The 57,028-nt window shown below is 64.9% G+C and carries 51 protein-coding genes, 1 tRNA gene and 2 pseudogenes (2 of these 54 cut by a window edge); 18 read left to right on the top strand and 36 right to left on the bottom strand.

Going from position 1 to position 57,028, the window contains the following annotated elements:
* Both CCX87_RS05140 and CCX87_RS05135 read left to right on the top strand, forming a co-directional pair.
* On the top strand, window positions 1–183 hold the 3' portion of the coding sequence (locus tag CCX87_RS05140; RefSeq protein WP_087744314.1) for a Maf family nucleotide pyrophosphatase. Its footprint begins 417 nt before the window's first position; only the last 183 of its 600 coding nucleotides appear in the window; its start codon lies off the left edge, out of view; the stop codon is at window positions 181–183.
* Window positions 180–995 carry an SAM-dependent methyltransferase gene (locus CCX87_RS05135; protein ID WP_087744311.1) on the top strand — a complete coding sequence of 272 codons (816 nt, stop codon included), beginning with the start codon at window positions 180–182 and terminating at the stop codon, window positions 993–995. Before CCX87_RS05140 ends, CCX87_RS05135 begins: the two co-directional genes overlap by 4 nt.
* A gap of 121 nt (window positions 996–1,116) precedes the next feature.
* Here CCX87_RS05135 and CCX87_RS05130 read toward each other — a convergent pair whose 3' ends face one another.
* Genes CCX87_RS05130 through CCX87_RS05115 form a run of 4 tightly spaced genes read right to left on the bottom strand, consistent with a single transcriptional unit; the run spans window position 1,117 to window position 4,294 of the window.
* Window positions 1,117–2,166: a S49 family peptidase gene (locus CCX87_RS05130; RefSeq protein ID WP_087744309.1), complete on the bottom strand. Its 1,050-nt coding sequence runs from the start codon at window positions 2,164–2,166 to the stop codon at window positions 1,117–1,119.
* 3 nt (window positions 2,167–2,169) lie between these two features.
* Complete coding sequence (locus CCX87_RS05125; protein ID WP_087744307.1) at window positions 2,170–2,547, bottom strand: Rieske (2Fe-2S) protein; 378 nt, start codon at window positions 2,545–2,547, stop codon at window positions 2,170–2,172.
* 36 nt (window positions 2,548–2,583) lie between these two features.
* On the bottom strand, window positions 2,584–3,255 hold the full coding sequence (locus CCX87_RS05120) for an HAD family hydrolase (RefSeq protein WP_087744305.1): 672 nt from the start codon (window positions 3,253–3,255) through the stop codon (window positions 2,584–2,586).
* A 7-nt stretch (window positions 3,256–3,262) separates the two neighbouring features.
* On the bottom strand, window positions 3,263–4,294 hold the full coding sequence (locus tag CCX87_RS05115) for an RluA family pseudouridine synthase (protein WP_087744303.1): 1,032 nt from the start codon (window positions 4,292–4,294) through the stop codon (window positions 3,263–3,265).
* A 599-nt stretch (window positions 4,295–4,893) separates the two neighbouring features.
* On the opposite strand from CCX87_RS05115, the gene CCX87_RS05110 reads away from it, so the two are divergent.
* The 4 genes from CCX87_RS05110 (at window position 4,894) to queF (ending at window position 10,850) form a co-directional block, all read left to right on the top strand.
* Window positions 4,894–8,073 (top strand): Rne/Rng family ribonuclease, encoded by a 3,180-nt coding sequence (locus CCX87_RS05110; RefSeq protein ID WP_087744301.1) that lies wholly within the window; start codon window positions 4,894–4,896, stop codon window positions 8,071–8,073.
* Window positions 8,074–8,207: 134 nt separating this feature from the next.
* On the top strand, window positions 8,208–8,990 hold the full coding sequence (gene yaaA / locus CCX87_RS05105) for a peroxide stress protein YaaA (protein ID WP_087744300.1): 783 nt from the start codon (window positions 8,208–8,210) through the stop codon (window positions 8,988–8,990).
* Window positions 8,991–9,026: 36 nt separating this feature from the next.
* Window positions 9,027–9,938 carry a 2OG-Fe(II) oxygenase gene (locus CCX87_RS05100; RefSeq protein ID WP_087744298.1) on the top strand — a complete coding sequence of 304 codons (912 nt, stop codon included), beginning with the start codon at window positions 9,027–9,029 and terminating at the stop codon, window positions 9,936–9,938.
* A 66-nt stretch (window positions 9,939–10,004) separates the two neighbouring features.
* The gene (queF, locus tag CCX87_RS05095) at window positions 10,005–10,850 is read left to right on the top strand and encodes an NADPH-dependent 7-cyano-7-deazaguanine reductase QueF (RefSeq protein ID WP_087744296.1); all 846 of its coding nucleotides are present in this window, start codon (window positions 10,005–10,007) and stop codon (window positions 10,848–10,850) included.
* Window positions 10,851–10,880: 30 nt separating this feature from the next.
* On the opposite strand, the gene CCX87_RS05090 is transcribed toward queF, so the two are convergent.
* From CCX87_RS05090 to argH, 6 genes are all read right to left on the bottom strand, one after another.
* On the bottom strand, window positions 10,881–12,443 hold the full coding sequence (locus tag CCX87_RS05090) for a methyl-accepting chemotaxis protein (RefSeq protein WP_087744294.1): 1,563 nt from the start codon (window positions 12,441–12,443) through the stop codon (window positions 10,881–10,883).
* Window positions 12,444–12,546: 103 nt separating this feature from the next.
* Window positions 12,547–13,752 (bottom strand): Y-family DNA polymerase, encoded by a 1,206-nt coding sequence (locus CCX87_RS05085; protein ID WP_087744292.1) that lies wholly within the window; start codon window positions 13,750–13,752, stop codon window positions 12,547–12,549.
* Window positions 13,753–13,914: 162 nt separating this feature from the next.
* Window positions 13,915–15,081 (bottom strand): alpha-hydroxy acid oxidase, encoded by a 1,167-nt coding sequence (locus CCX87_RS05080; protein ID WP_087744290.1) that lies wholly within the window; start codon window positions 15,079–15,081, stop codon window positions 13,915–13,917.
* Window positions 15,082–15,270: 189 nt separating this feature from the next.
* A complete protein-coding gene (locus CCX87_RS05075) occupies window positions 15,271–17,547 on the bottom strand; it encodes a diguanylate cyclase domain-containing protein (RefSeq protein ID WP_087748188.1) in 2,277 nt (758 codons plus the stop codon).
* Between the two features lie 430 nt (window positions 17,548–17,977).
* Complete coding sequence (locus tag CCX87_RS05070; protein WP_087744288.1) at window positions 17,978–18,982, bottom strand: Bug family tripartite tricarboxylate transporter substrate binding protein; 1,005 nt, start codon at window positions 18,980–18,982, stop codon at window positions 17,978–17,980.
* Between the two features lie 179 nt (window positions 18,983–19,161).
* Window positions 19,162–20,640: an argininosuccinate lyase gene (argH, locus tag CCX87_RS05065; RefSeq protein ID WP_087744286.1), complete on the bottom strand. Its 1,479-nt coding sequence runs from the start codon at window positions 20,638–20,640 to the stop codon at window positions 19,162–19,164.
* Window positions 20,641–20,691: 51 nt separating this feature from the next.
* Here argH and CCX87_RS05060 point away from each other — a divergent pair, with 51 nt between their 5' ends.
* Both CCX87_RS05060 and CCX87_RS05055 read left to right on the top strand, forming a co-directional pair.
* Window positions 20,692–21,822 carry a sensor histidine kinase gene (locus tag CCX87_RS05060; protein WP_087744285.1) on the top strand — a complete coding sequence of 377 codons (1,131 nt, stop codon included), beginning with the start codon at window positions 20,692–20,694 and terminating at the stop codon, window positions 21,820–21,822.
* Window positions 21,819–22,586, top strand: a complete 768-nt coding sequence (locus tag CCX87_RS05055; RefSeq protein ID WP_087744283.1) for a LytR/AlgR family response regulator transcription factor — start codon at window positions 21,819–21,821, stop codon at window positions 22,584–22,586. The genes CCX87_RS05060 and CCX87_RS05055 overlap by 4 nt, the downstream gene beginning before the upstream one ends.
* Window positions 22,587–22,638: 52 nt before the next feature.
* On the opposite strand, the gene CCX87_RS05050 is transcribed toward CCX87_RS05055, so the two are convergent.
* The 5 genes from CCX87_RS05050 to yghU all read right to left on the bottom strand — a co-directional run bounded on the left by CCX87_RS05050 (window position 22,639) and on the right by yghU (window position 26,785).
* Entirely contained in the window at window positions 22,639–23,532 is an 894-nt protein-coding gene (locus CCX87_RS05050) for a ZIP family metal transporter (RefSeq protein WP_087744278.1), read from the bottom strand.
* A 125-nt stretch (window positions 23,533–23,657) separates the two neighbouring features.
* On the bottom strand, window positions 23,658–24,554 hold the full coding sequence (locus CCX87_RS05045) for a dienelactone hydrolase family protein (RefSeq protein ID WP_087744276.1): 897 nt from the start codon (window positions 24,552–24,554) through the stop codon (window positions 23,658–23,660).
* 179 nt (window positions 24,555–24,733) lie between these two features.
* Window positions 24,734–25,234, bottom strand: coding sequence for a flavodoxin family protein (locus CCX87_RS05040; RefSeq protein WP_087744274.1), 501 nt, complete (start codon window positions 25,232–25,234; stop codon window positions 24,734–24,736).
* Window positions 25,235–25,241: 7 nt separating this feature from the next.
* Window positions 25,242–25,874, bottom strand: coding sequence for a glutathione S-transferase family protein (locus tag CCX87_RS05035; RefSeq protein ID WP_087744272.1), 633 nt, complete (start codon window positions 25,872–25,874; stop codon window positions 25,242–25,244).
* Window positions 25,875–25,909: 35 nt separating this feature from the next.
* Window positions 25,910–26,785, bottom strand: a complete 876-nt coding sequence (gene yghU / locus CCX87_RS05030) for a glutathione-dependent disulfide-bond oxidoreductase (RefSeq protein WP_087744270.1) — start codon at window positions 26,783–26,785, stop codon at window positions 25,910–25,912.
* 114 nt (window positions 26,786–26,899) lie between these two features.
* Between yghU and CCX87_RS05025 the strand changes: the two genes are divergently transcribed.
* Entirely contained in the window at window positions 26,900–27,349 is a 450-nt protein-coding gene (locus CCX87_RS05025; protein ID WP_232476489.1) for an HNH endonuclease, read from the top strand.
* A 118-nt stretch (window positions 27,350–27,467) separates the two neighbouring features.
* Here CCX87_RS05025 and CCX87_RS05020 read toward each other — a convergent pair whose 3' ends face one another.
* The 3 genes from CCX87_RS05020 to polA form a co-directional block, all read right to left on the bottom strand.
* A complete protein-coding gene (locus CCX87_RS05020) occupies window positions 27,468–27,773 on the bottom strand; it encodes an AzlD domain-containing protein (protein ID WP_087744265.1) in 306 nt (101 codons plus the stop codon).
* Window positions 27,770–28,513 (bottom strand): AzlC family ABC transporter permease, encoded by a 744-nt coding sequence (locus CCX87_RS05015; protein ID WP_087744263.1) that lies wholly within the window; start codon window positions 28,511–28,513, stop codon window positions 27,770–27,772. The genes CCX87_RS05020 and CCX87_RS05015 overlap by 4 nt, the downstream gene beginning before the upstream one ends.
* Before the next feature lie 239 nt (window positions 28,514–28,752).
* Entirely contained in the window at window positions 28,753–31,548 is a 2,796-nt protein-coding gene (gene polA / locus CCX87_RS05010; protein WP_087744260.1) for a DNA polymerase I, read from the bottom strand.
* A gap of 62 nt (window positions 31,549–31,610) precedes the next feature.
* On the opposite strand from polA, the gene CCX87_RS05005 reads away from it, so the two are divergent.
* From CCX87_RS05005 to CCX87_RS04990, 4 genes are all read left to right on the top strand, one after another.
* Window positions 31,611–31,970: a hypothetical protein gene (locus CCX87_RS05005; protein WP_087744257.1), complete on the top strand. Its 360-nt coding sequence runs from the start codon at window positions 31,611–31,613 to the stop codon at window positions 31,968–31,970.
* A 54-nt stretch (window positions 31,971–32,024) separates the two neighbouring features.
* Window positions 32,025–32,975, top strand: coding sequence for a homoserine kinase (locus CCX87_RS05000; protein WP_087744254.1), 951 nt, complete (start codon window positions 32,025–32,027; stop codon window positions 32,973–32,975).
* Between the two features lie 99 nt (window positions 32,976–33,074).
* The gene (locus tag CCX87_RS04995) at window positions 33,075–33,917 is read left to right on the top strand and encodes a BPSS1780 family membrane protein (protein WP_087744252.1); all 843 of its coding nucleotides are present in this window, start codon (window positions 33,075–33,077) and stop codon (window positions 33,915–33,917) included.
* Window positions 33,918–34,314: 397 nt separating this feature from the next.
* Window positions 34,315–36,258, top strand: a complete 1,944-nt coding sequence (locus tag CCX87_RS04990; protein WP_087744249.1) for a PhoX family protein — start codon at window positions 34,315–34,317, stop codon at window positions 36,256–36,258.
* Window positions 36,259–36,395: 137 nt separating this feature from the next.
* Here CCX87_RS04990 and CCX87_RS04985 read toward each other — a convergent pair whose 3' ends face one another.
* The 6 genes and pseudogenes from CCX87_RS04985 to CCX87_RS04960 all read right to left on the bottom strand — a co-directional run bounded on the left by CCX87_RS04985 (window position 36,396) and on the right by CCX87_RS04960 (window position 44,805).
* Window positions 36,396–37,544: an FUSC family protein gene (locus CCX87_RS04985; protein WP_087744247.1), complete on the bottom strand. Its 1,149-nt coding sequence runs from the start codon at window positions 37,542–37,544 to the stop codon at window positions 36,396–36,398.
* Window positions 37,545–37,792: 248 nt separating this feature from the next.
* A complete protein-coding gene (locus tag CCX87_RS04980) occupies window positions 37,793–38,473 on the bottom strand; it encodes an HNH endonuclease family protein (protein WP_157667105.1) in 681 nt (226 codons plus the stop codon).
* Between the two features lie 146 nt (window positions 38,474–38,619).
* Window positions 38,620–39,384, bottom strand: coding sequence for an IS21-like element helper ATPase IstB (istB, locus tag CCX87_RS04975; RefSeq protein WP_056269326.1), 765 nt, complete (start codon window positions 39,382–39,384; stop codon window positions 38,620–38,622).
* 79 nt (window positions 39,385–39,463) lie between these two features.
* Window positions 39,464–41,047, bottom strand: a pseudogene (gene istA / locus CCX87_RS04970) (IS21 family transposase); the annotation flags it as partial.
* Between the two features lie 105 nt (window positions 41,048–41,152).
* The gene (locus tag CCX87_RS04965) at window positions 41,153–42,229 is read right to left on the bottom strand and encodes a DUF262 domain-containing protein (protein ID WP_087744243.1); all 1,077 of its coding nucleotides are present in this window, start codon (window positions 42,227–42,229) and stop codon (window positions 41,153–41,155) included.
* Between the two features lie 101 nt (window positions 42,230–42,330).
* Window positions 42,331–44,805 carry a UvrD-helicase domain-containing protein gene (locus CCX87_RS04960; RefSeq protein WP_087744241.1) on the bottom strand — a complete coding sequence of 825 codons (2,475 nt, stop codon included), beginning with the start codon at window positions 44,803–44,805 and terminating at the stop codon, window positions 42,331–42,333.
* 32 nt (window positions 44,806–44,837) lie between these two features.
* Between CCX87_RS04960 and CCX87_RS04955 the strand changes: the two genes are divergently transcribed.
* The 4 genes from CCX87_RS04955 to CCX87_RS04940 all read left to right on the top strand — a co-directional run bounded on the left by CCX87_RS04955 (window position 44,838) and on the right by CCX87_RS04940 (window position 47,963).
* The gene (locus CCX87_RS04955; RefSeq protein WP_087744239.1) at window positions 44,838–45,563 is read left to right on the top strand and encodes a hypothetical protein; all 726 of its coding nucleotides are present in this window, start codon (window positions 44,838–44,840) and stop codon (window positions 45,561–45,563) included.
* Between the two features lie 196 nt (window positions 45,564–45,759).
* Complete coding sequence (locus CCX87_RS04950; RefSeq protein WP_087744238.1) at window positions 45,760–46,737, top strand: GMP reductase; 978 nt, start codon at window positions 45,760–45,762, stop codon at window positions 46,735–46,737.
* A gap of 147 nt (window positions 46,738–46,884) precedes the next feature.
* A complete protein-coding gene (locus tag CCX87_RS04945; RefSeq protein WP_335622383.1) occupies window positions 46,885–47,805 on the top strand; it encodes an NAD(P)-dependent oxidoreductase in 921 nt (306 codons plus the stop codon).
* A gap of 82 nt (window positions 47,806–47,887) precedes the next feature.
* Window positions 47,888–47,963 (top strand) — tRNA-Lys (locus CCX87_RS04940).
* Between the two features lie 884 nt (window positions 47,964–48,847).
* Here CCX87_RS04940 and CCX87_RS04935 read toward each other — a convergent pair.
* The 12 genes and pseudogenes from CCX87_RS04935 to CCX87_RS04875 form a co-directional block, all read right to left on the bottom strand.
* Window positions 48,848–49,423, bottom strand: a complete 576-nt coding sequence (locus tag CCX87_RS04935; RefSeq protein ID WP_087744236.1) for a hypothetical protein — start codon at window positions 49,421–49,423, stop codon at window positions 48,848–48,850.
* Window positions 49,424–49,545: 122 nt separating this feature from the next.
* Window positions 49,546–50,658 (bottom strand): plasmid recombination protein, encoded by a 1,113-nt coding sequence (locus CCX87_RS04930; protein ID WP_087744234.1) that lies wholly within the window; start codon window positions 50,656–50,658, stop codon window positions 49,546–49,548.
* A 1-nt stretch (window position 50,659) separates the two neighbouring features.
* On the bottom strand, window positions 50,660–50,968 hold the full coding sequence (locus tag CCX87_RS04925) for a hypothetical protein (protein ID WP_087744232.1): 309 nt from the start codon (window positions 50,966–50,968) through the stop codon (window positions 50,660–50,662).
* A complete protein-coding gene (locus CCX87_RS04920; RefSeq protein ID WP_041836399.1) occupies window positions 50,965–51,450 on the bottom strand; it encodes a hypothetical protein in 486 nt (161 codons plus the stop codon). The genes CCX87_RS04925 and CCX87_RS04920 overlap by 4 nt, the downstream gene beginning before the upstream one ends.
* Before the next feature lie 79 nt (window positions 51,451–51,529).
* Window positions 51,530–51,715, bottom strand: a complete 186-nt coding sequence (locus tag CCX87_RS04915) for a hypothetical protein (RefSeq protein WP_011806453.1) — start codon at window positions 51,713–51,715, stop codon at window positions 51,530–51,532.
* Between the two features lie 393 nt (window positions 51,716–52,108).
* Window positions 52,109–52,930: a hypothetical protein gene (locus CCX87_RS04905; RefSeq protein WP_011806455.1), complete on the bottom strand. Its 822-nt coding sequence runs from the start codon at window positions 52,928–52,930 to the stop codon at window positions 52,109–52,111.
* Window positions 52,931–53,031: 101 nt separating this feature from the next.
* Window positions 53,032–53,244, bottom strand: coding sequence for a BrnA antitoxin family protein (locus tag CCX87_RS04900; protein ID WP_232476488.1), 213 nt, complete (start codon window positions 53,242–53,244; stop codon window positions 53,032–53,034).
* A 55-nt stretch (window positions 53,245–53,299) separates the two neighbouring features.
* Window positions 53,300–53,578, bottom strand: coding sequence for a BrnT family toxin (locus tag CCX87_RS04895; RefSeq protein WP_011806457.1), 279 nt, complete (start codon window positions 53,576–53,578; stop codon window positions 53,300–53,302).
* Window positions 53,579–53,634: 56 nt separating this feature from the next.
* On the bottom strand, window positions 53,635–54,993 hold the full coding sequence (locus CCX87_RS04890; RefSeq protein ID WP_011806458.1) for a tyrosine-type recombinase/integrase: 1,359 nt from the start codon (window positions 54,991–54,993) through the stop codon (window positions 53,635–53,637).
* An 876-nt stretch (window positions 54,994–55,869) separates the two neighbouring features.
* A complete protein-coding gene (locus tag CCX87_RS04885; RefSeq protein WP_087744230.1) occupies window positions 55,870–56,181 on the bottom strand; it encodes a HigA family addiction module antitoxin in 312 nt (103 codons plus the stop codon).
* Window positions 56,182–56,197: 16 nt separating this feature from the next.
* Window positions 56,198–56,476, bottom strand: a complete 279-nt coding sequence (locus CCX87_RS04880) for a type II toxin-antitoxin system RelE/ParE family toxin (protein ID WP_087744229.1) — start codon at window positions 56,474–56,476, stop codon at window positions 56,198–56,200.
* A pseudogene (locus tag CCX87_RS04875) lies at window positions 56,473–56,760 on the bottom strand (hypothetical protein); the annotation flags it as partial. The gene CCX87_RS04880 and the pseudogene CCX87_RS04875, both read right to left, overlap by 4 nt.
* Before the next feature lie 115 nt (window positions 56,761–56,875).
* On the opposite strand from CCX87_RS04875, the gene CCX87_RS04870 reads away from it, so the two are divergent.
* On the top strand, window positions 56,876–57,028 hold the beginning of the coding sequence (locus CCX87_RS04870) for a multidrug effflux MFS transporter (RefSeq protein WP_087744227.1). Its footprint extends 1,080 nt past the window's final position; the window shows 153 of its 1,233 coding nt (coding positions 1–153); its start codon is at window positions 56,876–56,878; the stop codon falls past the right edge of the window.

Genomic DNA, 57,028 nt, shown 5'->3' with positions numbered 1-57,028 from the left:
GAAGAAATCGAACGCTATCTGCGCGCCGAAGAACCCTACGATTGCGCGGGCAGCGCCAAAAGCGAAGGCCTGGGCATTGCACTGCTCGATGCCATCCACAGCGACGACCCCACCGCCCTGATTGGCCTGCCGCTGATCCGCACCTGCCGCATGCTGCGCGCCGCCGGGATGGTTTTGCCATGAGCACACGCCCCGCCACCCCGCTGGACGCGCCCGGCAACACCGCCGTCAACGGCACGCTGTACCTGGTGCCCGCGCCGCTCGACTTTGGCTGCGACACCCAGGTGCCGCTGCAGGACGCACTGCCCGACGGCACATTGAAAACGGCCGCCCGCCTGTCGCACTGGATCTGCGAGAACGCCAAGAGCACGCGCGCCTACCTCAAGCGCATCGAGCCCCTGCACCCGCTGGCCGCATCGCTGCAGCAACAAACCATCACCGAGCTACCACGCGAGGTGCACAAGAAAGGCGACCACGGCGACAAGGGATCGGCCCCATTCGACGCCCGCCCGCTGCTGGCCGCCGCCCTGTTGGGGCACGACATGGGCCTGATCAGCGAAGCCGGCATGCCCGCCGTGGCCGACCCGGGCTCGTCTGTGGTGCGCGCCGCGCACGACCTCGGCATTCCGGTAGTGCCGTTGGTGGGCCCCGTCTCGCTGCTGCTGGCGCTGGCCGCCAGCGGCCTCAATGGCCAGAACTTCGCCTTCACCGGCTACCTGCCGCAAGACGCGCAGGAGCGCACCCAGCGCATCCGCGAGCTGGAATCGCTGGCGCTCAAGACAGGGCAAACCCAGCTCTTTATTGAAACGCCCTACCGCAACGCAGCGCTGTGGCAGGCCCTGGTGCAGACGCTGCAGCCCCACACGCGGCTGGCATTGGCGGGGGGGCTGACCTTGCCCCAGGTGCAGATTCGCAGCCAGCTGGTGCGCCAGTGGCGCCAGCAGGCGGTGCCCACGGACAACCGCACGCCGGTGGTGTTTGCGTTTGGCCGATAGGCGTTGCAACCCTGTTTTAGCTATTTAATTGATAGCTATCAGCGCTTGCTGCATAAGCGCTATCGGCTAATTTCTTCAATATTCCATCGAATCTGCCGCCCAGAACCCCGGGGCTGCAAATTCAACGCAATTGCGGAGCTGCGCTGGCCGCCAGGGCCTTGGCCGCACCCACGCCCATCGCCGCGCCGAAACGCTTGGCCAGGCGTTCGGCCACGTTTTCGCGGCGCGTGTAGTCGATGATGTCTTCGGCCTTGACCACTTCGCGCGCCACAAAGTCGAGGCTGCCCAGTTTGTCGGCCAGGCCCATCTCGATGGCCTGCTGGCCCGTCCAGAACAGGCCGCTGAAGGTTTCTGGCGTGGGCTTCAAGCGGTCGCCCCGCCCGGCCTTCACCACGCCAATGAACTGCTGGTGGATCTGATCGAGCATGGTCAGGGCGTATTCGCGCTGTTTTTCCGTCTGTGGGCTGAAGGGGTCAAGAAAGCCCTTGTTCTCGCCGGCGGTGAGCAGGCGGCGCTCCACGCCCAGTTTTTCCATGGTGCCCGTGAAGCCGAAACCATCCATCAGCACGCCAATGCTGCCCACGATGCTGGCCTTGTCCACAAAGATTTCGTCGGCCGCCGCGGCAATGTAATAGGCGGCCGAGGCGCAGGTCTCTTCCACCACCGCATACACGGGCTTGTTGTGCTTGGCCTTCAGGCGCACGATTTCGTCATTGATGATGCCGGCCTGCACCGGGCTGCCGCCGGGGGAGTTGATCAGCAGCACCAGCGCCTGCGAGCCTTCGTCCTCCAGGGCGCTGCGCATGGCCGCCACCACCAGCTCGGCGCTGGCTTCGGCGCCGGAGGCGATTTCGCCCTTGATGTCCACCACTGCGGTGTGCGGCGCCGTTTTGCTGGTGCCGCTGGTGTTCTGGTACAGGGCCGCCCAGGCCACCAGCAGTGCCACCAGCAGCCAGGTCAGGCGAAAGAAGATCTTCCAGCGGCGGGCACTGCGCTGCTCATTGAGGACCGAGAACGCCAGCTTTTCCAGCGTGGCGCGCTCCCAACCGGGTTCACGCGATGAATCGCTCACTTTTGCTCCCGAATTTGTAGCTTGCTGCGCCCACAGATCGGGCGCTTGCGGTGGATTTTTCCCAGAACCCGTGGGCTCGGTGCGGGTGGGGTCGGTCATGGGTCAGAACTCAACAGGTTGCAGGTTGTAGGCAGTATGCCAGTGCACCACCCCGTCCACTTCGGACAGGGCAATTTTCACCAGCCCGCCGCGGCAGGGGCCGCCCACGCACGCGCCGGTGTCTGGCCGGTAGGCCGCGCCGTGGGTGGCGCAGAGCAGCCACTGGCCGGTGTCATCGAAAAAACGGTCGGGCTGGTAGTCCATCTCCATGGCCACATGGGTGCACCGGTTCAGAAAGGCGTGGGGCCGCCCCTCGAAGCGGATGGCAAAGGCCCGGCAGGTCTGCCCGGCATACACCACGTCAAAGGGCACGGCCAGGTGGCGCTCCTGCAGATCGGCGCTGCGGCACAGCGCAATGGCGATGGAATCGGTGGTGGTCATGGGCGAACAGGCACCAGCGATGCAAGGGCGCGCCAATCAGGCATGGGACAGCAGCCAGTCGTGCAAATCGCGCACCGAATGGGCCACATGCAAGGGGTTCAGCGCTTCAAAGGCCTCAGGTTCATGGGCGCCGTAACTCACGCCCACGCTGGCACAACCGGCCGACAGCGCCATCTGCAGGTCGTGGGTGGTGTCGCCAACCATGAGCAGGCGCTCGGGCGCCACATCCAATTCGGCCATCAGTTCCTGCAGCATCAGCGGATGGGGTTTGCCAGCGGTTTCGTCGGCGGTGCGGGAGCTGTCGAAAACGCCCTTGAGCTGCACCGAGTGCAGCGCCTCGTCCAGGCCCCGGCGGCTTTTGCCGGTGGCCACGGCCAGCAGGTGGCCTTGCGCCCGCAGGTCGGCCAGCAGGGGCAGCACGCCGGCAAACAGGCTCAGGTCATCCTGGTGCTGCAAATAGTGGAAACGGTAGCGGTTGTTCAGCTCGGGGTATTTTTCAGGCGGCACATCGGGCGCCGCATGGGCCAGCGCCTGGGTGAGCGCCATGCCGATCACATAGGCGGCGGCCTGGTCGGTGGGCACGGTGCCGCCCACGTCGCGCACCGCCTCCTGGATGCTGCGCACGATGATGGCCGTGGAGTCGAACAGGGTGCCGTCCCAGTCAAAGGCGATCAGGTCAAAGCGGCGCGGGCGGGCGGTGGGGCGCATGGGGCAATCAGGCGGTTGGAATGAAATCGACAAGCTCCGGCGGCAGTTCAGCGTTCAGTTGCACGCGTTCGCCGCTGGCCGGGTGCGTGAACTGTAACCGCCAGGCATGCAGGAACATGCGCCGCATCCCCAGCTTCTGCAGGCGTTTGTTGAGATCGAAGTCGCCATATTTGTCGTCCCCCACGATGGGGTGGCCCTGGCTGGCCAGGTGCACACGGATCTGGTGCGTGCGGCCGGTCTTGATGGTCACCTCCAACAGGCTCATGGCGGGCAGGCCTTGCGCCGCACGCGCGGGCAGCAACTGCCGCACCTTGACCAGCGTGATGGAGCGCATGCCGTCCGGGTCGTCGGCGGTGGTCACGCGCACGCGGCGCTCGCCAGCACCGGCGGTGCCTTCCGGCCCCGCCTGCAGGTATTTGTGCAGCGGCAGGTCGATCACCTTCTTGTTGGCGGGCCAGGCGCCCGTCACCAGCGCCAGATAGGTTTTGCCGGTTTCGCGTTCACGGAACTGGTCTTGCAAGTGCGTGAGCGCCGACCGCTTCTTGGCCACCAGCAGGATGCCCGAGGTTTCGCGGTCCAGCCGGTGCACGAGTTCCAGGAACCGGGCCTGCGGCCGCGCCTGGCGCAGTTGCTCGATCACGCCAAAGCTCACCCCGCTGCCACCGTGCACCGCCACGCCAGCGGGTTTGTCCAGGGCGATCAGGTGCTCGTCTTCGAGCAGGATGGGAAATTCGCGCGCTGGTGCGGGCCGTTCGGCCTTCTCGGCCACCTTGTCGGAAATGCGCACGGGAGGCAGGCGCACCACATCGCCCGCCGCCACACGGGTGTCTGCGTTGACCCGGCCTTTGTTGATGCGCACCTCGCCGCTGCGGATGATGCGATAGACATGGGTTTTGGGCACGCCCTTGAGCTGGCGTATCAAAAAGTTGTCCAGGCGCTGGCCGGCGGAGTCTTCGTCGACCTCCACCAGGCGCGCTGCGGGAGCGGAAGCGACCGGGAGACGGTCGGATGGCGGTTTGGCCCCTATAATGTGTTTCACCTGCGCGTTGTGATGTAAGTGGTTGATTTGTCTGGAGTTTAGTCCACACAGCCCTTGCATTGGCGCAGGCAGGTCGATGCCAGCGGGCGTCGTACATGCAGATTGCAGGCCAGATGCCTGCAATGGCCTGTGCGACGTGCGGCGGGCTGACAAATTGAAACACTGATACGGAATCCCCCAAGCTGGCAGATTCGCCCCACCCGGGCGCAGTCTGCCAGCGGATCGAAGCGAGCATGTGGTTGTTGATGAATTGGATGGTGACCTTGTGGCGGTGGCTGATGCCCCCGGCTGCATGCTCCAATTCGGCCCCAGCGTCCACTCAGCAAGCGCAACCAGCTACCCTTTTGGTAGCAAAACTGCGCCACTCTCACTCGCCCCCTTCCACGCGCCCCGGCCTTTACCTGCTGCGCTAGTGCGCCGCAGGTTTTTGGCATCTCCGGCAATTCCCTTCGTTTCGATGCGTCAGTCCAGGCATTCACAGCTCCTGTAGAGCTTGTTGTATTGGTTTGGAACGGCGGGTGGCAGCCCGCGCAGCCCTCCCCTGTTGGTTAGGTGGGCTGCGCCGCTGCCCACCGCAAAACACGCAAAGGAATCGCATCATGAAGCGGATGCTCATCAACGCCACGCAGCCCGAAGAACGCCGCCTGGCCATCGTCGACGGACAAAAGCTCCTCGACTACGAAATCGAAATCGAAGGGCGCGAACAGCGCAAGGGCAATATCTACAAGGCCGTCGTCACGCGCGTCGAGCCCTCGCTGGAAGCCTGTTTTGTGGATTACGGCGAAGACCGCCACGGCTTCCTGCCGTTCAAGGAAATCTCGCGCAGCTACTTCGCCCCCGGTGTCTCGCCCAGCCAGGCGCGCATCAATGAAGTGATCAAGGAAGGCCAGGAGTTGCTGGTCCAGGTCGAAAAGGAAGAACGCGGCAACAAGGGCGCTGCCCTGACCACCTTCGTCTCGCTGGCTGGCCGCTATGTGGTGCTGATGCCCAACAACCCCCGTGGCGGTGGCGTTTCGCGCCGCATCGAGGGCGAGGACCGCGCCGAGCTCAAGGAGGCGATGGACCAGCTGGAATACCCCAACGGCATGTCCATCATCGCGCGCACGGCCGGCATCGGCCGCAGCGCGCCCGAGCTGCAGTGGGACCTGAACTACCTGCTGAAATTGTGGAACGCCATCGACGGCGCCGCCAAGGGTGGCAAGGGCGCCTTCCTGATCTACCAGGAATCGAGCCTGGTGATCCGCGCGATCCGCGACTACTTCAACAACGACATCGGTGACATCCTCATCGATACCGACGACATCTACGAACAGGCGCAGCAGTTCATGGCGCACGTCATGCCCGAGCATGCCGCCCGCGTCAAGCGCTACCGCGATGACGCCGCCCTGTTCAGCCGCTTCCAGATCGAGCACCAGATCGAGTCGGCCTACGCCCGCACCGTGCAGCTGCCCTCGGGCGGCGCCATCGTGATCGACCACACCGAAGCGCTGGTGAGCGTGGACGTGAACTCGGCCCGCGCCATCAAGGGCGGCGACATCGAGGAAACCGCCACGCGCACGAACCTGGAAGCCGCCGACGAGGTGGCCCGCCAGATGCGCCTGCGCGACCTGGGCGGCCTGATCGTGATCGACTTCATCGACATGGATGAGAGCAAGAACCGCCGCGAAGTGGAAAACCGCCTGCGCGACGCGCTGCGCCAGGACCGCGCCCGCGTGCAGTTCGGCACCATCAGCAAGTTCGGTCTCATGGAAATGAGCCGCCAGCGCCTCAAGCCCGCCTTGAGCGAAGGCTCGTCCATCCCCTGCCCCCGCTGCGGCGGCTCGGGCCACATCCGCGACACCGAATCGTCGGCCCTGCAGATCCTGCGCATCATTCAGGAAGAATCGATGAAGGACAACACGGCCGCTGTGCACTGCCAGGTGCCGGTGGAAGTGGCCAGTTTCCTGCTCAACGAAAAGCGCACCGAAATCGCCAAGATCGAACTCAAGCAGCGCGTGGCCGTGCTGATGGTGCCCAACAAGACGCTGGAAACCCCCAACTACCGCCTGGAACGCCTCAAGCACGACGACCCGCGCCTCGATCACATCGAAGCCAGCTACAAGCTCGCCGAGGAAGTGGAAGACCCCACGGCCGTGACGCGCCGCTCGCAAGAGCCCACCAACAAGCAAACGCCGGTGATCAAGGGTGTGCTGCCCGATGCACCCGCGCCCATCGCCGAACCGCGCCCCGAAGGCGCTGCACGCCCACCGCGCGCGGGCCAGCGCCCTGCGGCTGCGGCCCCTGCGCAAGCCGCCGCACCGGCAGCTCCTGCAGCACCCCGTGCCCCGGCCGCGCCGCAGGAACCAGGTTTCTTCGGCTGGCTCAAGCGCCTGTTTGGCTGGGGTGACACGCCGGCATCCGCGCCGGCTGCCGCCCCCGCACCTGCCGCAGCGCCCGCCGAAGCCGGCACGCGCGGTGAACCCCGCCGCGATGGCCGCAATGGCGAAGGCCGTGGCCGCCGTGGTGAGCGCGGTGAACGCAGCGCCGGCCGCGACGGCAACCGCGAAGGCGGCGCCCGTGATGCCAACCGCGAAGGCACCGGCGAAGGCCGTGGCCGCCGTGGCGAGCGCCCGACCGAAGGCCGTGCCCCACGCGACGGCGAAAGCCGGGCACCGCGTGACGCGGAAGGCCGCACCCCGCGCGATGGCGAAGGCCGTGCGCCCCGTGGCGAAGGCGAAGGCCGCAACGGCCGCGAAGGCCGCGAAAGCGGCCGTAGCCGCCGCGATGCCGAGCCCCGCAACAACGCTGCCGGCGCCGACACCGACAACGCCGCCGCCCAGACCGCCATCCAGGCGCAAGTGGTCGGCCCGAACGGCCATGGTGCCGAGGCGGCTGGCGCCCAGCCGCGCAGCGAACGCGGCCCCCGCCGTGACCGCGGCGAAGGCCAGGGTCGCCGTGAACGTGGCGAGCGCCCAGAGCGCGGCGAACGCCCACCGCGCGCAGCAGAAGCCCCGCAAGACACCGGCGCCCCCGCCGCCGACTTTGCGGACACAGCCCCGCTGGCATCGCTGCCCGACCTGGACCTGACCGTCAACGACACCGCGCCGGCCAGCGATGAGCGCCGTGAGCGCCGTTCACGCGACCGTTATGGCCGCGACCGGCGCGAGCGCGGTGAACGCGCCCCCCGCGGCGCAGTGGAACCCGCCGCACCCACGATGATGGAGTTCGACGCCACGGCCCCGGTGGCCGCGCCAGTGGCCGATGGCCAGGAAGAGCCCGCACGCCGCAGCTACTTCAACGCGGCCCCCACGGCATCTACCTCTGCACCTGCCCCGGCTCCCGTGCCCGCAGCCACCCCGGTCGCGGCGCCCACACCGGCACCCGAGCAGGCCCACGCCGAAACCGTGGTGCAAGCCACGGCCCCTGCGCCTGCGCCAGTTGCAGCACCGGCACCCGTGGCCGCTGCGCCCGTGGCTGTGGCTCCAAAGGCCGCACCCGTGGCGGCACCGGCACCTGCCGCAGCGCCTGCCGCACAGGGCATGCCCCGCGTCCAGGGCTTCACGCTGCCGCTGGATGACTTGCAGCAGGTGGCCGCTGCGTCGGGCCTGCAATGGGTGAATTCGGATGCAGAGAAAATCGCCGCCGTGCAGGCCGCGATCGCCGCCGAGCCGCAACCCATCCGCGTGCCGCGCGAGCGTCCGCCCGCCGTGGTGCTGGACGAAGGCCCGCTGGTGCTGGTGGAAACCCGCCGCGACCTGTCGGCCATGACGCTGCCGTTTGAGCAGCCCCCTGCTGCCTGATGCAGCAACCAAGAAGGCGGCCCAGGCCGCCTTCTTTCATTGGGGCTTCTTGGGGCACTGACCGCTCCCGTCTTGCGGACTGAATTACCCTTCGTCATTGCCCTTTGAGATCCCCGGACCACCACGCCCTCACCATGCTGTTCCTGCTGTCTCCCGCCAAATCACTCGACTACGAAACGCCCCTGCCCGAGGGGTTGCCGCACACCCTGCCGCAGTTCGTGCCGCAGTCCACGCAGCTGATCGAGGTGCTGCGCGACAAATCCCCCCAGGACATCGCCTCGCTGATGGGCCTGAGCGACAAGCTCGCCGCCCTGAACGTGGCGCGCTACCAGGTCTGGCAACCCCAGTTCACCGCCGCCAATTCGCGCCAGGCCGTGCTGGCCTTCAACGGCGACGTGTACGAAGGCCTGCAGGCGCAGACGCTTTCCGGCGACGATCTGCAGTGGGCGCAGCAGCACCTGGCCATCCTTAGCGGCCTGTACGGCGTCTTGCGTCCGCTCGACCGCATGCAGCCCTACCGCCTGGAGATGGGCACGCGCCTGGCCACCGCTGCGGGCAGCAACCTTTACCAGTTCTGGGGCCGCCAGATTGCCGAGCACCTCAACACCTGCCTGCGCGCCGACACCACGCCGGTGGTGGTCAACCTGGCGTCGCAGGAATATTTCAAGGCGGTGGACTGCAAAGCCCTCAAGGCGCGCGTCATTGAATGCGTGTTCGAGGACTGGAAAGGCGGCGCCTACAAGATCATCAGCTTTCACGCCAAGCGCGCGCGCGGGCTGATGGCGCGCTACGCCATCACCCACCGCATTGCCACGCCCCACCAGCTCGAAGCCTTTGATCTGGAAGGCTACGCCTTTGCCCCGGCATCCTCCGAGCCCGAGCGCCTGGTTTTCCGGCGCAAAACACCCACAGCGTAAAGCCGAAAAACACCCCGCCCACGTTGAAGGACTGCCATGGCATCGCGCTCTGACCCGCCTGCGGACAACACCACTGCAAGCACCCAGCACAGCAGCGCCGCGCGCCAGACCATCACGCCCGAGCTGCGCCGCTGGCTCATCGAGCAGGCCCAGGCCGGCTTCACAAAAACCGTGGTGCTGCAATCCATGCGCGACGCGGGCTGGGATGCACAGTTGGCGGCCGATGCGCTGCACATCACGCTGCAGGATCATCTCGACGAAAGGGCTGTGCCGCAGCGCCAGCCGGCCGCCGTGCCGGTGCCCGAGCCACGGCTCCATGAATCCCCTGCCCAGGTGGATTGCGGCGACCGCACCGTGAACGTGCTGCTGAGCATGGCCCAGCCGCGCCTGGTGGTGTTTGGCAACCTGCTGTCCCCCGACGAATGCGATGCCTTGATCGCCGCCGCGGCCACCCGCATGGCGCGCTCGCTCACGGTGTCCACGCAGACGGGTGGCGAGGAAATCAATGACCACCGCACCAGTGACGGCATGTTCTTTCAGCGCGGCGAAAGCCCGCTGGTCCAGCGCATCGAAGAACGCATTGCCTGCCTGCTGAACTGGCCCATCGAAAACGGCGAAGGCCTGCAGGTGCTGCACTACCGCCCCGGGGCCGAATACAAGCCGCATTACGACTACTTCGACCCCGCCGAGCCCGGCACGCCCACCATCGTGCAGCACGGCGGGCAGCGCGTGGGCACGCTGGTGATGTACCTGAACACGCCCGAAAAAGGCGGTGGCACCGTCTTTCCGCAGGCGCAGATCGAAGTGGCACCGCAGCGCGGCAACGCCGTGTTCTTCAGCTATGCGCGCCCCGCCCCGTCCACCGGCACGCTGCATGGCGGCGCGCCGGTGATCGCCGGCGACAAGTGGATCGCCACCAAGTGGTTGCGCGCGCATGAATTCAAGTAAAAACAGGCTCTAGCGCTTATAGATAAAGCGCAAGAAGCTATTAATTCAATAGTAAAAGGACAGACCATGACCACGCCGGAACAATCCCAACTCGGCAAGGCGTCGGCCTATATCGGCCAGTACGATGCATCGCTGCTGTTTCCCATCCCGCGCGCGGGCAAGCGCGCCGAGATCGGCATTGCGGGCGCGGCCCCCTTCTTCGGGGCCGACCTGTGGACGGCGTTCGAGCTGTCGTGGCTGAATGCACGCGGCAAGCCGCAGGTGGCGCTGGCGCACATCACCGTGCCCTGCGAAACACCCAACATCGTCGAGAGCAAGTCGTTCAAGCTCTACCTCAACAGTTTCAACAACACACGCTTTGCCGACGCCGCCGAGGTGCAGGCGCGCATCCGCGCCGACATCAGCGAGGCCGTGTGGCGCGGTGCCGAACACCCCGCCACCGTGGGCGTGAAACTGCTGCTGCCCGAGCTGTTTGACCGCGAGCCGGTGCACGAACTCGACGGCCTGAGCCTGGACCGGCTGGATGTGGAATGCACGCGCTACCAGCCCGCGCCCGAGCTGCTGACCGCCGCGTTTGGCGAAGCGCCCGTGTCCGAGGTGCTGACCAGCAACCTGCTCAAGAGCAACTGCCTGGTCACGGGCCAGCCCGACTGGGGCAGCGTGCAGATTGCCTACAGCGGCCCGCAGATCGACCAGGAAGGGCTGCTGCAATACATCGTGAGCTTTCGCAACCACAACGAATTCCACGAGCAATGCGTGGAGCGCATCTTCATGGACGTGTGGACGCGCTGCCGCCCCATCAAGCTCACGGTGTATGCGCGCTACACCCGCCGCGGCGGGCTTGACATCAACCCGCTGCGCACCAGCCACCCCCAGCAGCTGCCCGCCAACACGCGCACGGCACGGCAGTAAAAGCGCCCGGCGTGCCGCGCTGGCACGGCATCACCGCAGGCGAAACACCTCTACCGAGCGCGACAAGGACACCGCGTTACCCTTGAGCGCCTGGGCTGAAGCGGCCGTTTCCTCGACCAGCGCTGCGTTCTGCTGCGTCACGGTTTCCAGTTGCGTGACAGCCTCGTTCACCTGGCCGATGCCGATCGACTGTTCGGCCGTGGCCTGGCTGATCTCGCGCACCAGGTCGCTCACGCGGGACACCGACGACACCACGTCGGCAATCGTCTGGCCCGCCTGGTCCATCTGGCGCGAGCCATCAGCCACCTGCGACACCGAGGTGCCGATCAGCGCCCGGATCTCCTTGGCCGCGCCCGCGCTGCGCTGCGCCAGGGCGCGCACCTCACCGGCCACCACGGCAAAGCCCCGCCCCTGCTCGCCGGCGCGGGCCGCTTCCACGGCGGCGTTGAGCGCCAGCAGATTGGTTTGAAAGGCAATGCCCTCGATCACCGAGACAATCTCGCCCACCTTGCGCGACGACTGCTCGATGGCATGCATGGCCTGGCCCACCTGCTGCACCGCCGCGCCGCCAGCGCGCGCCACTGCGGCGCTGTGGGTGCTGTCCTTGGCCACCGCGCCGGATGTGTCGGCGGTTTGCCGCACGGTGCTGGACAGTTCCTCCATTGCGGCGGCGGTTTCCTGCAGGTTGGCGGCCTGCGCCTCGGTGCGCTGGTAAAGATCGTGCCCGCCCTGGGCGATTTCTTCGGCCGACCGCAAAAAGCCTGCAATCTCGGTGCGCACATCGCCCACCACGGCACGCAGGTTGACCTGGATCTGCTCCAAGCCACGCACCAGGGGCGCCAGCGACGGCGCGCACCGCCCGCTGTCCAGGGAAGTGGCCAGATTGCAGCCGGCAATGTCGCCAGCAAACCGCTCGACCGTGCGCATACCGCCCACGATGCGGCCATGGAACCACGCCAGCACACCGCCAACGCCCGCCAGCAGCAGCGCCAGCTGCGCGCCCCAGCCCAAGGCGCCCTGCCAGCCCAGCCAGTGCGGCAGCATGCCCACCAGCACCACGCCCAGCAGCATCAGCGCCAAGGTCTGCGTGGCCGACATTTGCTGCAGCCGCTGCAGCGCACCGCGCATGCCGGGATAAACCACCCGGCCGTGCTGCAAACGGACGGTCTCGCGCTGCGCCGCCTGGTCGCTGCGCAGTTGGGCATACAGGGCTTCGGCCTGCTGCACCTCGGCGCGGCCCGGCTTGGTGCGCACCGACAGGTAGCCACGCGGCTTGCCGTTTTCCATGATGGGCGTGACATTGGCGCGCACCCAGTAGAAACCGCCGTCCTTGCGGCGGTTCTTCACCAGCCCGGTCCAGGTGTGGCCGCGCCCGACGGTGGACCACATGTCCTTGAACGCCTGGGGTGGCATGTCGGGGTGGCGGATCAGGTTGTGCGGCTGGCCTATCAGTTCGTCGTGGCTGTAGCCGCTGGCATCGATGAAGGCAGGGTTGCCATGCAAGATGATGCCCTTGGTGTCGGTGGACGACACCAGCATGCTGTCGTCGGGAAATTCATACTCGTGCTGGGTTACCGGCAAATTCACACGCATACGCTGGGGTCCTTGTGCTGTCCCAGCCGGAAAACGGCAGGAAAACCTTTGATTCTAATCATTTTGTCACAAATCAACACAAATACGCCGTCCCAGCGCAGCGTCAAAACAGCGGCGCGGTGTGCGGGTCGGGGTGGCGTGCCTGGCGGGTGGCTGCGCAAACGGGTTCGCCCCCCGAAAGCAGGTGCTCGGACAGGCGCACCAGCGCCCCCACCCGCACGCCCAGCAGGCGCAAGCGCCTGTCCAGCGGCACGCGCTTGAGGCACAGCCCCGCCGTGTGGCGGATGGTGGCCGCATCCTGCGTGGGCGCGGGCAGGGTGTGGTCGCGCGTGGCGGTCCTGAAATCGTCATAGCGCAGCTTGATGCCGATGGTTTTGCCCACATAGCCTTTGCGCTGCAGGTCTTCGGCCACGCGCTGGCACAGGTCGGTGAAGATGCGCGAAAGCTCGGCCTTGTCGCGCACCGCGTGCAGGTCGCGCTCAAACGTGGTTTCGCGGCTCATGCTCACGGGCTCGCTCTCGGTCACTACCGGGCTGTCGTCCTGGCCCCAGGCCACGCGGTGCATCCACGCGCCGGTGGATTTGCCAAAGTGGCCCATCAGCCACTGCGGGTCTTGCGCTGCCAGCTCGCCAATGGTGTGCACGCCTAGTGCGGCCAGTTTTTCGCCCGCCTTGGGGCCGATGCCGTTGATCTTGCGCACGTTGAGCGGCCAGATGGTGGTCTGCAGATCTTGCCCATAAACAATGGAGATGCCATTGGGCTTGTTGAACTCGCTGGCCATCTTGGCCAGCAGGCGGTTGGGCGCCACGCCGATCGAGCAGGTCAGGCCCGTGGCGTCGAAGATGCTTTTCTGGATGAGCCGCGCCAGCACGCGCCCGCCCTCGCGCTGGCCGCCGGGCACGTCGGTGAAATCGATATACACCTCGTCCACGCCCCGGTCCTGCATCACTGGCGCGATCTCGGTGATGGCGCTCTTGAACAGGCGCGAAAACCTGCGCACCTCGTCAAAGTCCACCGGCAGCACGATGGCCTGCGGGCACAGCCGGGCAGCCTTCATCATGCCCATGGCCGAACCCACGCCAAACTGCCGCGCGGCATAGGTGGCGGTGGTGATGACGCCCCGGCCCACATAGTCCTTGAGCAAGGGGAAATCGGCCACGGGAATGAAGCACGGCTCGCGCGGGCCGGTGCCATCGGGGCTTTGCAGCAGCAGATCGTCCACCCTGCGCCGCCCGCCACCAATCACCACGGGCAGCCCCTGGAGCTGCGGATAGCGCAGCAACTCGACCGATGCAAAGAACGCATCCATGTCAAGGTGCGCAATGCGGCGCAGCCGTGCGGGGCGATCCGCGGCAGGTGCGGTTGCCGGGGCAGAAAAAGCAGGAGCAGCTTCGGTCACAGCCGCTATTTTGCGCGGCCCCGCCCAACCCGCCGCCGCGTTCGCCTTTTCAGACCTGGACGGCAAGCCCTGTCAGGCCAGCGGGTAAGTGCCCGGCAGCAGGATGCTGCGGTCCACCTGGTCGATGTGGGTGCGGCCGCAGAACGCCATGGTGATGTCCAGCTCTTTCTGGATGATTTCGAGCGCCCGCGTCACGCCCGCCTCGCCATAGGCGCCCAGGCCATACAGAAAACTGCGGCCGATCAGCGTGCCGCGCGCGCCCAGGGCGCGGGCCTTGAGCACGTCCTGGCCGCTGCGAATGCCGCCGTCCATCCACACCTCGATGTCCTTGCCCACCGCCTCGGCGATGGCGGGCAGTGCGGCAATGGAGGATGGCGCGCCGTCGAGCTGGCGGCCACCGTGGTTGCTGACGATGAGCGCGTCGGCACCGCTATTGACGGCCAGGCGTGCGTCTTCGGCGTCCATGATGCCCTTCAGGATCAGCTTGCCGCCCCAGCGTTTCTTGATCCACTCCACATCGCCCCAGTTGAGCTGCGGGTCGAACTGCTCGGCCGTCCAGGACGACAGCGACGACAAATCGCCCACGCCCTTGGCATGGCCCACGATGTTGCCAAAGCTGCGGCGTTTTGTGCCCAGCATGCCCAGGCACCAGCGCGGCTTGGTCGCCAGGTTGATGAGGTTGCCCAGCGTGGGCTTGGGTGGGGCCGAGAGGCCATTCTTGATGTCCTTGTGGCGCTGGCCCAGGATCTGCAGGTCCAGCGTGAGCTGCAGGGCCGAGCAGTTGGCGGCCTTGGCGCGGTCGATCAGGCGCTCGATGAAGTCGCGGTCGCGCATCACGTACACCTGGAACCAGAACGGGTGGTTGCCGGTCTGCCGGGCCACGTCTTCGATGGAGCAGATGCTCATGGTCGAAAGCGTGAACGGAATACCAAACGCCTTGGCCGCACGCGCGCCCAGGATTTCGCCATCGGCATGCTGCATGCCCGTGAGGCCCGTGGGCGCAATGGCCACGGGCATGGCCACGTCCTGGCCCACCATGGTGGTGCGAGTGCTGCGGCCCTCCATGTTCACGGCCACGCGCTGGCGCAGTTGGATGCCCTGGAAATCGGCCGTGTTGGCGCGGTAGGTGCCCTCGGTGTACGAACCTGAATCGGCATAGTCATAGAACATGCGCGGCACGCGGCGCTGGGCAACAACACGCAGGTCTTCAATGCAAGTGACTTTGGACAGATTGGGCACGCGGGCACTCCGGATAAAAGGGAATTGGCATTGAATGGTAGGCGGCGGCACACGCCAGGGCCATCAAAATTATTTTCGCCACCCTGCAGCAAATTTCGCGCTCCACAGCCAGGGGCACGGCGCCTCGCCACAAAATTTTAACGAAATAGCGCCGAAGCGCTTATGCAGCAAGCGCAGACAGCTATTTATTCAGGAGCAAGCTGAGACCCGATCGCCTTCGAGGGCCACGCGCACGGGCTCGGCATCTGCCCCGGCATACAGGCGAAACTGCCGCCGGCCCGCATGTTTGGCGGCATACATGGCCGCGTCGGCATGGCGCGACAGCGCTTCGAAGTTCTGGCCATGCTCGGGAAACAGGGCGATGCCGCCGCTCAGATCCACGGACAGCACGTGGCTGCTGAGCTGATAAGGGGCGCTGCATGCGGCCATGATCTTGCGCGCCACCTGGCAGGCCTGCTCGGCGGCGTCAATGCCCGGCAGCAGCACCACGAATTCGTCGCCGCCCTGGCGGCACACCGTGTCGGACGCGCGCACGGCACCCGTGAGGCGCTGGGCCAACTGCACCAGCAACTCGTCGCCCACGTCGTGGCCCCGGGTGTCATTGACTTGCTTGAAGCCATCCAGATCGATGTACATCACGGCCACCAAGTTGCCATCGCGCCGGGCATGGGCCAGCGCCTGGCGGGCCCGGTCTTGCAGCAGCACGCGGTTGGGCAGGTCGGTGAGCGCGTCGTACTGCGCCAGGTGCGCCATGTGCTCGGCCATGGCCACGGCGTCGGTCACGTCGCGCAGCACGGCCACGGCCCCGGTGATCTGGCCGTGGCGGTCGGTGATGGGGCTGGCCGATTCTTCCACGTCAAAGCGCTGGCCGCTGGTGCGGTGCAGCACCACGCCGCGCGTGGGCTCCACGGGCTTTTTCTGCTGCAGCGCCAGGCGCAGCGGGCTGGGCTGGGGCGCCTGATCGTCCGGGACCAGCAGGTGCACCACCTCATCCACATTGCGCCCCGCGGCATCAAACCCCTGCCAGCCCGTCAGGCGCTGGGCCACGGGGTTCAGGTAGGTGACCAGGCCCTGCGCATCGGTGCAGACCACGGCATCGCCAATGGACCTGAGCGTCAGGCGCATGCGCTCCTTTTCCTCGAACAGCGCCTCTTCCATGCGCTTGCGCTCGGTGATGTCGGTGACCTGCACGAAAATGCCGCGCACCTCATCGCCGTCAAAGTCGGGCACATACGAGGCGATGGCGTAGCGCTCCACCCCGGCGGGGTCGACGATGGTGCGCTCGAAAAGCTGCTCGTGCCCCTGCAGCGCCTGCTCCAGATAAGGCCGGTTCTTTTCGTAGAGCTCGTCGCCCAGCAGCTCGCGGATGTGCCTGCCGCGCATTTGGCCGGGCGCCTGGCCAAACCAGTCCAGATAGGCATGGTTGGCAAAACGGTTGCACAGGTCGCGATCCCAGTAACCAATCATGGAGGGCATATTGTTCAGGATGGTGCGCAGGTCGCGCTCGGCCTGTTCCAGCCTGGCACTGATCTGCTGGCGGCGGCGCAACTCCCGCGCAAACAGCCCCGCCAGCCCCACACAGGCCGCCATCAGCAGCAGGGCAAAACCACCCAGAATCCAGGCGCTGCGGTACCAGCCGGCCAGGATGTCATCCACCGACTGGGCCACATTCACCATCAGGGGATAGTCGCCCACATGCCGGAACGCAAAAAGGCGCTCAACGTTGTCAATCGCGGACCGGCCGGTAAAAACGCCGCTGCGGGCCGACTGAAAGGCGCGGATATTGGCCGTGCCCGCCAGGCTGCGGCCCCGCACGTCTTCGCTGAAGGGAAAACGCGCAATCACAATGCCATCGGAGCGAAACAGGTTCAGGCTGCCACCGGGCCCGAGGTTCAAGGCTTCGAACAGGCTTTGGAAATGCGCCAGCCGCAAGGTGCCCACGACCACACCGGCCACCTGGCCATCGGGCCCATAGTAGGCGCGGCTCAGGGGCAGGCTGTACCGGCCGGTCAGGCGCGCACGCACCGGCGCGCCCACATACAGACCTGTGTGGGCGCCGCTATCAAACACCTTGACGTAGTCTCGATCGGCAAAGTTGGCCTTGCGGGGCTCCAGAAACTCGGAGTCGATCACCACGTTGCCGGCCCGGTCCAACACCAAAAGGGAGCCAATACCCTGCACACGCAACGAATTGTCGAACAGCGCGCGTTGGCGCATTTCGACCGGCAGGGCCATCACGTACGGATCGGTGACGCCTTCCACCACCCTCTGCATTGACAGGTCAACAGACTCCATCGTGCGGGCTATGTTTTGGTCCAGCGTGCGCACCAGATTGACGCTGGTGCGCTCGGCATGGTGCCACGCCTCCTCGCGCAGCGTCCAGATGCTGCGGGCAAACAGGCCGCCAATGCCCAAGGACAGCAGCACGGCCAGCAGGATCAGACGGGAAGTGGCAGAGAAACGCACAAGCAAGGCAGCAAACAGATCTTTACAATTTTACGCACCGGCAGGATTTGTGCTGGATGGTACATGCGTTGGCCACCTTGTCACAGCCCCTGCGCCGCGCTGGCACGCACACCGGCATCCCGGTGCGTGCGGCGCCCCCCGTGGTGGCGGGTGCGGTGGCACTGTGGCTGTGGACGGCAGGTTTTGAACGGTCAACGGCTTTCAGTCAATCCACACCGCCACCAGCTGGTGGTCTGACACCTGCGTTGCCGCATTCACGGCAAAGCGCTGCACCCGGCCCTTAAAAAAATGCACGAATACGGCTGCAGCGCTTGCTACAAAAGCGCATACAGCTATTTATTCAATAGCATCAATCACTGAAAGAAACCAAGCGTCGACAGCCATTTTTGCGTCGGATTTCCGCCACAGCGGCGCCCTCGCCCCGTGGGGCTTACTGCGGCACAAACCCGTTGGTCTTGATGATGCGGCGCCAGGTTTCGGTGTAGGCATGTTCGCGCGCACCCAGTTGCTGCGGCGTCATGAAGCCCACCGTGAGGCCCATGGCGGTGAGATGGTCGTGCACCTCGGGTTTGGCAACCACCTTGGCCAGCGCCGCCGCGAACTGCTGGATGAATGGCTGCGGCGTGCCGGCCGGGGCATAAAAGCCGTAATACGGCAGGTCGGCAAAGCCCTTGAAGCCCAGTTCGTCGAACGTAGGCACCTGGGGCATGGCCGCCTGGCGCTTGGTGCCCAGCACCGCCACCACGCGCAGCTTGCCGGCCTTGTGGTTTTCCATGAAGTCCTGCACCGAGCCCACGCCCGCACCGATCTGGTTGCCCAGCATGTCGGCCATCATGGGCGCGGCACCGCGGTAAGGGGCCGACACCAGGTCGAGCTGGAATTTCTCACCCACCAGCTTGACCAGAAACTCCGGCGTGGACGCCGGCGCCGGAATGCCCACGGCGCCCTTGCCACCGCCCTGGGTGCGCACCCACTGCACATATTCACCAAAGGTGTTGGCGGGGGTGCCGCCCGACACGGCAAAGGCATTCACAAAGGTGGCAAAGCCGCCCACGGGCACGAAGTCACGGTCGGGCTGGTAGCCGGGGTTCCTCACCACCAGCGGCAGGATGGAGATGGTGTGGTCGTGTGTGAGGAACACCGTGGTGCCGTCGGCAGGCGAGGCCTTGAGCACCTGCGCGGCAATCTGCCCGCCGGCGCCGGGCCGGTTGTCCACCACCACCGGCATCCCCAGGGCGTCCTTGAGGCCCTCGGACAGCGTGCGCGCAATGGCGTCGGTGCCGCCGCCCGGCGGAAAGCCCACCAGAATGCGCAGGGGCTTGGCCGACTGTGCCATGGCCGTGGACAGGGCCAGGCCCGCCGCCAGGGCAGCCAGGCCGCGCAGGGCGCGTGAGACGCGTGAGACGCGTGAGACAACGGTGCGACGCAAAGACATATCCAACTCCTCAGGAGGAAAACCGGGCGGACAACGCGAAAAAATGCCGGCCCGAAGGCTGCCAACCGGTAACGCAAGGCTGCCACGCGCTGCGTCAAGCACACTCAAACGCTATCTAATAAAGAGCAGCTTGCGCAATACCAATAAGCGCCAGAGCCTCATTTCATTCGAAAAATTGATCATGCCGCCAGACGCGCCTGGTGGCGGGCGATCTGCGCGCGCACCTGCGCCGGCGCGGTGCCGCCCAGGGTGTTGCGCGCGTTGAGCGATCCGCGCAGGCTCAAGGCTTCGTACACGTCTTTTTCGATCTGCGGGTGAAAGCCTTGCAGCACGGCCAGCGGCAGCTCCGACAAGTCACAGGCGTGCGTGGTGGCCGCCTTCACGGCGTGGGCCACGGTTTCATGCGCATCGCGAAACGGCAGGCCCTTCTTGACGAGGTAGTCGGCCAGGTCGGTGGCGGTGGCGTAGCCGCGCAGTGCGGCCTGCTCCATCGCGGGCGCGTTGACGGTGATGCCGCCTTCCTTCTTGCCCGTGGCGGGGTTGCGCTGGCCGCCCACCATTTCGGCAAAGATGCGCAGCGTGTCCTTGAGCGTGTCCACGGTGTCGAACAGCGGCTCCTTGTCTTCCTGGTTGTCCTTGTTGTAGGCCAGGGGCTGGCCCTTCATCAGCGTGATCAGCCCCATCAGGTGGCCGACCACGCGGCCGGTCTTGCCGCGTGCCAGTTCAGGCACGTCGGGGTTTTTCTTCTGCGGCATGATGGACGAGCCGGTGGTGAAGCGGTCGGCGATGCGGATGAAGCCGAAGTTCTGGCTCATCCAGATGATGAGTTCTTCCGACAGGCGGCTCACGTGCACCATGCACAGGCTGGCGGCGGCGGTGAACTCGATGGCGAAGTCGCGGTCGCTCACGGCGTCCAGGCTGTTCTGACAGACCATGGGGTGCCCGTTCGCATCCACCATGCCCAAGGTTTTTGCGACGCGCTCGCGGTCCAGCGGGTAGGTGGTGCCGGCGAGGGCCGCCGAGCCCAGCGGCAGCACGTTGACGCGGCGGCGCACATCCTGCATGCGCTCGGCATCGCGCGCGAACATTTCCACATAGGCCAGCATGTGGTGGCCAAAGCTCACCGGCTGCGCCACCTGCAGGTGGGTGAAGCCGGGCAGGATCACCTCGACGTTCTGCGCGGCCACATCGACCAGCGCCACCTGCAGTTCTTTCAGCAGGTCGCCGATCAAATCAATCTCGCCGCGCAGCCACAGGCGCACGTCGGTGGCCACCTGGTCGTTGCGGCTGCGGCCGGTGTGCAGGCGCTTGCCGGCGTCACCCACCAGCTGGGTCAGGCGCGCCTCGATGTTCAGGTGCACGTCTTCGAGGTCGAGCTTCCACTCGAAGGCGCCGGATTCAATCTCCTCTTTGATCTGCGCCATGCCGCGCTGGATGGATGCGTGGTCGTCGGCACTGATGATGCCCTGGGCGGCCAGCATCTCGGCGTGCGCCAGGCTGCCCGCGATGTCGGCCTGCCACAGGCGCTTGTCAAAAAACACGCTGGAGGTGTAGCGCTTGACCAGATCGCTCATGGGCTCGGAAAACAGGGCGGACCATGCCTGCGCCTTGGTATCTAGCTGGTTGTGGGAAGGGGTCGTGGCTTGGCTGGTGGGCATGGCAGGGCAATAATCGGGTGGAACTGACACCCGGAACAGCCGGATGCCTCAATGCAAAACAAGCAAATTTTATCGACCCAGCCCCTGGAGCTGGAAACGGCGCCCGCAAAGCCGCGCCTGCTTGGCAAAGTGCAGCGTGCGCTGGTGTTCGATGCCTGCCATGTGGGCGTGGTGCTGCGCGCCGTGCTGTTTGTGGAAATCGTGCTGGGCGTGGGCGCGCTGTATGGCGCCAGCACGCCGCTGGAGTGGCTGGCACGCGTGTCGCTGCTGACAGGTGGCGCCCTGCCCGCCACGCTGGTCTGGCTGATTGCCGCCTGCAGCTTCAAGACCGTGTTGCAGCGCCTGGGCACCAACGGCCAGTTTGTGGCGGGCGTGCTGCTGGGCACCCTGGCGGGGCTGTATGCCTGCGCCATGCTGGCCCTGGTGGGCGTGGCAGAACAAGCGCCCTGGCTGGCCAGCGCGGCCAGCGGCGCGCTGCTGTCGGCAGCGCTGGTGGCCGCGCTGGTGATGCGCGCACGCGGGCGCACCCCGGCGGCCACCACGGCGCGCCTGGCCGAGCTGCAGTCGCGCATCCGCCCGCACTTTCTGTTCAACACGCTCAACAGCGCCATTGCGCTGGTGCGCGCAGAGCCGGCCAAGGCCGAGTCGCTGCTCGAAGACCTGAGCGATCTGTTTCGCCATGCGCTGGTGGAGCAGGGCGAATCGGTCACGCTGGCCGAAGAGATCACGCTCGCGCAGCGCTACCTGGCGATTGAAGAGGTGCGCTTTGGCCAGCGCCTGCAGGTGCAGTGGAGCCTGGACCCGCGCACCGACAACGCCCGCCTGCCCCCGCTGCTGCTGCAGCCGCTGGTGGAAAACGCCGTCAAGCACGGCGTGGAGCCCAGCGCGCGCGGCGGCAAGCTGCGCGTGCTGACCGAGCTGCGCGGCAGCCGCGTGGTGGTGCGCATCACCAACACCCTGCCCGACACCAACACCCGCACCCACGGCATGCCGCGCGGCCACGGCATTGCGCTGGACAACGTGCGCGCCCGTCTGGCGCTGCTGCATGATGTGCAGGGCGCGTTCAGCGCGGGCGTGCAGGATGGCCTGTACCAGGTGCGCATCACCCTGCCGGTCCCCACCAAGCCAAAGCCTGCCGCTCCAGCGCACGCATCCAGAACCCCGCGCCGCTCCAAGCCATGAACATCCTCATCGTTGACGACGAAGCCCTGGCCCGCAGCCGACTGCGCACCCTGCTGGGTGATTGCCAGGACACCGTGCGCACCACCGTGGCCGAAGCCGCCAACACGGGCGAAGCCCTGGCGCAACTCAGCCCCACAGGCGGGCGCGCATTCGACCTGCTGCTGCTGGACATCCGCATGCCCGGCCAGGACGGCCTGAGCCTGGCCCATGCCGTGCAAGCGCTGCCGCACCCCCCCGCCGTGGTGTTTGTGACCGCCCACGCCGACCACGCCGTGAGCGCCTTCGAACTCGACGCCGTGGACTACCTCACCAAGCCCGTGCGGCGCGAACGCCTGCTGCAGGCCCTGACCAAGGCCCAGCGCAGCCACCGGCGGGGCGCACCCGCCGTCGCCCCCGGCAGCCACAGTGCCGCCAGCGCCGCCGACGGCGAAACCCTGCTGATCCAGGACCGCGGCCGCACCGAGCGCCTGCCGCTGGCCGAGGTGCTGTATTTCAAGGCCGAGCTGAAATATGTGACCGTGCGCACCATCACGCGCAGCTACATCATGGATGGCTCCTTGAGCGAGCTGGAGGCCAAGTTCGCCCCGCGCTACCTGCGCATCCACCGCAACGCGCTGGTAGCGCGCCGCGCCGTGCGTGCGCTGGAAAAACACTACGACCCCGACGAAGGTGAAGGCTGGGCCGTGCGCCTTCAGGGGCTGACCGAGCTGCTGATGGTGTCGCGCCGGCAGGTGGCGGCGGTGCGCGAGGAGCTGGCGGGCTGACCGGCGAAGCGCAAACCGGGTATCGCAATGCCCTCAGAACGCGTTCACGATCTCAGTGCAAATGCGCCGCGCCGCTCACCAGCATCACGAGGCCCATACCCACCAGCAGCCAGACAATCTGGGCCAGTGTTTCGCGTGCCGACAGGCGTTTTTGCAGCTGCGGAATCAGATCGGCCAGGGCCACATAGACAAAGCTGCTGGACGCCACGACCAGAAAATACGGCAGCCAGTCGTGCAACTGTCCGACCAGGAAATACCCCACCAGCCCGCCCAGTGCCGTCACAGCTCCGGCCAGCGAGACCTTAACCAGCGCCATGCGCCGGTTCGGGCTCGCCTGGCGCAGCACCACCAGGTCGCCCATGTGGTGGGGCACCTCGTGGGCCAGCACGGAAACCGCGGCAATCACGCCCAACCGCATATCCGCCACGAAGGCCGAGGCAATCAGGATGCCGTCGCCAAAGCAATGCACGCTGTCGCCGGTGAGCACCGCCCAGCCCCCTGCCGTCTTGGGACCATGGTGGTGGGCGTGGGCGTGGGCGTGGCGGTGCTCGTGTTCGTGCCCATCTGCATGTGCGTGCGCACGCCCGTGCAGCACCTCCTGTGCATGGTCATGCCCCGTCTCGCCATGCCCGGTTGCGGGCGGCGCCTCATGGCTGTGCTCGTGGCCGTGGTGCCACAGCTCGGCCTTGTCGAGCAGAAAGAAAAACACCAGGCCCACCAGCAGCGCGGTGAACAGGTCGTGGCCGTCCACAGGGCTCTCGAACGCTTCGGGCAGCAAGTGCATGAAGGCCGTGGCCAGCAGGGCACCGGCCGCCAGGCTGAGCAGGCGCTGCGGCCCCACACTGCTGCCGCCGCCTTTGAGCCCCGCGCCCATCAGCAGCGCTGCCAGCCATACGCTGCCGATGCCCGCCGCCAGGGTGGCCAAAATAATTGCTACCAAAGTCATAGCTATATGCGCTTGTTATATATGCCCAGGGGCATGTTTTGACCAAAAATGCGGTGCACGCGTCCCCAAAAAACGAAGCCGCCCCCGCTGCGGCCGGGGCGGCTGGTGCAAAGGGTAAGGCCGTTTCAGACCACGCCGTGGGCCTTGAACCAGGCCAGCGCACGCTTCCAGCCGTCTTCCGCCGCTTCCTTGCGGTAGCTGGCGCGGTAGTCGGCATGAAAAGCGTGCGGCGCGTCGGGGTACACCACGAACTGCGAAGCCTTGGCGGCGGCCGTTCCGCTGGCCAAGGCAGATTTCATCTTATCAATCGTGTCAAGGGGGATGCCGGTGTCTTTTTCGCCATAAAGACCCAGCACGGGGGCCTTGAGGATGGGCGCCAGCTCCACCGGGTGCTTGGGCGTGAGTTCGCTGGCCTGCCCCACCAGGCGGCCATACCAGGCCACGCCGGCCTTCACCGAGCCGTGCGCGGCATAAAGCCAGGTGATGCGCCCGCCCCAGCAAAAGCCCGTAATGCCCACCCGGGCCAGGTCGCCGCCGTTGGCCCCGGCCCATTGCACGGCGCCATCGAGGTCGGCCATCACCTGCGCATCGGGCACCTTGGCCACCACCTCGGCCATGAGCTTGCCCACTTCGGTGTAGGCGGCCGGGTCGCCCTGGCGCGCATAAAGCTGCGGCGCAATGGCCAGATAGCCGGCCTTGGCAAAGCGCCGGCAGGTGTCTGCGATGTATTCGTGCACGCCAAAGATTTCCTGGATTACCAGCACCACCGGCAGGCCCGTCTTGCCCGCGGGCGCGGCGCGGTAGGCAGGCACCTTGAAGCCGCCGACGGTAAAGCTGACCTCGCCCGCATCCAGCCCGTCGGCCGGGGTGGCAATGGCCGTTTGCGCCATCAGCGGCGCCGCCGCTGCCGCATAGCCAAGGCCGATGGCCGCCTGCAAAGCGGTGCGGCGGGTGGTTCCCGCCTCGGTGGCGCGACCGGGGAGCAAGGCGTTGACATCGGAACAGGCATCTTCATTGAGCATGGCGCATCTCCTGTGGTAACGAGGGTTCAAGTCAATCGAGGCTGCAGTTTAGGGCGTGTCCTCCGCCCTTCCCTCCCTGCACGGGCATAGCCCAGCGCCACCGGTGTGCAAGCATGGTCCAAAAAAAGGCCTCTAGCGCTTACTGGATAAGCGCTATCAGCTATCAACAAAATAGCAACCTAAAACACCCCCAGCACCAGCCCCGCCGCCAGCGCCTCGCCCAGCGCCCTGCAGCGCGCAAGGTCTGCATCGCCAATGTGCTTGGGCGCCAAAATGGCCTCGGGCGTCTGGGCGTGGGTGCACACGATCAGCGGCTCGGCCACCGCCTTGAGGCGCCAGCCGGTGGCAATGCGCGCGATCTGCCGCGCCGCGTTGCTGCCATCGCTGCCCGCGCAAACCAGGCTGGCGTAGGGGCGGCCGTTGACCCGATCGAGCACCCCGTAGTAGCTGCGATCAAAAAAGTCCTTGAGCTGCCCGCTCATCGCCGCCAGATTCTCAGGCGTGGCAAACACATAGCCATCCGCCGCCAGCACGTCCTGCGGCCCAGCCTGTGCGGCGTGCAGCAGGCGCACCACACAACCCGTTTCGGCTGCGGCACCCATGCGCGCGGCCTCGGCCATCTGCCGCGTGCCACCCGTGAGCGAGTGGTAAACGATCAGCAAGGTTTTGGCCGCGCTCATGCAGAGATTACAAAGACATTGACGGCCGGGCCGCCATGGCCGCGCGCCAGCGCAGCAAATGCGGGTGCTGCTCGCCCGGCTTTTGCTTGACCACGCGCGCAAAGTCCACCGCCACCACGGCCGTGATGTCGGCCACGCTGAAGCGATCGGCGGCAATGAAGTCGCGGCCCGCCAGGCGCTCGTTCAGCAGCGCAAAAAACTGCCCGATGCGTGCCAGCCCGCGCTCGGCCAGCGCGGGGATTTGCGGGTAGTCCACCGCGCCCGGCAGCGCCCGGTTGGCCATGGCGGGCGCGCTGTTGCGCAGCGCCTCGGCAATCGCCAGCAGGCCTTCAAACTCCACGCGCCAGTTCCAGCTGGCGATCTCGGCCTTTTGTTCGGGCGTCTCGCCCAGCAGCGCAGGTTGCGGATAACGCGCTTCGAGATAAGCAATGATCGCCGCGTTGTCGGTCAACAACAAACCTTCTTCGGTGCGCAGCGCAGGCACCGTGCACTGCGGGTTGATACGCCGATAGGCCTCGCCCAGTTGCTCGCCGCTGCGCAGGTCCACCTGCACGGTGTCATGGGCAATGCCTTTTTCGGCCAGCAGGATGCGGGCGCGGCGAGGGCTGGGCGCGGTGGCGCAGTCATACAAGGTGATCATGTGAAAACCCTTTGCAACGGTAAAAGGACCAACGATCAGGACGCTGCTGCCAGCTTGTCCTGCGTCTTGGTGTCGAAGTCGCTGGCATCGTGTCGCTCGTGCAGCTGGCTGGCAGGGTCACCCCAGGTACGGTTGACCTTGCGGCCGCGCTGCACGGCCGGACGCTTGGCAATCTGGTCGGCCCAACGCACCACATGGGTGTATTCATGCACCTGCAAAAATTCACCCGCCTCGTACAGCTGGCCCTTGGCCAGCGCGCCATACCAAGGCCAGGCCGCCATATCGGCCACGGTGTATTCATCGCCCGCCAGATATTCGTGCGCGGCAAGGCGCTGGTTGAGCACATCCATCTGGCGCTTGACCTCCATCGCATAGCGGTCGATGGCGTATTCGATCTTGGTCGGCGCATAGGCGTAAAAATGCCCGAACCCGCCGCCCAGAAACGGCGCGCTGCCCATCTGCCAGAACAGCCACGACAGGCACTCGGCCCGCCGGGCGGGATCGGTGGGGACAAAGGCACCAAACTTCTCGGCCAGGTACAGCAGGATGGCGCCGGACTCGAACACACGCACCGGCTCGGCACCGCTGCGGTCCATCAGCGCCGGAATCTTGGAATTGGGGTTGACGGCAACGAAACCGCTGCTGAACTGCGCACCCTCGTTGATGGGAATCAGCCAGGCGTCGTACTCGGCGCCGCTGTGGCCCAGGGCCAGCAGCTCTTCCAGCATGACCGTGACCTTGACGCCGTTGGGCGTGGCCAGCGAATACAGCTGCAGCGGGTTGCGGCCGACGGGCAGCTCCTTGTCGTACGTGGCGCCCGCGATAGGGCGGTTGATGCTGGCGAACTTGCCGCCGCTCTCCTTGTTCCATTGCCAGATGGCGGGCAGGGTGTAGGGGGATGAATCGGTCATGTGGGGGCTCCTTCAGGCAAATCGGTTGGCCACGGGCTGTGTGGCAGGGTGCTGAACGAGTGTACTGACGCGGGCCGGAATTTGCTTTGCCCGCAATCTCAAAGCAACTTCAGCTTGGGCTTCAATCGCGTCAACGACGACGGGATAGTTGTTCAAGCCCTTTCAACGCTTGAGGCCGAAGACAATCCTCTTTCCCCTCCCGTACTTCCCGATATTGATCTTCCCGCTGCCGGGACTGAAGGTGCTGCGCACCTTGTATCTCATCTACGCCGCGAACGAAATCAGGCAATTGTCGAAGCAAAGAAGGCTGCAATCCTCAACGCCAAAGGGCGCTTGTGCTGCGAAGTATGCGGCTTCGATTTCTTCGCTCACTACGGCGTCCTCGGAGCTGGCTTCTGTGAGGTTCATCATTTGGTGCCGCTGTCGGCAGCAACGGAGTCGGTCACCGCCACGCTTGATGCTTTGGCCATCTTGTGCTCGAACTGCCACCGAATCATCCACCGTTCAACACCCATGCTTTCAGTTGTGGAGTTATCTCAACTGGTTATCCGTGGCCGCCCCTAACCTTTCGTTGCAGGACACGCTCCGCCTATCGGCGGCTCGCCCGTGAACTCAAACATTAATCGTCTGCATTCACTGGCCGCCACCGACTGCTCTTGGCCGACAGCAGCCCAGTAACCAGTCACCCCCACCACCGCACCAGCCCCGCTGCTGCCGCCCCCAGCAGCACCACCAGCAAGAACGGCAGCCGCAGCCACAAGGCCAGCGCCGCCACGGCCAACGCGGCAAGGCGCGCATCGATGACCAGGGCGGTGCCTGCGGCAAAGGTGTTCATCACCGTCAGCGCCGACAGCAGCGCCACGGTGATGGCGCCTGCCACGCGGGCCATGCGGGGGTTTTGCAGCCAGCGGGCGGGCACGGCGTAGCCAGCCAGTTTGGTGAGGTAGGTGGCGGCGCAGGCCAGCAGGATGGCGGTCCAGAGCGTCATGGGGCCTCCGTTGTAGTGGCTGCGGACGGTGCCTGCGGGGGCGCATCGGCGCCGGTGCTCCGGCTCCACCAGCCCCAGGTGGCGCCGACCACGGCGGCCAGCAAAATGGGCAGGCCGGGCGGCAGCAGCGGCACGGCCAGGGCAGTGACCACGCCGCACAGCACGGCCAGCGCCACGGGTTCGCGCTGTTTCAGGCGCGGCCACAGCAGGGCCAGGAAGGCGGCGACGGCAGCGCCGTCCAGACCCCAGCGGCGCGGGTCGCCCAGGGCGTCGCCCAGCACGGCGCCGAGCAGGGTGAACAGGTTCCAGAGCACGAAAACGCCCAAGCCCGCCGTCCAGAAGCCGCGCCGCTGCTCATCCGTTGCGGTCTGGCCCGCAGCGGTGGCGGCGGATTCGTCGATGGTGAGCTGCGCGGCCACGGGCTTGCGCCAGCCGGTGGGGGCGATCATGGCGTTCAGCTGCATGCCGTACACCGCGTTGCGCACGCCCAGCAGTGCCGCCGCACCCAACGCAGCCGAGCCCGCGCCGCCGCCCGCGATGACGCCGATGAAGGCGAACTGCGAGCCGCCCGTGAACATGAGCAGGCTCAGCGCCATGGCCTGCCACACGGTGAGGCCGGCGGCCACGGCCAGGGCGCCAAAGGAGATGCCGTAGAGGCCGGTGGCGACGGAAATCGACAGGCCCATGCGGATGGCGGGGGTCCAAGTGGCGGGGCGCAGGGTGGGTGGAGAGGGATTCATTTGCTTCAAGTTTGATAGCTTTTGGCGCTTGCTGCATAAGCGCTGGCGGCTGAAAACACTTAAAAATCACGCCCGCATGCCATGGCAACGGGTGAATGGCCGGAATGTCAGGCTGCCCGACAACGCGGCGCCTTGTGGTCCGGCATGGGGTCAGAGCACGAGTTTCGCTGCGCGAAATCGTGATCTGACCCCATGCCTACACCGTGGCCTGCTCCCCCCGCCTGCGCGGGAGGTTGCCATCAATGCGCCTTGTCCCAGTTCGGCCCCACGCCGACCTCGGCCAGCAGCGGCACCTTGAGCGCTGCCACCTCGGCCATCAGGCGCGGGATGTGGCTCTTGAGCCAGTCCACGTCGCCCTCGGGCAGCTCAAACACCAGTTCGTCGTGCACCTGCATGATCATTTGGATGGCGGGCTTGTGCGCATCGAGTTCTTTTTGCACGGCCACCATGGCCAACTTGATGAGGTCGGCCGCCGTGCCCTGCATGGGCGCGTTGATGGCGGCGCGCTCGGCACCGGCGCGGCGCGGGCCGTTGGGCGAGTTGATTTCGGGCAGGTACAGGCGGCGGCCGAACACCGTCTCGACATAGCCGCGCGCCTTGGCCTGGGCCTTGGTTTCGTCCATGTATTGCTTGACGCCGGGGTAGCGCTGAAAGTAGCGGTCGATGTAGGCGGCGGCGGCCTTGGTCTCGATGCCCAGGTTCTTGGCCAGGCCAAAGCTGCTCATGCCGTAGATCAGGCCGAAGTTGATGACCTTGGCGTAGCGGCGCTGCTCGCTGGTCACCTGGTCCACGGCCACGCCAAACACCTCGGCGGCGGTGGCGCGGTGCACGTCCAGGCCGGCGTGGAAGGCGTGCAGCAGCGCATGGTCGCCACTCAAGTGGGCCATGATGCGCAGCTCGATCTGGCTGTAGTCGGCGCTGGCGATCACGCAGCCGGGCGGCGCCACGAAGGCCTCGCGAATGCGCCGACCCTCGACTGTGCGGATGGGGATGTTCTGCAGATTGGGGTCGTTGCTCGACAGCCGCCCCGTCACGGCCACGGCCTGCGCGTAGTGCGTGTGCACGCGCCCGGTGCGCGGCAGCGCCAGCTGCGCCAGCTTGTCGGTGTAGGTGCCCTTGAGCTTGCTTAAGGACCGGTGCTCCAGCAGCTTGGCGGGCAGCGGGTAGTCTTCGGCGAGCTTTTCGAGCACCTCTTCGTCGGTGCTGCGCGCGCCGGTGGCGGTCTTCTTGACCACGGGCATGCCCAGCTTGTCGAAGAAAATTTCGCCCAGCTGCTTGGGGCTGCTCAGGTTGAAGGGCTGGCCGGCAATCGCATACGCATCGGTTTCGAGCTGCACGATGCGCTGGCCCAGCTCGTGGCTTTGCGCGGCCAGCGTGGGCGCGTCGATCAGCACGCCGTTGCGCTCGATGCGGTAGAGCGCCTCGCTGCTGGCGATTTCCAGTTCGTAGATGAAACGCAGCTTGTCATCGGCCTGCAGCAGCGGCCACAGCGCGTTGTGCACGTCGAGCGTCTGGTCCGAGTCTTCACACGAATAGGCCGCCGCCTTGTCCACCGGCACCTGGGCAAACGGGATCTGGTGCGCGCCCTTGCCGCACAGGTCTTCGTAGCTGATGCCCTTGCGGCCCGTGTGGCGCTCGGCCAGGCTGGTGAGGTTGTGCGGTTTGTGCACTTCGAGCACATAGCTTTGCAGCATGGTGTCGTGCACATAGCCGCGCACCTCGATGCCGTGGTTGGCGAACACATGGCGGTCGTACTTGATGTGCTGACCCAGCTTGGGGCGCTTGGCGTCTTGCAGCCAGGGCGCCAGGCGGGCCAGCACTTCATCGCGCGGCAGCTGCGCGGGGGCATCCGGCCCGGCGTGGGCCAGCGGGATGTAGGCCGCCTCGCCGGGCTGCACGCTGAAACTGATGCCGACGATTTCGGCGCGCATCTCATCCAGCGAGGTGGTTTCGGTGTCCAGCGCCACCAGCTCGGCTTTCAGCAGGCGCTGCAGCCAGTGGTCAAAGTCGGTCCAGTTCAGGATGGTGTCGTACACCACCGGGCGGTGCTGCGCGGCCTCGGCCACGGAGCTGGCGGAGTGGTCGGCGAACAAATCGCCGCTCTGGCCCGGCATGGCCACTGCGGGCGCGGGCGCGGCGGCGGGTGACGCGGCATCGCCCAGCGCGCGCGCCAGGCCCTTGAAGCCGTATTTTTGGTAAAAATCGCTTAAAGCCCCCGTATTCTCTGCGCCTATAGCTATTGATTCAATAGCAGGAAAGCCCGGCACATAGCTGTCCAGGTCGCAATCGGTCTTGATGGTGAGCAGCTGGCGGCCCGTGGGCAGCCAGGCCAGCGCCTTGCGCAGGTTCTCGCCGGCCACGCCCTTGATCTTGTCGGCGCTCTGCACCACGGCGTCGAGCGAGCCATATTCCTGCAGCCACTTGGCGGCCGTCTTGGGGCCCACCTTTTCCACGCCGGGCACGTTGTCCACCTGGTCGCCCACCAGGGTCTGAAAATCCACCATCAGGCGCGCGGGCACGCCGAACTCGGCCTGCACGCCAGCCAGGTCGCGGCGTTTGCCGTTCATGGTGTCGATGATGGTGATGTGCTCGTCCACCAGCTGCGCCAAGTCCTTGTCGCCGCTGCTCACGATCACCTCAATGCCCTGGCGCGCCGCCGTCACGGCCAGCGTGCCGATCACGTCGTCGGCCTCGACGCCGGGCACGTCCAGCACCGGCCAGCCCAGCAGGCGCACCACCTCATGGATGGGCGGGATCTGCGCGCGCAGGTCGTCGGGCATGGGGCTGCGGTGCTGTTTGTATTCAGGATAGATCTCGTCGCGGAAGGTGGGGCCCTTGGCGTCGAACACGCAGGCGGCGTAGTCGGCATGCACCTCCTTGCGCAGCGCTTGCATCATGTTGATCATGCCGCGGATGGCGCCCGTGGCGGGGCTGGCCGGGTCGCCGGGCACGGCGCGCAGGTCGGGCATGGCATGGAAGGCGCGGTAGAGGTAGCTGGAGCCATCCACCAGCAGCAGGGTCTTTTTGTCACTCATGCGGCGATTGTGCACACGAAGCCGCTGCTGCTTTGCAAGCACACGCCGCCTACAATGGCGCCATGCGCGCTGTTCACCTCTTTTTGCTGCTGGGCCTGGCTGCCAGCCCCCTGCTGGCCCAGACCACCCCTCAAAATGCCCCGCAAGGCAATACGGACAAGCGCGAGCAGCTCCCAAATGCAGAGCAACTGGACGGCCGCAAAAACCAGCGCGCCGAGCGCATCCGCGTGGAAGACGAGGGCAGCCGCGTTGACGAGCTGCGCGTGGGCGGCCAGACGCAGAGCATCACCGTGCAACCCAAGACGGGCGACCTGCCCGAATACGAAGTGCAGTCGCCCGACAGTGCCCGCAGCCGGGCCGGCAGCCGCAGCGGCGCCGAAACCAACACCGCCCCGCGCGTGTGGAACGTGATCAAGTTCTGACACCGCGCTGGCGGCAGCCCTTTCCTTTTTCCTTACCCGTATTTGCGCTGAGCGATGGCCGTTTTTACCGAAGTCTCGACGAATGAGGCGCGCGAACTGCTGCGCCGTTTGCAACTGGGTGACCTGGTGGCGCTGCGCGGCATTGAGGGCGGCATCGAGAACACCAACTACTTTCTCACCAGCGACCAGGGCGAATTCGTGCTCACGCTGTTCGAGCGCCTCACCGCAGAGCAACTGCCGTTCTACCTGTACCTGATGAAGCACCTGGCCCACGGCGGCATGCCGGTGCCCGACCCCCGGCCCGACGCAAACGGCGACATCCTGCACACCGTGTGCGGCAAGCCCGCCGCTGTGGTCAACAAGCTGCGCGGCAAAAGCCAGCTGGCGCCGCAGCCCGTGCACTGTGCAGCCGTTGGCACCATGCTGGCGCGCATGCACCAGGCGGGGCGCGATTTTGACCGGCGCCAGCCCAACCTGCGCGGCCTGCCCTGGTGGAACGAAACCGTGCCCGTGGTGCTGCCCCGCATTGGCCCCGAACAGGCCGCGTTGCTGCGCGCCGAACTGGCCTACCAGAACCATGTGGCCGCATCGTCGGCCTATGCGGCGCTGCCGCGCGGCCCGGTGCATGCCGACCTGTTCCGCGACAACGTGATGTTTGACGGCGACGAGCTCACCGGCTGCTTCGACTTTTATTTTGCGGGCGTGGACACCTGGCTGTTCGACCTGGCCGTGTGCCTGAACGACTGGTGCATCGACTTGGCGCAAGGCACCCACGACGCCCCCCGCGCCGCCAGCATGCTGAACGCCTACCAGGCCGAACGCCCCCTGACCGCGGCAGAGCGCGAACTGCTGCCCGCCATGCTGCGGGCCGGCGCCCTGCGGTTCTGGATATCGCGGCTGTGGGATTTTTACCTGCCCCGCGAGGCCTCCATGCTCGTCCCGCACGATCCTGCGCATTTCGAACGCGTTCTGCGCGGCCGCATTGCCCACCCGGTGCACGCCTGAGGTCTTTCACAACGCCGCCCTGGGGCACTGGGTTAAATTCACCCGTGCTGCCGCGCCACCCATGGCCCGGCGCCCTTTTCTGATTGTCAAAGCCACCCCATGAAACTCCACATCGTCCCCGCACGCACCGGCCTGGCCTGGGTCAAGCTCGGCATCCGGGCGTTCTGGCGGCAACCCATGGCACTGGCAGCGCTGTTTTTCATGGCCATGGCGGCCATGTCGCTGGCCACCATGATTCCGCTGGTGGGCCCCGCCGTGGCGCTGGCCCTGCTGCCCTCAGCCACGCTGGCCATGATGGTGGCCGCCGCCGAGGCCGTGCAGGGCCGCTTTCCCACGCCGGCCGTGCTGCTGGTGGCCTTTCGCACCGGGCGCCAGCGCCTGCGCGACATGCTGGTGCTGGGCGCGCTGTATGCGGTGGGTTTTCTCGCGGTGATGGGCCTGTCGGCCCTGATCGACGGAGGCCAGTTCGCGCAGGTGTACCTGGGCGGCGCCCCGCTCACCCGCGAGATGGCCGAAACGCCCGCCTTCCAGGGTGCCATGTGGCTTGCCATGGTGCTCTACCTGCCCCTGTCATTGCTGTTCTGGCATGCACCCGGCCTGGTGCACTGGCACGGCGTGCCGCCGGTGAAAAGCCTGTTCTTCAGCATCGTGGCCTGCCTGCGCAATTTTGGTGCCTTCACGGTCTATGGGCTGGCCTGGATGGGCGTGTTTTTGCTGGGCGGCCTGGTGATCAGCCTGGTGGCAGGCCTGCTGGCCGTGGGCGGCCTCACCTCGGTGGTGGGAGGCATCATGGTGGGCGCGGCCATGATGATGGCGGCCATGTTCTTCACGTCGGTGGTTTTCACGTTCCGGGACTGCTTCGAGCCGCCAGGAAAGACGGAGCCGCAGGCATTGCACAGCCAGACGTCCGATTCCACGCCGGGGCCTGACGGCACGGTGTAAGGCGCTGCCGGCAGGGCTGAGGGCCCGTCGGACTGTGGCAGCGAGCGGTAGCCAAGCTCATGTCATTCCACGCGGCACTCACGCGTCCCCCATGCGGCGAGCACAAAAAGCAAGACGCAGCCCGGCACCAGGTTGGGCATCGCGAGCGTCATGACTTCCCTGCGTCCCTCAGTTGCATCCCGGTGTGTGAAAACACCCCGCACGGACAGTAAAAGTCCTATGCAACCACACTCGCAGCGATTGGCAAGTCGTCATGCGAACGTCAAACGTTTGTCACAAGGCGCTTCTAGTATTTGCCGCTGGATATAGCGCCCAGTCCTGACGCCGCCACAAGCCAGGTGGTGACACGCAAAGGCGCTTTTTCCCCGCCCGCATACCAACCTGGAAATACCCAAAAATGTCCCACACGACGACACCCACCCGCCGTAAGGCCCTGCAATTCCTGGCAGGCGTTCCCCTTCTGCCGCTCGGTGCCAGCGCCTCTGTTTCGTTTCTGACTGCTTGCGGCGGCGGTAATGACAACCCCAGCTATGTCTCCGCCAGCTTCACGTCGATGGCCGCACCCTCGCTGGCCAACGCCGCAGCCATGGCCACGACCACCGTGGGCTCCACGTTGAACATCAAGCTCAGCGACGACTCCGTGCGCGCTTACCAGCTTGCCTACCAGCCCTTCTTCGTGACGGGTGACATGGTTTCCGACGGCAAGGGCGGCACCGTCCTGTCAGGCGGCTACTACGACATCAACAACAAGCCCATCATTGACGCCACGGTGCCCGGCAAAGAGCGCCACTATTTCTCCGACGCACCCGATGGCACTTCGCTGCTGACGGTGGCCAACCCCACGGTCACCGGCCTCAAGGGCAAGGCCGTGTTTGCGGTGGTGCAGTTTGAATACACCACCTGGGCGCAAGACGGCAAGACCGGCATGTACGGCAAGCTGCCCTCGCCCATCGCCGTGCTGACGCTGGACCAGGACCAGGCCACCGGCAAGCTGAGCCTTGTCAAATATCACAACGTGGACACCTCCAAGGTGCACGGCCTGTGGATTACCTGCGGCGCCAGCATCTCGCCTTGGGGCACGCATCTGTCGAGCGAAGAGTATGAGCCCGACGCATTTGCCGCCCGCAGCGCCAACTTCATGGACGACTTCAGCAAGAACCTGTATGGAGATGCCACCAAGGCCAACCCTTACAACTACGGCCACATGCCCGAAGTCACGGTCAATCCCGACGGCACGGGCAGCATCAAGAAGCATTTCTGCATGGGCCGCATCTCGCACGAGCTGGTGCAGGTCATGCCCGACAACCGCACCGTGCTGATGGGCGATGACGCCACCAACGCCGGCTATTTCGTGTTCGTGGCCGACAAGGAAAAAGACCTGTCGTCCGGCACACTCTACGTGGCCAAGGTAGGTAATGGCTTCTCCATCGATCCCAAGGTCGGCACGGCTGCCCCGCTCACCTGGATCAAGATGGGCTCGGCCACGAGCGCTGAAATCGAAAAGCTGGCCAGCACGCTCAAGCCCACGGACATCATCACCGTGGTAAAGGCGGATCCGAACGACGCGAGCTACAAAAAGATCGTCGCCAACGGCAAGACCGAATGGATCAAGATCAATCCCGGCATGGAAAAGGCCGCAGCCTTCCTCGAAACCCACCGCTACGCCGCCTACCTGGATGCCAGCATGGGCTTCTCGAAGATGGAAGGCACCACAGTCAACATCAAGGACAAAGTGGCCTACTCTGCCCTGCAGAATTGCCGGGACTCCATGGTGGCCGGCAACGCATCGAACGTGCCTGGCAACGGCATCTCCATCCCCAAGGCCCTGAATGCCGGCGCCGTCATGGCGCTCAACCTTAAGGGTGGCATCAAGGACACGGCGGGCGCTGCCATCAACAGCGAATGGATGCCTGTGGACACTAAGCCGCTGCTGGCCGGTGAAGACATCACCGCCGATGCCCTGGGCAACACCGCCAACCCGAACAACATCGCCAACCCCGACAATCTGAAATTCTCGGAAAAGATGCGCACCCTGTTCATCGGCGAAGACAGCGGCCAGCACGTCAATAACTTCCTGTGGGCCTACAACATCGACACCAAGCAGCTGTCGCGCGTGATGTCGATTCCTGCCGGCGGAGAATCCACCGGCTTGCACGCCGTGGACGAAATCAACGGCTGGACCTACATCATGAGCAACTTCCAGCATGCCGGTGACTGGGGTGGCATCCACAACGTGGTCAAGGCCCAGCTCGACCCGCTGATCAACGCCAACTACAAGAACAAGTCCGGCGCTGCCGTGGGCTACCTGACGGGCACGCCAACCCAGCCGAAACTGGGCTGATACACCTGATAAATGCCGGCATGCGCTGCATGCCGCAGGCGCAAAAGGCGGGGCTAATGCCCCGCCTTTTTTCATTGCGACTGCGCCAGACGCGTATGGTTGCCTCCGCAACAGGCTTAACTCAATGCAATCCCACCTCAGCGCGCCCTGCTGCGGTGCTCATGCAGGTGCATGCGGTCGTCCACGCTGGAGAACACCACGGCAAACACGATGCCCAGCACCGCGCCCAGCATGGTGTCCAGCACGCGCTCCACCGGCATGCTCGCGGCCACGGTGGGCGATGCCAGGTAGGTCATGAGCAGCGCCATGGGCGTCACGGTGATCTGGCCGAGCGCGTAGTTGTAGCCAATGATGACCTCGGTCAGAAACTGGAACAGCACAATCGCAGCCACTACCACCCAGAACGAAGGCTGCTGCGCCAGCATGGCCCAGACGATGAAGGAGCCCACGACGGTCCCTGCCATGCGCTGCAGCGCGCGGTTCATGGTGATGTGCAGGTGCCCGCCTTGCATGACCGACACCGCACCAATCGCCGCCCATGCCGGGTGGTGCCAGCCGAGCATGAAGGCAATCCAGGCCGCCAGCGCGGCACAGGCGGTGATGCGCCCCGCCGCAATCCACTGGCGCGACCAGGGGGCCACATGCGGGGGCGGCAAGCGCAGGGTTTTGAGTTCAGGGGCTCGCCAGCGGTCCGTCACCAGGCAAGTCAACACCGCCACCACGCCACCGGCGAGTGTGGCCAGCACACGGGCCAGCACCTCCTCGCCACTGCCCACGGGGTTGTATGCAGCGCCCGCTGCAAACACAATGATCACCGCCCCGGGCCCGCCCAGGCTCCACCACGACACCGCCACGGTGGATGCGCCGGCCACCAGGGCCAGCGCCAGCACCATCATCCACGGCAGCGCGCCCGCCCACGATGCCAGCGACGGCACCAGCACCCCCAGCGCCAGCAGCAACGCGCAGATCACGACGATGCGCATGCGCCGCTCCACCGTGGCAAAGCGCCCGAACAAGGCCGCCAGCGCGCCGAGCGACGCATATCCCACCAGCTGAGGCCAGGGCGAGGAATGCGTGGCCACAATCGCCAGCAGCACGGCCAGCGCGGCCTGCCCCCCCGCTATGGCGAAGATGCGCAGCGAGGGCGGTGCGCCGATGGCCACGCTCTCTGCCCACTGCGCAGGGCTGACGAGATGGCGCGCCGACGCGCCGCGCGAAGCACGGCGAAGGCGCGGGGACTTGGGGCGAGACACGGGTGGACTGGGACTTTTGCGATGGAGCGACATGGTTTATTTTCAAAAACGGCTTGGGCGCATCGTAGCGAGGCGCTGCACCGCAAACAGCACGGATTGGTTACACCGTTAGATTGGTTACACCGTTGCCGAGGGGTGCAAATCCACTTGCAGCCCGTGCCGAATGGCAGCGACAACGGAAGGCGGCGTGCGCACCTGAACCTGAGCATCTGGCGGCAACGCCTCCACCCCACGGCACCCGTGAAACGACCACGCCCGCAGGGCCGACAAGGAGCGCACGCTCATGCGTCAAGCCGAAGGCCGTTGAGCCGCCAGGTGTCCATCGCCAGCTCCAGCAAGGCTGCTTGGCGCTGCCCAATGGCCTGCCCGTCCCACTGGGCAGTACGGAAGTTTGCGCTGGGCTGCTCCGACAGTTTGTTGACTTTGGTGTTCACACCAATGGCGAAGGTGTGGTCGAGCAGCTGGGTGCTGAGCAAGCCGGAATTAGCGTACTCGGCCTGCTTGTCGGCAAACCAGGTGCCGCCCAGGTCATTGAACCTGTTGACTGCCTGATTGATGACACTTTCCAGCAGGGTGACGTTGCCCAGGCGGTACACGTGGGCCTCGTACTCGGCCCGGTTGCCAGCCAGGGCAGGCGGAATGACGCCATCGCGCGGAGTTTGCGGAAGGATGTGCTCGACCTGCAGGCCGTCGATGTAGCGCAAGCCTTTTTGCGGGGTGTTGCACTGGGCGAGCAACGTGTTTTCCATGCGCCCCAGCACATAGCGCAGGCGGTACAAGGGGTGGTAGTCGTTGTCGCGCAAGGCCAGAAACCGCTGGCGAAATTCGCCCAGTTTGTCTTGCAGGTAAGGGCGCAAGGTGGCATCGACCACCGGGGCAATTTCAGCTTCGGTCTTGAGGCCGCGCAGATTGGCTGCCCATTGCGAGAACTGGCGTTCGTAGTTCTTGGTCTGGATGCCCAAGGTGTTGCTGTAGAAGAAAAAGCTTTCGATCTGATCAGCCAGGTAATTGATGGCACTGGCCGTGCCGGCTTGATCGAGCCCCCGATGGCCAGGTCAAATTCCCCCACCCTTGGCCACCCCAAATTCCCCCAGGCAGGACGGTCGGATTATGACGACTCGGGTGTGATGGCGATGCGTGCAGCGGCCTCCTTGAGGCGGTAGCTCTTGCCCTCGAACTCCAGCATCGCGCAGCGGTGCATGAGGCGATCCAGGATGGTGCTGGCCATGGTGGCGTCGCCGAGGTATTTGCCCCAGTCCTGCACCACGCGGTTGGACGTGATGAGAACAGCGCGGCGCAGCTTGTAGCGCTGGTGCACGATGGCCTGTAGGACTTCAGCGGCATGCTCGCTGATGCGTCTGGCCAGGAACAGGTCATCGAGGACGAGCAGGTCCGGCGCGACCCAGTCCTTGAGCAGCTCGGTGCGCTCTGCCGTAGTGGCCAGCGCGTAACGGGCGAACTCGGTGTCGGCTTCCAGGTAACGCACGTCATAGCCCTGCAGCGTGGCCTGGTAGGCCACGGCCTTGGCCACATGGCTCTTGCCGGTGCCCGGCTTGCCGATGATCAGCGCGTTGGCCCCCTCGCCGATGAACTTCAGGGTGTGCAACTCGAAGCAGGCGCTGCGCGGCAGCTTCGGGTTGAAACGCCAGTCGAAGTCAGCCAGCGAGGGGCGCTCATCCAGACCCGAGCGCTTGAAGCGGCGCTCGGTCAGGCGAGAGCGCCGGCGGTCCAGCTCGTCTTGCAGCATGGCGGCGAAGGTCTCCAGGAAAGGCTGCTGGGCGGCCTGGGCCTGCATCACGCGGGTGGACAGGGTCTCGGCGATGCCGGACAGGCGCAGCTCGCGCAGCGCGCGTTCGATCTCGATCATGTTCATGGCTGAACTCCCGGTGCGTTTGGTGGTGTTGTTGGTTGGTGGTGGTGGTGGTGGTGGTGGTGGTGTTTGCCGTGGCGGCGGCGAGCGCGAAGAGATCGCTGTACTCCTCAGCGTCTCGGATGAGCTCATGCTGCTGCGTCAGCGCGTGGGCACCGGCGGCGGGTGCTTCGCCGCAGGTAGCCTCGATGGCCGCCATCGCCTGGGCAAAGAGGGCTTCGGTCAGCGCCAGCACGCGCTTGTAGCTGTAGACCCCTTGCTCCAGGGCCTGGGCGCAGGCGGCATTGATGCAGTGCGCCGGGTAACGGCGCATGAGTCCCACAATGCCCCAGAGCTTGCGCTGCCCGACACGACCCTCGATGGCAAAGAGCAGCTCACACAGCCGGCTGGCGTGCTCACCAATCTCGCCGGCCTGACGCAGGATCAGGCGGGTCTCGCGAGACGGATTGAACACCCGCTCCTCCATGGGCAGAATCACCGTGCCGGGACGCTCGGCCTTGGCGTGGGTGCGCAGCAAGGCACGGGTGTGCATGTCACGAATCTCGATGCGCTGGGCGTAGATGCGCACCAACACCTTGGAGCCGATGTTCGCCGGGCGAGCGGCGTAGCTGCTGTGATCCACCCGCACACAGCTGTCGTCGCAGACGGTGCGCACCGCCTCGTCGAAATACTGCATTCCCAGCACTGGCAGGGGTTTGAGGTGGCTGCGCTCTTCCTCGAACATGGCCTGCACCTGGCGTCGCTCGGTGCCGTGGATGCGCTTGGATGCCCAGCTCTTCTCCCAGTGCGCCAGGAACTCGTTCTGGGCCTCGATGGACTCAAAGCGCCGGCCCTTCAAGGCCGTGGCCTGGGTATGGCCGATGGCATGCTCCACCGTGCCCTTGCGGTTGGGGTCTCGCACCCGCGCCGGGTCGGCCACCACGCCGTAGTGCGCCAGGGCGGCGGCGTACACCGGGTTGAGATCGGGCTCGTACAGGTCGGGCTTGAGGACGCCTTCCTTCAGATTGTCCAGCACCACGTACTGGGGGCAGCCCCCGAAGTACCGCAGGGCCCGCTCGTGCAGCTCGGCCCAGATCTGCTGGCTGGACTTCCAGACCACGCACCGGAAACTGGCACGGGAATACCGCAAGGTGGCCACGAACAGGCGGGGCTTGCGGTACCGGTCGCTGCCGGGCACGCGGGTGGGCGCGCCCTCGCCGTAGTCCACCTGCATCTCCTCGCCGGGCAGGAAGGACAGGCGATCGAACTGCTCGGGCTCCTTGTGCCGCAACTTTGCACAGAAGCGTTTGACCGAGTTGTACTGGCCATCAAAGCCGTGCTGGTCGACCAGGTCCTGGTAGATGGCCGTGGCGTTTCGCTTCAGCCGCAGCTGGGCTTCGATGAACTCGCGCCAGGGTTCGCACAGGGAGGTGGCCACCGGCCCAGGAGCCGGTGGCCAGGGTGGGGGAATTTGACCTGCCGAGCCGGTGGCCACCCCGGGGGAATTTGACTGCAGTTGCTCCAGCCAGCGCTGGTGGTAGCTCCTGACCGTCTTGCGGTCGATGCCCGTGATGCGGGCGATCTCGCGTTGCGATGTGTTGCGCTCCAGCAGTGTCTCTATGGTGGCGCGTTGGTTGGACTTCAAGACATTCACTCCTTGGCCTTCCCTCGGGGAAGACTGGATCAATGTCCTGCCAACAGGTGCCGACGACGCCGGCGTTAAACCCCTATCCCCGATCAGTTCAGGTGGGGGAGTTTGAGGTGGCCATAGACGGGGGAATTTGGGTGGCCATCAGGGATCGAGCGCCAGCAGCAAGATCAGGTGCTGGCGCGATTTGACCTTGTTCATGAATCCGATGCGGGTGACGGCGGGGTAAGTACCGCCATCGTTCTGCAGCTCGGTAGCGCACACCAGATCAGCGTAGCGGCGGGCGCCTTTTTCCAGTTCCACAGCCAAATCGTAGGGCGCTTCTTCGTACCGCAGGCGCTTTTTTCCTTCAGGCGAGATGATCCATTTGTACAACTCGTCTTCGCGCAGGATGCCTTCGTAGTGGCGCGCCATGAGGAAGTAGCGCAGAAAGCGCAAAGGGCTGTCGCCCTCGCCCGCGCGCTGCAGGTGGCCCGTCAGGTCCTTCCACTTTTCCTTGATGCGCGAAAAGTCGTTGCCCCGCGCTTTGCTGAACAGCAGATTCTTGACCAGGTCCATCGCGTTGAGCCCGGCGCCGCGCTGGTTGATGGTTTCAAAGATTTTCAGGGCACTGCTGAGGTTTTCGGATTCGATGACGACGAGGTCGATTTTGGTAAGGAAGTAATGGGCGTACTCCGTCAGCGCCGACAAGCTGACGGCGAGGTATTGATTCAGATGAGAGCGAATGCGCTCGTAGGCCTGGCGCAACTTTTGGATGGATGCAGTTTCATCAGCATTGACCAGTTGCCCCTGAATGAGCTGCGAGAGGAAATTTTTGCTTTCCTCGTATTGCAGCTCCAACCGCACCTGTACTTCATTGGTCTCGATATCAAAACTGGAAAGCCAGCTATCGATACTTTGGAAGTAATGGGTTTGCTTGCTGTCCAGCGTCTGGGTTTTGAGCAGATCACGCAGCGCACACATGGTGAGCACAGTAGTGGTCAGGCGCTGCTGGCCATCAATAACATCATGCTTTCCCTCCTCATTCTTGACGATGATGACGGAACCGATGAAATAGCTGCTCTGCTCCTTGGCACCTGGCTCAAACTCATTGGCAATGTCGGCCAGAAATTGCTCGACCTGATCGTCCACCTTCCAGACATATTCACGCTGGTAATCGGGGACGATGAAGTAGTAGTCCTTCAGTTTAGAAATGTTATGAACTTGGGCTTTGACTTCCATGGGCAAGGACTCTGATTGAAGGGTTCTGATCGGAAAATCCGTGGGGAGAGGCGCTATCCAGATACAGCATATCCAGCACGCAAGCGCCGTCGCCCTGCGCCTTACTCCACCACCGTCAGCTTGGCCACGCTCAGCGCCAGCCACTTGGTGCCGTGGCGCGGAAAGTTGACCTGCGCGCGCGCATCGTCGCCGGTGCCTTCGATGGCCAGCACCTTGCCTTCGCCGAACTTGGTGTGGAACACGTTGATCCCGGCGCGCAAACCGTGCGAGGGCGCGGCCTTCTGCACCGGCACGGGTGGGCTGGCAAAGGTCTCAGATTTGAAGCCAAATTGACCTCTGGCGCTTGCCCCGTATGCGCCACCAGCTCCTGATTTAGTAGCAAAACTCGGCGCATACGAGCCAAAGCCCTGCTGCTTGGGCGTAATCCACTTGAGGGCCTGTTCGGGCAGCTCGTCAAAAAACCGGCTCTTGACGTTGTAGCGCGTCTGGCCGTGCAGCATGCGCGTTTGCGAGTGGCTCAGGTACAGGCGCTTGCGGGCGCGGGTGATGGCCACGTACATCAGGCGGCGTTCTTCCTCCAGGCCATCGCGGTCGCTGGCAGCGTTTTCGTGCGGGAACAGACCCTCTTCCAGGCCGCCGATGAACACGCCGTCAAACTCCAGGCCCTTGCTGGCGTGCACGGTCATCAGCTGCACGGCGTCTTGCCCGGCTTGGGCCTGGTTGTCGCCCGCCTCCAATGCAGCGTGGGTCAGGAAGGCGGCCAGGGGCGAGAGGGTTTCTCCGGTGTCGATGTCCACGATGCCGGGCACGGCGGGCTTCAAAGGTTCATCGAGCACCGGCGCGTTAGGATCAATCCCTTGGCTCACCGCGCTCTGCGTGATCGGCGTGCCATGCTCGTCCAGCGGCAGGGCCACGGCATCGCGGCCAAAGCCTTCTTGCGTGACAAAGCTCTCGGCGGCGTTGACCAGCTCCTGCAAGTTTTCGATGCGGTCGGCGCCTTCCTTCTCGGAGCGAAAGTGCTCCACCAGCCCCGTGGATTCGAGCATCTGCTCGATGATGCCGCGCAGGTTCAGGCCCTGGGTCTGCTCGCGCAGCACGTCCACCATGGCCACAAACGCACCCAGATTGGCACCCGCCTTGCCGGGCACGGCGCTCACCGCGTCGTGCAGCGAACAACCGGCGGCGCGGGCGGCGTCCTGCAGCACCTCGATGCTGCGCGCACCAATGCCGCGCGGCGGAAAGTTGACCACGCGGCTGAAGCTGGTGTCGTCATGCGGGTTCTCCAACAGGCGCAAATACGCCAGCGCGTGCTTGATTTCGGCGCGCTCAAAAAACCGCAGGCCGCCGTACACGCGGTAGGGCACGCTGGCATTGAACAGCGCCGATTCGATGACCCGGCTTTGTGCGTTGCTGCGGTAAAGCACGGCGATCTCTTTGCGCTCAAAGCCATCGTTGCGCACCAGCTGCTTGATTTCATCGACCATCCACTGCGCCTCGGCCAGATCAGAGCTGGCCTCGTACACGCGCACGGGCTCGCCCGCTCCCTGCGTGGTGCGCAGATTCTTGCCCAGGCGGCGGCTGTTGTGGCTGATGAGGGCGTTGGCCGAGTCAAGAATGTTGCTGTAGCTGCGGTAGTTTTGCTCCAGCTTGATTTGGCGCTGCACGTCAAACTCGCGCACAAAGTCGGTCATGTTGCCCACGCGCGCGCCGCGGAAGGCGTAGATGCTCTGGTCGTCGTCGCCCACGGCGATCACGCTGCAATCTCCAGAACGGGCCTCAAAGCGCCCGCCCACCTCGTTGCCCGCCAGTTGCTTGAGCCAGGCGTACTGCAGCTTGTTGGTGTCCTGAAACTCGTCCACCAGAATGTGCGCAAAGCGGCGCTGGTAGTGCTCGCGGATGGCGTCGTTGTCGCGCAGCAGTTCGTAGCTGCGCAGCATCAGCTCGCCAAAGTCCACCACGCCTTCGCGCTGGCATTGTTCTTCGTAGAGCTGGTAGATCTCGACCTTCTTGCGCGCATCGCTGTCGTGGGCCTCCACGTTGGCGGGGCGCAGGCCTTCTTCCTTGCAGTTGGCGATGAAGTAGGCGAGCTGCTTGGGCGAGAAGCGCTCATCGTCCACGTTGTGCTGCTTGCACAGCCGCTTGATGGCCGAGAGCTGGTCTTGGGTGTCGAGTATCTGGAACGACTGCGCCAACCCCGCCGCCTTGTGGTGGGCGCGCAGCAGGCGGTTGCACAGGCCGTGGAAGGTGCCAATCCACATGCCCCGCACGTTCACCGGCAGCATGGCCGACAGGCGCGCCACCATTTCCTTGGCGGCCTTGTTGGTGAATGTGACAGCCAGGATGCCGCCGGGCGTGGCGTAGCCGTTTTGCAGCAGCCAGGCGATGCGGGTGGTGAGCACGCGCGTCTTGCCCGAGCCAGCGCCCGCCAGGATGAGTGCATGGCCTGCGGGCAGCGTGACGGCGGCCAGTTGCTCGTCGTTGAGGTTGGCCAGGAGGGGCGATGCGGCCGAGGGCGCACCGGCGTGTGGGGGCACCAGGGCTTGTGGTGCGCCCGAAAACGGGTCTTGTGGGAACATGCAGCCATTGTAGAAAGCACCCCGCCCTACCCATGAGAAAAACGGCCTTCACCCTGACTGCCCTCCTGGCACTGCACAGCCCCTATCTGGCGGCGCAGGCCAGTTGCAGCAGCAACGGCGCACCCCGCCCCGTGGCACTGTTTGAGCGCTTCATCAGCGCCGACTGCGCGGCCTGCTGGAGCGACCGCGCCACGCCGGCGCCCTCGGCCAGCGCACTGGTACTGGACTGGATCGTGCCGGGTGCGCTGGGAGACGATGCACCGTTGTCGGCCGCCGCCAGCACCGATGCCTTGCACCGCTTGCAGGCGCTGGGGCGCCAGGCACCCGCCGGCACCGATGTGTTCACCGCACCGGTGGAAGGCGCGCCCTCTGCGCGGCTGCGCGTGGCGCACGGCATGGCCTTCAACGACTATGTGGGCACCGCCATCGCATTCACGCCGGCAAGGGCAGCGCCGGGGCGCACCGCAGCGGCCACCGACTGGCGCTTTTATCTGCTGCTGGTAGAGGCCGTGCCTGCAGGCACCGAAGGCTCTCCCGTGGCGCGGAATATGGTTAGAAACATGCTGCAGGGCACATGGATAAAGCGCAATAAGCTATTTAATAGAGAGCAAACGCACTGGATGGAAGCACGCCCCATGCGCATCCCCGACGGCGCCCAAGCCGAACGCCTGCGCGTGGTGGGCTGGGTGCAGGATGCGCAAGGGCGGGTTGTGGCCGCAGCGCAATCCGATTGCGGGGCGCAGCCCGGCGGCAGGTAGGGACATTCGCGAAATACGGCGCACGGGTAGAATCAATCACCGGGCCCAAGTTTCTTGACGTCCGGTTTTTTTGTGCCTGCGCTCAGCAGGGTTCGGAGCGGCCACCACGGCCCCGCCCCCACAACCGGTCGCCAGGCCAAGCGCCCACCGCAGCCAAAATTGTTTGGCTGCGTCCCTTGATGGAGCTTGGAATCTCATGGAAATCTTCGACTACGACAACGTTCTCTTGCTGCCGCGCAAGTGCCGCGTGGAAAGCCGCGCGGAATGCGACGCGAGTGTGGAACTGGGCGGCCGTTCGTTTCGCATCCCGGTGGTGCCGGCCAACATGAAAACGGTGGTGGACGAAAAAATCTGCACCTGGCTGGCGCAAAACGGCTACTTTTACGTGATGCACCGGTTCGACCTGGACAACCTCCAGTTCGTGAAGGACATGCACGCCAAAGGCTGCTACGCCTCGATCTCTCTGGGCGTAAAGCAGCCCGACTACGACACCGTGGACCAGCTCGTGGCGTTGGGGCTCACCCCCGAATACATCACCATCGACATCGCGCACGGCCACGCCGACAGCGTGAAGAACATGATCGGCTACCTCAAAAAGCACCTGCCCCAGTCATTTGTGATTGCCGGCAACGTGGCCACACCCGAAGCCATCATCGACCTGGAAAACTGGGGCGCCGACGCCACCAAGGTGGGCGTGGGCCCGGGCAAGGTGTGCATCACCAAGCTCAAGACGGGCTTTGGCACTGGAGGCTGGCAGCTCAGCGCGCTCAAGTGGTGTGCCCGCGTGGCCACCAAGCCCATCATTGCCGACGGCGGCATCCGCAGCCATGGCGACATCGCCAAGAGCATCCGTTTTGGGGCCAGCATGGTGATGATCGGCTCGCTGTTTGCCGGCCATGAAGAATCGCCCGGCAAGACCGTGGAAGTGGATGGCGAGCTGTTCAAGGAATATTACGGCTCGGCCAGCGACTTCAACAAGGGCGAATACAAGCACGTAGAAGGCAAGCGCATCCTGGAGCCCATCAAGGGCAAGCTGGCCGACACGCTGGTCGAGATGGAGCAGGACGTGCAAAGCTCCATCAGCTATGCCGGTGGCACCCGGCTGATGGATGTGCGCAAGGTCAACTATGTGATCCTGGGTGGCGACAACGCGGGAGAACACCTGCTGATGTAAGCCACGCGTTCGTCGGCGTGTGCGCGGTCAGGCCCACGGCAGCTGGGCAAGGGCTTGGCGCACGTCCTTGGTGCGTGCCACCATCCCGCCGCGGTCTGCACGCTGCAAGCTCGCTGACAGGGAGCGGCAGCGAAAAAGACCATGATGATGGCAAAGAAATCAGCTGCCAAGGATGCGCCCATGACCACCACACCACCACTTCGCATTGCCGTCCTCGGCATTGGCATGATGGGGCTGCCCATGGCCCGGCGCCTGTGCGCGGCAGGCCACCAGGTGCACGCCTGGAACCGCACCCGCGCCAAGGCCGATCCGCTCGCATCCCTGGGCGCCACGGTGCACGGCGCACCGTCTGAGGCAGTCCGAAACGCCGACTTCGTCATCAGCCTGCTGGAAAGCGGCCCCGTGGTCAAGCAGGTGCTTTTCGAGCTGGGCACGGCACAGGCCATGCGGCCGGGCGCCCTGTTCATCGACATGGCCTCGATACAACCGCGGGAAGCCCGCGACCACGCGGCCCGCCTCGATGAGATAGGGCTGGCCCATCTGGACGCACCGGTCTCGGGCGGCACGGTGGGCGCAGAAAACGGCACACTGGCCATCATGGTCGGCGGTCAGGCGCAAGATTTTGCGCGTGCACAACCCATCTTCGCCGTTTTTGGCCGGGCCACCCATGTAGGCCCTCATGGCGCCGGCCAGCTGGCCAAGCTGGCCAACCAGATGATTGTGGGCATCACCATTGGCGCGGTGGCCGAGGCGCTGCTCTTTGCCGCCAAAGGCGGTGCCGACATGGCAAAAGTGCGAGAAGCCATCAGTGGCGGCTTTGCCGACAGCCGGATTCTGCAACTGCACGGCCAGCGCATGGTGGACCGCGACTTTGCACCCAGAGCCCGCATGGCGGTGCAACTCAAGGATCTGGACAACACCCTGATCACCGCCCAGGAAATCGGCTTCGATGCCCCCATCACCAGGCTTTTCGAGGCGCTGTACAAAGATGGCGTCGAACACGGACTGGGCCAACTGGACCACAGCGGCCTGTTTGTGGAGCTGGCCAGCCGCAATGCGATGCAATAATTTTTCGCGCACCCTTGCCAACATCAGAAAAATTAGTGCATAATTCGAGGCTCAGCAGCAATGCTGACAGATTAAAAAGTTTGGGTTCTTAGCTCAGTTGGTAGAGCAGCGGACTCTTAATCCGTAGGTCGAGTGTTCGAGTCACTCAGGACCCACCAAGCTAGCCCGCATGGGCACACGAAACCCTGCTATCAAACCGGTAGCAGGGTTTTTTGTTTTTGGCTTCGTTCCGGCTCATGTAGCCACCATGTAGCCAGCGGTACAGGGTTTTGCACCGTGTAGCCAGCATGTAGCCACCCAGCGCCAGGCAAAAGAAAAGCCCCACGGCGGGGGGCTCATGGCGTCCTGGGGATGCAGCGCTGCGCCACCAGGCCCACGGGCAAGAGCTTGCTATCTGGCCTTGTCGTTGCGCTCTGCGGTGCGGGTTGCAGGTGCATCTGTGTGATTCACACAGCTAGCCACCGCCAGCACCCAAAAGCCCCACGGTGCGAATTACTGGGGCGGCAGGTCTTTGGTTGCAGATTGATTGATGCAAGCTATCAAAAACGCATGGCATCGAATATGCAACCCGCAACAAATGTGCCTGATAGCTTTTGAAAATAATGCTGCACTATGGTTTTTGTAGCGGCGGGTTTGATGGGGTCGGCTCGGCATGGAATGACCAGCAAGGGCACCAGCACCAGCTACAAAAAAGCCCCACGGCGGGGGCTTGCTATCAGGTCTTGCCGTTGCGCTCCAGGGTGCGGGCCGCTGGCGCATTGGAGCCACCTCTTATCCGTGGGGGGCGTCTGGGTTCTCACTTGAAACGGTTTCAAGTGAGCGGATTGGAGCCACCCCTCAACCGAGGGGGGCGTCTGGGCTGCTCGCGCATGGCGCGAACCAGGGGGGAGATTGGAGCCACCCCTCAACCGAGGGGGGCGTCTGGGGTAACAACTGTTCTGGCGGGAGCAACCAGGATTGGAGCCACCCCTCAACCGAGGGGGGCGTCTGGGGCACGCAGGGCGCTTTGATTCGTACACACTCGCTTCAAGCTGCATTGCAATCAGTTGTGGTAATGCGAAAAACTCTCATTCGCGGTGCCTCTCCGCGCCCGTGCGTGCCGAACCCGCACCAGGGACCCCGGCCCTCGCTGTGCACATGCACCATGTCCGGCTGCAAAGCAAAAACCCGGCACGCTGGCCGGGTCAGTGGGGTGTCGTGGGTCGCTCACCAGTCCATCGCGTCGTCGCTGTCTGGCTCGCTGCGGTCTTGCGGGGCCCATGCCTGCCACGCCGTCGCCGTCGCTCAGTGCCAGCAGCTCCACGCCCTTGTCCAGGCTGGTGCCTGTCACCTTGTCCAGGTCATCGCCCAATGCTTCTGCGCGGGCAAGGTGACGGTTAATCTGCGACTTGCTTTCGCCTGTGACTGCGGCGGTTTCGGATGCGAAGGCTTGATGGTGCTGCGGGCCTTTCTTGCGTCCGTCACTGCGCAGGTCGTCATTGGTGGCGCAAGTTGCGCCACCAACGGTATCGGTCTCAGCTTCCACCCCCAGCGCCTCGAACACGCTCTCAAACCGCTGCGCCTTCACCGGATGCAGCGCCTCCCAAATCTCCTTGCGGCGCTTCACGGCCTTGGTCATGTTCGAGCCCACTACAGCAGTGACGCCTGGGCAGCGGGTGCACTGGTGCACTGTGCTGCTGTGGAGTCCGACTCCACGGCAGGTGCGGCCTGTTCGCTGTCGAAGTCGGGGCGTCGGCGCATTCAGTCCCATGCGCTCAGGTCGTGGGCGTGCTCGTCGCGCTCTCGGGTCAGGCCATCGACTCCGACATGCACGGTGGGCGCTTGGGATGGCCTGGGCGGCTTGCTGGCGTGTCGGGCAAGTGCTCTTTGCTGCGCGGCGCGTGCTATGCCCAATCGGTCAACGCGGGACGCTTTCCAGTGCGAACTGCAACCCGCTACAGCCCATAGTTCAGCCAGTGAACGGATGGCGGGCGGGTGCTGTTTTGAGGGTGTGGAACGGGCGAACCCTACACAGGATAGGGATTGGATTTTTTCGCCCTGTTTTTCAATCCCTATAGGGTTTGCTTTGCGGCTCATCGTGGCTCCTTCAATCCCTATAGGGTTTGGCTCGGCCTGGGTTTGGCCGTCATTTTTCGCACTCAGTTCAATCCCAAGCGCACGCACTGCGGCGGTCGGGTCGCGCTCGATGGCGGCCACCAGCACCGGCCACAGCGGGCCATTAGCGGCAGGCAGCCCCATGGCCTCACAGTGGGCCAGGACGGCGGTGACAGCCCAGCGCTTGGGCTCTCCGCGCAGCTTTGCCGATTCGCGCTGCAATCCGGCAGGCCCGGCCACCACGCTGAAAAAGCTCTCGCGCAGTCGCAGCAGCTTGGGGCGCTCCACGGGTTTGCCTCCCGCATACACGCCATCAGCCAGCGGCAGCAGCAGGACGTGAAGATGCGGCGCAACCTCGTCGGCATGGCTCACGGCAGACAGCACCGGCAGCGGTAGGGCCTGGGCCAGCCACGCAAGGCAGCGGGTGAAGTAGGCGGCAGGGTCAACCCCGGACGATGGCGGCAGGCTAAAAACAAACTCTAGCGCCTGAACGTGGTCGCGGCGCATGGCGGCAGGATTGAGCCCGGCGGCGGCCAGCGATGACACAGCCAAGGCTTTCACCTCAGCAGCCTGTGCAGGCCCGGCCAGGATGGCATTGGTTGCGCTGCGCCCTGGGTCAATCCGTCCCACGCTGCCCAGCTCGGCCTGAATCTCGCGCAGGTTGTGGCGGGCGGCGGTGAGTAGGTCGCAGGGCTTGCGCCCGTTGACCTTGCTCATGCCGATGGTCTTTGCCGCGAAGTAGGCAACGTCCCCGGCCATGTCAGTGCCCCACCTTTTCGCGTGCCTTGCGGGTGCGGTGCAGCAGGTCGCCTTTGATGAGTGCCAGCAGGTCGTGACGCTGGCGCGGTGTCATGGTCGGAAGTTCGGCCAGGAACTCGCGCTGTGCATCGTGCGGCATGGCCTTTGCCAGCGTCTCGCAGTGCTTCATTGCCAGCAGGCCACCATGGGCGGCTTTGACCAGCTCCGGGCAGCCATAGCGATGCACTGCCAGGGCTTGGAACACCAGGCGGCGCGACACGCCCGCGCTGTCTGCCAGTTGCTGCATGGTCGGGTGCATTGGTGCACTCATGCTGCACCCCCCTCAAACAATCCCTGCTGCCCCGGATGGTGACGGCGGGCTTTGCGGGCGGCGTTTGCGCGCTCTGCCTCGCGTCGGGCCTGGGCGGCATGGGCACGGCGGGCGCGGCGGGCAGCGCGTACCTTGGCGCACCAGTCGCCAGCGCCATCGGCCATTGCGCGGGCCACGATTTCAGGGCCAAGGAAGTATTCAGCCACCCACGCCACGCGGCCATCACGGCACCCTGCTGCCTTGTCCACGGCCTCAATGGGCCAGCCGTACTTTTCCGCAAGGTAGAAGGTCACAGCAGATAGGCGGGTGGTGCTGGCCTCGTCCACAGCGTCAAGACTGGTCAGGCGCTCATAGTTGAGCAGGCGGGCCAGTACCTCGGCGGTGACGGTGTTCAGCTTGGCGGGCAATCCACCGGGGGTGATAATCTGCGCACCTTGCCGGGTAGCGCTCGATACTGCTTTTGTGGTGTCGGGCGTTTTCACTTGGCGGCCCTCCCACGGTTGAACCAGCGGGACGGGGCGGCGCACCACAGCGCCAGCAGCAGGCGATTGATAGCGGCGCTCATTCCGTCGCCTCCATTTCATCGGCCAGCTCTAGCAGCTTTGCAGCCACTTCGCGCAGGCCAGCCGGGCCAATCAGTGCATAAGCGCTCAGGCCCTCGGCATCGTTCGATGTAAACAGGCGGCCCGCGGCAGCCTCGAAAAAGATTTCGCCCTCGCCATCTGGGTGCAGGTAAAGCGCTTTCATTACGCCACCCCCAGCACGCGGCGCAGTTCAGAAACGGGCCACGCAAGGCGGCCAGATATACGGATGGGGCGCAGCGGCCCGTTTTCCAGACAAGCCCATGCGCGGCATGTCTGCGGCTTGCGGTTCAGGTAGTAGGCAGCGGCTGCGGTGTCCACTGTCGGGCGGGTAACAGATTCCAGCGGGGGGAACTGTTGAGGCTCAGGTACAGCGCGGCGGGTCTCTGCGCTGTGTTCGGTTGCTTGCATCGGTTTGCACTTTCAACCCAGCAGCACAGGCCGGGTATGGTGCATACCTTTTTCGGGGCATCGCTTGCCCTCAAAGCGAAGCAATAACGCTGTAACCCGCATGAATGCTAGGTTTTGCGGGGCAACGCTTGCCCCGAATTTTCTTGCCCTATTTGCCCCGGCGTATTGACGTTGATAGCTGTCTGTTTTGTGCGCTCGATATGCCTTTGAGTGCATGGCGCTTGATGTACGCACCCGTTAGCGGCTTGCCACCGGCACCCACAATGCAGGCTTGTCGAAACTCTCTTGCAATCTCGTCTGCTATAGCCTCTTGGCTTGGGTGCAGGTCTTTTTCTCTCTGGCGCTTGATGATTTCGCCAGCCCTTTCCCGCGCCATCGCCTTCCACGCTTCGCCATCATCTGCGCTCTCTGCCACCACAGGCGCAGGCGCTGCGGCCTGGGGCTGCGCTGGCAAAGCCTCTACTGCGGCAGGTGCGGGCTGTTGCGGTGCGGGTGTCGCCCTCTCGCCCATCAATTCGGGGCTGTAGCGACAGGCAATGTCTCGTAGGGCTGCGGCTGCTATCGCGCTCCACATGGGCTGTTGCGCGATTTCGTACACATCGGCGGCCAGCATGTGCCATGTGGATGCTGCGGGCGGGTAGTTGAATGCGTCCTTGTCGCCCCGATAGGCCAGCATGGCCTTTTTTCCCAGCGTGCGCCATATCCCTGCCGGGTTGGATGCTGGTTTGCCGTAGCGGCTAATCCCCGCAGAGTTGTGCGCTTGCTTGCCGTCGCTGTTGGTGATGTTGCCGTTCTGCCATGGCTGGTGCGGCGGATACAAGTGGGCGGTCAGAAACCCATTCGCGGCCTGCTGCGCAAGCCAATGCAGTTCCTCCAAGCCCGCTGTACCGCGTGCGATGGCAATCGCGGTAGCAATCTCGGCCAGTGCGATGAGGTGGCTTGGGCTGTAGGTCTGAGTCCGCGATTTCATTGCACCCCCGATGCAGCCCCGGTATCAGGAGCCCCAGCAGGCCAGCGGGGGAACTGGCTTTTCGGCCCGGTTTCGAGGCGGGCCTAGCTGGGGCGAAACGGTCAGGCGTGCGCCCGCACCCAGCTTTTCAGGGCCTCATTGATGCGGGTTTGCCAGCCATCGCCCGATGCCTTGAACTTCTCCAGCACCTCTACATCCAGGCGCAGAGTGACCTGGGCCTTTGTGCCACTACCCAGCGGGCGGCCACGGCGTGCCAACGGCTTGACCTGCTCCCATTCAGCATCCGTGAAGGGTCGGGCGTCTTGGTCTGCCATTGCGGCGGCTGTGATTGCTGCATCCTCGGCAGGCGTCGGCTGGATGGTTCCGGCTTTAAGTTTCGGCATAGCGTTTCACCTCTCGCGTGTTGGCTTTTCTCAAACTGATAACGCGGCGCTCGGTCGGTTGCTCTGGCGGGCGGTCAACATACACCACGTACATGATGCGCAGGCCGATATAGCCCAGCGCCACCATGCGGGGCTCACCATAGTCCCGGCGCGTGTCGGGCCACACCACGGCGGTTTCCCATTCGAAGCCCACGGCATCCAACAATGAAAACCCATGCTTTGCCAGATTGGCGGCATCTTTGGCCGGGTCGAACGTCACATTCATGGTTTAGTGTAGCTACGTTTATTTAGATTGCAAGGATTATTTGTAGTTGCGTTATTTCAGACGGCCACCACACGCAGCGCACCGGGCGCGGCCTTGGCATCAAACACAATCCCGGCCTGTTCCAAAATCCACGCCTCTATGCGCTCATGGTGTACGCGCAGCAGGTCTAGCGGGCGCACGGTGTAGTGCTTTTCAGCGGTTGCGCTGGGCTTGTGGCCCATGATTTGAGCCACCACACCGGCGGGAATTTCGAGCCACTCCGTCAGGCTCTTGAATGACCTGCGCAGCCCATGCAAGGTAAGCCCCTCGATACCAGCCACGGCGCACGCAGCAGTATGCGGGGCTCTCGGGATGCTCAGGGTCTGCCCTTCGGTGTCCTTGCCCCGTGCGGTGCTGGGAAACACCCAGTCACTGCGGCGCGGCAGCGAGTGCAGCAGGTGCGACACATAGGGCGTCAGGGGTATCACGCGCTCGCCTTCCACCTTGTCCCGGATGGTCAACCCTTTCCACTTGGTGTTGACATCCTCCCAGCGCAGCCCCAGCACCTCGCCCGGCCTTGCACCAGTCAGCACCAGCACTTGCAGGTAGGCGGCTGCAATGGGGTTTTGAATCTGTTGCACGGCGGTAAACCACGCGGGTAGCTGCTCTTTCAGCAGTGCATCCTGCTTCACACCGGCCTTGCCCAATGCCTCGCGGGCCTTCTTGGTCTTGGCAGGGTTCACGCTGGGCATCGCTGGCGCATATTCCGACTGTTCTGCGCACCAGCTCAAAAAGGCTTTCAGGCAGCGCCATGCCAGCCGGGCGGATGTTGGGCGGGTCTGTGCCTCGCGTGCGGCCCATGCCTCGATAACGGGCGCGGTCAGGTCACGCAGCGCAAGCCCCATCAGCGGATGCAACGGCCCGGCCACAGTCACGCCACGGCCACGGGTGCCACGCTTGGAAACCTCGCCCCCGACTTGAACCAGCTTCACATGGTCGGCATGGTGCCGCGCTCCCCAGTGCGGGCGGCGGGCCTCAAGGTACAGGGCCCACACCTCACCCACGGTAACGGCTTGGACGGCTGCGGTCGCCTTGGCTGCGGCCTTGTCTGCCTGTTGCTGGCGCTCTATCTCTCGGGGGTCTTGCCCGTTATCCAGCACCACGGCAAGGCGGCGGGCTTCGGTGCGGGCCTGTTCAATGCTCCACAGCTTCACGTCCCCAATGGTGCGGCGGATGGTTTGCCGGTCTAGCTTGGCCTCATAGACAAAAGACTTCGCACCAGCAGCGGTTACACGTACACGCAGGCCGGGCGCTTCGCTGTCTCGCATGAATGCCTGTTGCTTGCCAGCGGGGCAGGCCAGGCGGTCGATTGCGCCAGCAGTCAGGTTGATGCGCTCGGCAATGTCTGGCGTGTCTGTCTTTTTTGGGCGGGCCATGTTGTTGCTCCGGTTGGCTTTGGCTACACGGGCAGTCCATGTAGCCACCATGTAGCCACCATGTAGCCAAAAACCCCATATTTTGGGGAATATCAATCAACGCTTATGCTGTGTTCTTACCCAGTACATCAGCCGTAAGTTGTTGATTTATATTGATTCTATCAGTACCAATCAACACGGCCAAATATATATTTACTCCGACTCTTAATCCGTAGGTCGAGTGCTCGAGTCACTCAGGACCCACCAAGCTAGCCCGCATGGGCACACGAAACCATGCTATCAAACCGGTAGCATGGTTTTTTGTTTTGGGTTTTCGCTCGTCCGATGCAAGGGCGGATGTAAGCGAATTTCGGGAATCGAGCCCCAGCACCAGCACCCCAAAAGCCCCACGGCGGGGGCTGGGGTGGTGGTTTACGGTGCCAGCACGTTAAACACGGCGGTGCTGTTGAACGTCCGTTGAATGAGCGTTGCGAAGGCCCTCTGAAGGGGTGGAACGGTTGCAGGGGTATGCCGTGGCATCGTTTGCTCATGCCGTGGCAATGCCGGGTGCTGGGGCACGGCATCTGTGTGATTCACACAGATAGCGGCGCATCTTGAGAATTCCCAAGATAGACGCACGGGGTGGAGTCCGACTCCACTCCAGGCAGGACGCTCCCCACGGCTGAGGGGGCTCCCATACGCCTCGGTCATCAATCGTCCAATACCGGCTTTCAGGGCATGGCAGTAGCATCGCTTCCGCATGACTGCGGTTGTACGGTTTGTCTGTTGACACAGCGGCATCCCCCGATGCACCCCGGTATCAGGAGCCCCAGCAGACCAGCGGGGGGACTGGCTTATCGGCAGGATTGCGGCCCGGCCTAGCTGGGGCGAAAACGGTCACGCCATCGCTGGCGCAGGTTGGACGTGCATAGGCGCGTCTTTGAAACGCTGTGCGGCCTGCCACATGTCGTAGGCACTTTGCTCTGCCAGCCACACACGGGCATCACCACCACGCTCCGGCCCTAGCCACGCCTCTATGCGCAGGGCCATTTCTGGGGAGACAGCAGCGCGGCCATTGAGCACACGCGACAAGGTCACGCGGGACACGTCCAACTGCTGGGCGGCCTGGGTCACACTCAGCCCCAGCGCGGGCAAAACATCATCGCGCAGCGCCAGGCCAGGGTGCGGGGGGTTAAACATGCGTGCCATCGTTGCTTCTCCTGTCTCAGTGGTAGTCCTGATAGTCCACCAGTACGGCATTCACGCCTTCAAAGGCGAAGGTCATGCGCCAATTGCCATTCACGGACACCGACCAATGCCCGGCAAGGTTGCCATGCAGCGAGTGCAGGCCCCAGCCGGGCAGGTTCATATCCTGGGGCTGTTGCGCTTGGTCGAGTCGGGCCAGTTGCCGGGCCAGCTTGGGCGCATGGGCGGCCTGAATGCCCGCCTTGGTGCCTCGCTCGAAAAAGGCTTGCAGCCCCTTGTGACGGAATGACTTAATCACGGGTTGATTGTAGCGCGTGGCGATACGAAATGCTTGTCACCCAGCCACCATGCGCAGAGCACCGGGCGCGGCTGGGCATCAAACACAATCCCGGCCTGCTCCAGAACCCTCGCCTCGATGCGCTCATGGTGCACGCGCAGCAGGTCTAGCGGGCGCACGGTGTAATGCTTTTCAGCGGTTGCGCTGGGCTTGCGTCCCATGATTTGAGCGACCACGCCAGCGGGAATATCGAGCCACTCCGTCAGGCTTTTGAAACTGCGGCGCAGGCCATGCAAGGTAAGCGCGTTCATTGGCCTCTGGCTTGCCTGCCGGCGCCACGGGAAAGGGCTCGTCCATAATGGACCTGGCCTCGGCGCCGCTTCTGGCGCACTACTTCATTTCCTCCCTTCAACCATTCTCATGAATCCACACGCCCACCTGCTATGGCCCGCACCCCGGTGGGCGCTGGCCGTGCTGCTGGCCTTGCTGGGCATGCTGGGGCCCTTTTCGATCGACACCTACCTTCCCGGGTTCTCGGGCATTGCCATTGCTCTGGGCGCCACCCCGGTGGAG

The organism is Acidovorax sp. T1 (genome assembly GCF_002176815.1).
Taxonomy (GTDB): domain Bacteria; phylum Pseudomonadota; class Gammaproteobacteria; order Burkholderiales; family Burkholderiaceae_C; genus Acidovorax.
Note: the sequence above shows the minus strand (reverse complement) of the source record. Positions and strands in the feature narration are given on the sequence as shown.

Coding starts and splice junctions, on each gene's coding strand:
- CCX87_RS04995 (WP_087744252.1), top strand. CDS start 33,075: ATGAAACTCCACATCGTCCCCGCACGCACCGGCCTGGCCTGGGTCAAG.
- CCX87_RS05015 (WP_087744263.1), bottom strand. CDS start 28,513: ATGAATCCCTCTCCACCCACCCTGCGCCCCGCCACTTGGACCCCCGCC.
- CCX87_RS04900 (WP_232476488.1), bottom strand. CDS start 53,244: ATGGCAGACCAAGACGCCCGACCCTTCACGGATGCTGAATGGGAGCAG.
- CCX87_RS05110 (WP_087744301.1), top strand. CDS start 4,894: ATGAAGCGGATGCTCATCAACGCCACGCAGCCCGAAGAACGCCGCCTG.
- CCX87_RS05090 (WP_087744294.1), bottom strand. CDS start 12,443: ATGCGTGTGAATTTGCCGGTAACCCAGCACGAGTATGAATTTCCCGAC.
- argH (WP_087744286.1), bottom strand. CDS start 20,640: ATGCCCACCAGCCAAGCCACGACCCCTTCCCACAACCAGCTAGATACC.
- CCX87_RS05045 (WP_087744276.1), bottom strand. CDS start 24,554: ATGCTCAATGAAGATGCCTGTTCCGATGTCAACGCCTTGCTCCCCGGT.
- polA (WP_087744260.1), bottom strand. CDS start 31,548: ATGAGTGACAAAAAGACCCTGCTGCTGGTGGATGGCTCCAGCTACCTC.
- CCX87_RS05040 (WP_087744274.1), bottom strand. CDS start 25,234: ATGAGCGCGGCCAAAACCTTGCTGATCGTTTACCACTCGCTCACGGGT.
- CCX87_RS04950 (WP_087744238.1), top strand. CDS start 45,760: ATGGAAATCTTCGACTACGACAACGTTCTCTTGCTGCCGCGCAAGTGC.
- CCX87_RS05050 (WP_087744278.1), bottom strand. CDS start 23,532: ATGACTTTGGTAGCAATTATTTTGGCCACCCTGGCGGCGGGCATCGGC.
- CCX87_RS05000 (WP_087744254.1), top strand. CDS start 32,025: ATGGCCGTTTTTACCGAAGTCTCGACGAATGAGGCGCGCGAACTGCTG.
- CCX87_RS05055 (WP_087744283.1), top strand. CDS start 21,819: ATGAACATCCTCATCGTTGACGACGAAGCCCTGGCCCGCAGCCGACTG.
- CCX87_RS04945 (WP_335622383.1), top strand. CDS start 46,885: ATGGCAAAGAAATCAGCTGCCAAGGATGCGCCCATGACCACCACACCA.
- CCX87_RS04905 (WP_011806455.1), bottom strand. CDS start 52,930: ATGAAATCGCGGACTCAGACCTACAGCCCAAGCCACCTCATCGCACTG.
- CCX87_RS05020 (WP_087744265.1), bottom strand. CDS start 27,773: ATGACGCTCTGGACCGCCATCCTGCTGGCCTGCGCCGCCACCTACCTC.
- queF (WP_087744296.1), top strand. CDS start 10,005: ATGACCACGCCGGAACAATCCCAACTCGGCAAGGCGTCGGCCTATATC.
- CCX87_RS05125 (WP_087744307.1), bottom strand. CDS start 2,547: ATGACCACCACCGATTCCATCGCCATTGCGCTGTGCCGCAGCGCCGAT.
- yghU (WP_087744270.1), bottom strand. CDS start 26,785: ATGACCGATTCATCCCCCTACACCCTGCCCGCCATCTGGCAATGGAAC.
- CCX87_RS04915 (WP_011806453.1), bottom strand. CDS start 51,715: ATGAAAGCGCTTTACCTGCACCCAGATGGCGAGGGCGAAATCTTTTTC.
- yaaA (WP_087744300.1), top strand. CDS start 8,208: ATGCTGTTCCTGCTGTCTCCCGCCAAATCACTCGACTACGAAACGCCC.
- CCX87_RS04985 (WP_087744247.1), bottom strand. CDS start 37,544: ATGTCGCTCCATCGCAAAAGTCCCAGTCCACCCGTGTCTCGCCCCAAG.
- CCX87_RS05120 (WP_087744305.1), bottom strand. CDS start 3,255: ATGCGCCCCACCGCCCGCCCGCGCCGCTTTGACCTGATCGCCTTTGAC.
- CCX87_RS05035 (WP_087744272.1), bottom strand. CDS start 25,874: ATGATCACCTTGTATGACTGCGCCACCGCGCCCAGCCCTCGCCGCGCC.
- CCX87_RS04885 (WP_087744230.1), bottom strand. CDS start 56,181: ATGGCACGCATGTTTAACCCCCCGCACCCTGGCCTGGCGCTGCGCGAT.
- CCX87_RS04990 (WP_087744249.1), top strand. CDS start 34,315: ATGTCCCACACGACGACACCCACCCGCCGTAAGGCCCTGCAATTCCTG.
- istB (WP_056269326.1), bottom strand. CDS start 39,384: ATGAACATGATCGAGATCGAACGCGCGCTGCGCGAGCTGCGCCTGTCC.
- CCX87_RS05135 (WP_087744311.1), top strand. CDS start 180: ATGAGCACACGCCCCGCCACCCCGCTGGACGCGCCCGGCAACACCGCC.
- CCX87_RS04930 (WP_087744234.1), bottom strand. CDS start 50,658: ATGGCCGGGGACGTTGCCTACTTCGCGGCAAAGACCATCGGCATGAGC.
- CCX87_RS04895 (WP_011806457.1), bottom strand. CDS start 53,578: ATGAATGTGACGTTCGACCCGGCCAAAGATGCCGCCAATCTGGCAAAG.
- CCX87_RS05100 (WP_087744298.1), top strand. CDS start 9,027: ATGGCATCGCGCTCTGACCCGCCTGCGGACAACACCACTGCAAGCACC.
- CCX87_RS05085 (WP_087744292.1), bottom strand. CDS start 13,752: ATGGATGCGTTCTTTGCATCGGTCGAGTTGCTGCGCTATCCGCAGCTC.
- CCX87_RS04965 (WP_087744243.1), bottom strand. CDS start 42,229: ATGGAAGTCAAAGCCCAAGTTCATAACATTTCTAAACTGAAGGACTAC.
- CCX87_RS04935 (WP_087744236.1), bottom strand. CDS start 49,423: ATGACCAAGGCCGTGAAGCGCCGCAAGGAGATTTGGGAGGCGCTGCAT.
- CCX87_RS05005 (WP_087744257.1), top strand. CDS start 31,611: ATGCGCGCTGTTCACCTCTTTTTGCTGCTGGGCCTGGCTGCCAGCCCC.
- CCX87_RS04955 (WP_087744239.1), top strand. CDS start 44,838: ATGAGAAAAACGGCCTTCACCCTGACTGCCCTCCTGGCACTGCACAGC.
- CCX87_RS05060 (WP_087744285.1), top strand. CDS start 20,692: ATGCAAAACAAGCAAATTTTATCGACCCAGCCCCTGGAGCTGGAAACG.
- CCX87_RS05130 (WP_087744309.1), bottom strand. CDS start 2,166: ATGACCGACCCCACCCGCACCGAGCCCACGGGTTCTGGGAAAAATCCA.
- CCX87_RS04960 (WP_087744241.1), bottom strand. CDS start 44,805: ATGTTCCCACAAGACCCGTTTTCGGGCGCACCACAAGCCCTGGTGCCC.
- CCX87_RS04890 (WP_011806458.1), bottom strand. CDS start 54,993: ATGGCCCGCCCAAAAAAGACAGACACGCCAGACATTGCCGAGCGCATC.
- CCX87_RS05070 (WP_087744288.1), bottom strand. CDS start 18,982: ATGTCTTTGCGTCGCACCGTTGTCTCACGCGTCTCACGCGTCTCACGC.
- CCX87_RS04925 (WP_087744232.1), bottom strand. CDS start 50,968: ATGAGTGCACCAATGCACCCGACCATGCAGCAACTGGCAGACAGCGCG.